Source organism: Streptomyces sp. NPDC101194, from assembly GCF_044767885.1.
In the GTDB taxonomy this organism is placed as follows: Bacteria; Actinomycetota; Actinomycetes; order Streptomycetales; family Streptomycetaceae; genus Streptomyces.
In genome coordinates this window covers 1-54238 of sequence record NZ_JBIWOS010000019.1, presented here as the reverse complement: position 1 = coordinate 54238, position 54238 = coordinate 1, and the positions used below count along the sequence as shown (strand labels likewise).

Below are 54238 nucleotides of genomic sequence, written 5' to 3'. Positions count from 1 at the left end.
CTTGCGGAGGAGTTCGAAGCCTGCTCGGCCGAGCATCTGGAGCTTCAGCATCTTGATCCGGTTGACGTGGCCCTCGACGACCCCGGAGTTCCACGGCTGCGAGAGCCCGGCGGTGACGGCGTCGAGGTCGCGCTTCAGATGCCGGGCGAATCGCTGATGGCCGGGCAGGTCGGCGGTGGTCGCGGCCTCGATCCATGCCGGTAGTTGATGACCTTGCAACTGAGCAAGCATGTGGACGAAGGAACGGACGTGCCCTGCGAGTGCGTCCAGTTCGGGGCAGTTCGCCAGTACGACTTCGAGCTGGAGCCGGTCTCCCTCGGTCAGGGCCTCGGGGTGGGTCAGGATCCAGCGGGTATCGGCGCGAGCGGATGGCGGTCGGGGCCGACCGGCTGGGGCTTCCCACGTAGATTCCGACTGACGTAGGCGCGAACGTTGCCATAGCCGTCCGGGTAACCCTGTTTCTTGAACTCCTCCCACAGCTTCCAGGCGTTGGTGCAGCCCTCCTGCCATTGCTGGTCGAGGTAGGGCTTGAAGGCATCGAGCTTGGTGGGGCGGCTTTGCCACTGTCCGGTGAACAGCTGCTCCGGCTCGGTGGCGCGGGAGTGGCGGAGGACAGTGTTGAGTCCCATGCCGAGCTGCCGGGCGATGGCCCGCTTGCTACGGCCGGCGGCCAGGAGCGCGTGGACGGTGGCGTGCTTGGCGCGAGTGCATTCAGCGAACCGGTGGCCGGTCGGCCAGGGCGACACCCCGGTCACTTCCGGCGCCGGCTGCGGCTCCTCCAGCGGTGTCAATGCGGGCCGCAGGCAAGCTCGGTGCCGGGAGGCGCACTTCTCCGCGGCTTCGCCGAGGGGACCGGGCGCGGCTGCTCGCGAGATCCGGGACCTGGACAACAGGGTCGACTCCCTGGAGAACGACCTGCGGTTCACCGTACGAGCGAGCGCCGACATGCTCCAGCAAGGGCGCGAACTTCACGCTCCTGCGACCTTTCGAGGTAGATGACACCCGTTCTTCAGCGCGACTTGGACTACGGCAGCGCATGCCCGAACGGCCTCCGCGCGCACTCGCCGTGCGCAGAATCAGGGCCTGAGCAACACCTTGATCGCGGTGTTCATCGACTGTCCGGTACCGACGCACGAACGGCGCGCCACAGGTCGGAGCCGCAGATGCAGGAGGCAATGACCTTAAGTCAGGCCGGCACCGGCGCGGGCTGGATCCGCTTCGCGTCCCAGGCCAGCCACACGCAGGCGGTCGCGAGCAGTACGCCGTGCGCGATCCGCAGCGCGGGCGGACCGAAGAACTGTGGCAGGAACAGCCCGAACCCGACCGCGAACAGGATCGCCGGCACCGTGCGCATCCGGGCTGCGACGAGGATCGCGCCCGCCGCCATGGCCAGCAGCCCGAGCCCGAACATCGTCATCGCGAACGGGTTGTAGCGCACGTCCTCGGCCAGGTCGAGGACGTTCGACTGGTTGGCCATCGCATGCAGGCCGAAGACCTCGGCGCCGTAGTACGGCAGCGTCAGGCCGGCGCCGATCCAGAACACGATCGCCGCCACGCGATTGATCGGCAGCAGTGCAATCGAGACCAGGATGAACCCGATCATCGCGCACAGGTGCGCGACGATCCACGCGGTGGAGCCCATCGCGGCGGCGGCACCCGAGGTGGTGGACTCGTCCTCCCATGGGCGGAGGGCGGGGTAGAGCAGGAACAGTATGCCTGCGACGGACAGCGGGATCCTCATGATTCGCTCCTCAGGCTGGCGAGATACATCTGGATGAGTTGGTCGTAGGTGTCGTCGAGGTCTTCCGACAGGCCGAAGCCGCCTGCGGATTCGATGGACGCGAAGCCGTGCACGAGCACCCGCAGGCGCCGGGTCGCGTGCACGGCCGCCGAGCCCTCGAGTCCGTAGCCGCGCAGCGTGGCGTACATGACGCCGACGAGCTTCGCGCCGGCCGCCTCCTGGATCGGGTCGTGCAGCGGGTCCATCGGCAGCGCGGCGTACCGCTTCGGGTGCGCGGCGACGTACGCACGGTAGGCGTGCATCAACCCAGTGACCGCCTCATTGCCACCGGTGCCCAAGACGGTCGTCGTGAACCGGTCGGTCATATCCTCCAGCACCCGCACTCCGACGAGCGTCTTCAGTTCGCCGAGGCTCGCCACGTGCTTGTAGAGCGACGGCGTGGCGACCCCGCAGCCGTGCGCCACGGCGGCGAGCGTGAGGCCGTCCGGCCCGTGCTCGTCCACGATGCCGAGCGCCACATCGACCACGGCGGCAGGCGTCAGCGACCTTTTAGTAACCATAGCCCAGAGGCTATTGCCATTAGCCAAGGACGTCAATCGGCACCGGAGCCGGCGAGTGGATGATTCAGACCGTGGCGTAGCGGCCGCGACGGTGGGCCAGGGCCGGTACGTCGTCCGCGCCGAACTCCACGTGCGCGATCTCGAGCTGTATCTGTAGGCCCCACCGACTTCGGGCGGGTCCGGATCGACCAGGGTGCAGCCGGCCCAGGTGGACACGCCGACCGGCGCCGGACCCAGGCGGTGTCCGTCCAAGGCGGTCGGAGTGACAGTTCGGGGCCGTGGAAGAGATCGTGCTCCGGTTGAAGGAGCTGTTGTGCCCGTCGATCGCGGACGTTGCGGTGCTGTCGGTGGACGCGAGCATCGCGATGGTGCGGGTCGACGCGCAATGCACTGCGAACGGCGCCGCTTGCCCGGCGTCCGGGGTCTGGTCGAACCGGATGCATGGTTCGTTCCTACCTGCGGTTTCCCGCTGATGTGCCCAGCGCTGGACGAAGTGGTGTTCTTCAGCTGAGGGTCCGCCGGTTCGCCTGCGGGAGTTCGGGGTGCGCCCGCCGCACCTTCGTCGAGCAGATACCCGGCCTGACCCGTCGGCACGGTCAGCGGACCGAGCGGTTGCGCGCGATGCCGGCTGCGGTCGGTCTCTCCTCGGCGGGCCGTGCCGGCGCCCGGTTGAGCTCCGTGCTCGGGGTCTCCGTCAGCCGGAGTACCGTCCTGCGCTCGGTCGACGCCCTTCCCGGGCCGGAAGTGCCCGCCCCGCGTGTGGTCGGCGTTGACGAGTACGCCAGCCGCAAGGGCCGCCACTACGACACCGTTCTCGTCGACGTCGAAAGCCGCCGCCCTGTCGACCTGCTGCCGGACCGGGAGGCATCGAGCCTGGCTGCCTGGTTCGCCGATCGGCCCGGCGTCGAGGTCGTGTGCCGGGACCGGGCACCGTTCTTCGCTGAGGGTGCTACCGCCGGTGCGCCGCACGCCGTCCAGGTCGCGGACCGGTCATCTCTGGCACAACCTGAGCGAGGTCGCCGAGCGGAGCGTCGCTGCCGTCGCGCTCCGGTCCCCACGGTCTCCGAGCCCGGAGCCGAGGCTGTTCCGGCCGCGGATGCATCCGGTTCTCCTTGGCCGCGCGGGCACCGATTCGCTGATCGAACCCGGGCCCGGCATGCCGCCGTCCACGCACTGCTGGCGGTAGGACACGGTCGGCGCTCGGTCCAGCGGCAGCTCGGGATGACCTACCGCACCGTCAAGCAGTTCGCCGACGCCGCAACGCCGGGGGAGCTGTTCACCGGCCAATGGCAGAACCGGCCCTCCGTCCTCGACGGCTACAAGCCCCACCGGGATGACCGCTGGAACGAGGGCTGCACCAACGCCTGGAAGCTCTGGGAAGAGATCGTGCCAATCGGCTGCAAGGGCAGCTACCAGCGCGTTCGCGCCTACCTGCACGAAGGGCGCACCTCACCGCAGCCAGTGACCGCCCGGCGGCCCTCGCCCCGGAGCGTCGCCGGATGGATCCTCCGCCGTCCGGAAACCCTCACCGAGACCGAGCAGCTCCATCTCAAGACTGTCCGGACGCACTGCTCCGAACTCGACGCACTCACCCGGCACGTTCGGTCCTTCGGGACCATGCTCACCGAGCGCCAGGGCGAGCGCTTGCCCGCCTCGGGGGTGGAGCGTGGGGCGGCGCTCAACGGAGCGATACAACTGCAATCGGCCGGTTGCAGTTATGGGTTCTGATGTGCAACTGTTGAGTTGCAGATCATTACGTGGGCATCACCCGGGGAAGGAAGCCATGAACGACACCACCTCCACCGACACCGAACTCGCCGAGCTCGACCGGATCGCCCGGCAGATCGACATCGACGCCCCGGTCGAGCGGGTCTGGGAGCTGATCTCGCGCCCCGGCTGGTATGTCAACGACGGTGCCGTCGAGGCCGACCCGGACCTGCACTGGGAGGGCGACGTGGCTGTGTTGCGCCATCCGAGGCTGGGCGAGTACCGGTTCCGGACGGTGACGCTGGACAAGCCCCGCTACGCCGCGTTCCGCTGGATCGGCACCCCGTTCCGGAATGAGTCGACGCCCTCGACCCTCGTGGAGTTCTGGATCGACGAACGGGACGGCGGCGGGGTGACGCTGCGCGTCGTCGAGAGCGGGTTCTCCGGCCTCGCCGACGACCCGGCCACGTGGCTGAAGGAGCGCGAGGGCAACGACAAGGGGTGGTTCGCCGAGCTGAAGGCCGCGAAGGTGTTCGTCGAGAAGTCCGCGCCGACCCCGACGACGCAGCCGTGACCGTCACCCTCCCCGTCGTGTGTGCCGCGCTCGGCGATCCGATGCGCTGGGAGATCCTCACCCGGCTCGGCAAGGGCCCGATGTCGGCGTCCGCGCTGGCCAGGGTGTTGCCGGTAAGCCGTCAGGCGATCGGCAAGCACCTGGAGGTGCTGCGCGAGGTCGGGCTGGTCGAGCCCGAGCAGCGTGGGCGCGAGGTCGTCTACCTCGCCGTCGGCGCCCGGCTCGGCGTGCTGGCCCGGGAACTGGACCGGATCGGCCGCTCCTGGGAGACGCGCCTGCTGCGCATCAAGGAACTGGCGGAGCACCCCGGCCCGGACACCCCAGAAGCCTCCGACTGACGGAAGACGACGGACGACTTACGACGATTGGACACGATCGTGACCGAGCACGACAGCAGGACGGTGGACCCCGACCGCGCGTCGGCGCTGCCGCCGGTGGCCGACCGGGCCGCCTTCCAGGCCGAATTGGACAAACTGCGGGCCCGCGAGAAAGCACACACCCGGGAAAGCGACGCGATCGCCGCGGCCCGGCGCCGGCTGCCCATGGTCGAGGTGGCCGCCGACCTCGAACTGACTGGGCCGGACGGACCAGTCGCCCTGCTCGACGCGTTCGAAGGGCGCCGACAGCTCATCGCCTACTACCTCATGTGGCACGACGGCCACGACGCGGCCGGGCAGTGCGAAGGCTGCACCTGGGTCACCACCCAGGTCCAGGAGCTGTCCTACCTGCACTCCCGCGACATCACCTACGCGGTCTTCTGCCAGGGCCCGTACGAGGAAAGCCGCCGCTACCAGGAATTCATGGGCTGGGAGGTGCCGTGGTACTCGGCCCTCCCGTCGCAAGACGAGCTCCTGGTCGGACGCCACGTCGGCATGATGCACCTGGTCTGCTATCTGCGCGACGGCGACCGCGTCTACGAGACGTACTGGACGACGCTGCGCGGCGTGGAGGCGATGGACTACAGCTACGCACTCATGGACCTCACTGTGTACGGACGCCAGGAGCGGTGGGAGGACTCGCCCCCCGGCTGGCCGCGTGGCCGGGGCACACCCGCCGACCACGTCGGCCTGCGGAGTAACGGGCGCCCCATCCCCCAGTGGTCCCGAATCGAGGCCGGGCGCTCCGACGACCTCACGCCTCGACCATGACGGCACAGTGCTCACAGTGCCGGGTGGTCGGCGATCAGCCGGTTGAACTACCGGCCTCGCGAATTTCTGAGTCGCATATTCGTCAGCTGCTGCTCGTGGTCATTGTGAGTGGTCACCAGGGGCATAGTGACGCCAGGTTCCTCCGGCCTCTTCGGCGAGCCGGGCTGTGATTTCGTCGTTGTAGCCGAGTATCCGGGCGACCACCGGGGCGGGGGCTGGAGGACGAGTTGGCGGATCGCCGCTGTGCGGACCGGCTGTCGTGTGCCGCCTATGCGCTGTACCTCGGGCTGGGACGCGAGCACCATCGGCCAGTTGTCGTGGGCGGCGAGCAGCTCGTCCAGCGGAACGTCGGCGCCCGCGGTGAAGACGGCGGTCCCCTCGAACAGGCGGACAGACAACTCCGGGCCGGCCGCCGTCTCCGCGCGCAGGACCACCACGGCCTCCGGGCCGACGCCAGACCGACCAAGTTCCCGAACCGGTGAGCCAGACAGTCACACTCCCGGGCGACCGAGTTGGAGTGCCCGGACATCGGCACGGAAGACTGCGACAACGGGGCCTCCTGTTGCTCGGATGGATTCGACACCCACGAGTTATGCAGGAGGCCTGCCTTCATGCCCGGCCACCGGGAAACCACCCGGTCGGAAACCTTGTTCTGATGCCAGGCGAACTACTCGATTGAACAAGGCTTCTGAGGACGACGGCTCGGTAATGGGGACTGGCCCGTCATGGCCGACCTCCGGGCGGAAAGCAGCGGGCGGCGCTGCTGCCGGCACCCGACCCCAAGCTGCTCACGCTTGCTTGGCATCCTTGTGCCGTGTCCACCCGCACCCGTCGCTCGGCCGTAACCCTCCTCGTCGTGCTCGCGGCATGCTGGGGGACCTGCCAGTGGCTTGCGTCCGAATTCCGACAAGCGAAAGACCGGCGGGACCTCCACGACCTCGCCCGCTCTCTGCCCTGGGCCAACGAAACTCTGCTGGTCCCGGACGCCGTCCGGCACGAGACAGATGCGATGGCCTGGGCAAACACAGGCAGCTTCAAGGTGACCTTCCGTAAGGGACCTGAGGTCGGGCACCAAGGCCCGATGATCGAGTACACCATGCATCGAAAGGAGGAAGACGGCTCGGAACCGCCGGACGTCGTGAGCTGCGGCGCCACGAATATTGTGACCTGCACGGGTCTCGGCCACGGTCTGCGCCAAGTGGTCACGCACGACACCGACAACAGCGACCCGGCACTCGCCCTGTACCAGGATGTGGGAAGCCGCCTGATCACCGTACGAGGCTACGACGGTCCTGTGGACGTGAGCCTTCTCCGCGACGTCCTCGCCCACACGCACCGCCCGACGGACGACGAACTTCTGAGTCTTTTGCGCCCTCCTGGCTACCAGACCGATTGGAGCTGACCCGGGTACGACGCTACGCCCAGTCCGCGCTGCGGCTTTGGCGCCGAATCCCTACTCGCGCTTCCGTTAGGTCAGGAGGCCCTGCCCTCATGCTCCTCCCCGGGAAGATCACGCAATAGGGAACCCCAGTTCGATGCCCAGGCGAACTTCGCGGAACGGCAACGGCTTCTTACGAGCTGGTGTACGAACGCCACCTCCGCAACTACCTGGCCTTCCTCGGCCTCGCCGCCGCCCTCTACTGCTACAAGCGACTCGTCCGCCTCACCGCATAGGACACCGTCCAAGGGGCGCCACGCCGCTCCGCGGCTTGGTTGGCACCCTTCACGGGCGCGCGTAGCCACACACTCGAAAACCATTTGTCGTACTGCGAGTTGGATACGGTGTAAGCCGTGAGCGAAGAGCGTGATGTGTTGACCTGGGTGCTGAAGAGCGAGCGTCCAGAGCCCGCCGGCTACCTGAAGGTGCACTGCCGCACCTACACGCAGCCCGACGGCAAGGACTCGGACTGGGACATCCTCAAGGGCCCGCGGACCGTGGCCCTGGTGGCCTTCACGGAAGACGGCCGGGGCATTCTCGTCCGCCAGTACCGGCCCGGGCCGGGCAAGGTACTGGCCGAGCTCCCCGGGGGCCTCGTCGGGCCCGAGGAGAACGTGGTGGCCGCTGCGATCCGTGAGCTGCTGGAGGAGACCGGCTTCCAGGCGGGGTCGGCCGAGGTCGTCATGCGGACCTACCTGGCGTCCTACGCCACCCACGTCCGGTACGCGGTGCTGGCCCGGGACTGCCGCAAGGTCGCCGAACCCACCCCGGACGCGGAGGAGTTCGTCGAGCCGGTGACCCTGCCTCAGGACGAGTACGTGGCTCATCTTCTCGGAGGTCAGTACACCGACGCGGACTTGGGACTGGCCGGGCTCGTTGCGGCAGGCCTGCTCAAGCAGACAGGTTGAACCCCGGGCCCCCAGGGCCTGGGTGAGGCGTTCGACGACGAGGACCGGCGCCTCGATGTAAAGGCGGGTTGCGGGTTCGGTTCCCGAGGCGCGCACGGCGATCCGGCCGTGCGCGCCGTCGTCGTAGATGACCGGATCGCCGGAGTGGTCGGCTCGCCAGTCCGGGAGCAGCTTCGGCAGTCGCTGCAGTACCGCGGTCAGTGATTGCGGCACGGTGTGTACGAGCTGCGTGTGCGGGTGCGCCCGCCGCACATCGGCGACCGCGTCGTCGAGAGCTTCCAGTGTCGGGAAAGTGCGGAGGACCGTGGTCAGAGCGGCGAGGCTGTCGCGCTCGAAGTAGCCGCGCGCGCCGTTGACGTGGACGAGGGCGCCGTTGGTTCCAGGCCGAGCGCGGGCTTCAGGTCGCTCTGCCAGGTGGTGACGATGTGCTTGAACCCGACCGCAGTCTCCGTGACCCTGAGTCCGGGCCGGGCCCGTTTGGCCGCCCGCACCGCCATCCGGGGCGCGACCGCCGTGGTGATCAGCCGGTCGACCGGCAAGCCCGCGTACATCAGGGTGGCGGCCTGTTCGGGGCTGCCGATGCCGGAGCGCCGGGTAACCAGGACGAGCCGGTCGCCGTCGCCGTCCGTCATCGCCAGCGGCGTCGGCCCGGGCTCCTGCTCCAGGAGTCTGCGGGCGGTCTGCTCGGCCTGGGGCCTGGGGACGGGGTCGGGTGTGTGCCCGGCGAAGAAGGGCAGCGGGCGGGCCCGGCAGATCCGCACGGTGCCGAGGTGCCCGGCCAGGGCTCCGACAGCACCGTGCGCGGAGTCCAGGACCACGTCGGCGTCGAAGTGCCCGGCGCCCTCGTCCAGTGACCTGAGCCGGAGATTCGTCATTGGATAGGTATGAGTCGTCCGGGCCCGAAGATTCCGCCGGTGACTGCTGCCCAACGGGCTGTTCTGGAGGGCTGGGTGCGGCGGCGGACGACGGCCCAGGCGCTCGCCCAGCGGTCGCGGATCGTGCTGGAGTGCGCTGAGGGCCACTCGATCATGGAGGTGTCTCGCCGGCTGCGGACTGCTCCGGACACGGTCCGCACCTGGCGATGCCGTTTCCTCGAACGGGGCCCGGACGGCTTGTGTGACGACCCGCGTCCAGGCGTGCCGCGGAAGATCACCGATGCCGATGTCGGGCGGTGACCGTCAAGACGCTCGAGGAGACGCCGAAGAACGCGACCCACTGGTCGACCAGGTCAATGGCGGCGGCGACGGGGGTGTCGCAGTCGGCCGGCTGCGCAGGAGGAATGGGGCAGCATCTTGGTCCGGCCGCACCGGCGTGAGGGCCGCGAGCCGCCGGGTTCCGCTGGCAACGCGAGGTCCGATACCCGCCAGCACCGACTTCCACCCTGCCGCAGTCTGATGGAGGTGATCAGATGCCGGGCCCGGCCGACCACCCAGAACCACTTCTTTTCGAAAGGCTTCTCCATGTCTTCCCGTCTGGACTCCAAGGTTTTCGTCGTCACCGGCGGCTCCTCCGGCATCGGTCTCGCGGTCGCCCAGCGGCTCGCCTCGGAAGGCGCCGCCGTCGTCATCGGCGCCCGCCGCAAGGACGTCGGTGAGGAGGCCGCCGAGAGCATCCGTGCTACGAGTGGTCGGGCGCTCTTCGTTCCCGCGGACGTCTCCGTCGAGGCCGACGCCGCCGCCCTGGTCGCGGCGGCGCTCTCCGAGTTCGGCCGCCTGGACGGGGCGTTCAACAATGCCGGCGGCGTCAACGCCTCCGGCCCGGTGTCCAGCATCGACGGTGCCGCGTGGAACGCCGAGATCGCGCAGAACGTCACCAGCGTCTTCAACTGCCTCAAGCACCAGATCCCGGAGGTCCTCAAGACCCGTGGTGCGATCGTCAACAACGCCTCCAACATGGGCGTTGTCGCGCTGCCCGGCGTTGCCCCGTACGTCGCCGCCAAGCATGCGGTCGTGGGCCTGACCCGGGCCACCGCGCTCGAAGTCGCCGAGCAGGGCGTGCGGATCAACGCCATCACCACCGGCGGTGTCGACACGCCGCTGTCCCGCGGTTCCATGATGACCAGCGACGAGGCCGTCGCGCAGATCTCAGCGATGCACCCGGTGAACCGCATTGCCCGGCCCGAGGAAATCGCCCCGCTCGTGGCGTTCCTGCTGAGCGATGAAGCCTCGTTCATAACCGGCGCGGCCCTGGCGATCGACGGCGGATTCACCACCCGCTGACCTGAAGGTCTCCCCGGCCTCGCGCGCAGCCCGGCTTGTTCCCCGACCGCAGGGCCAGGGGGTCACCGGGACGAACGCGAGGCCGTCCGCCGCGGTATCGCCAAGGTGACGGCCGCGGCCGTCAGCGCGGCACTGGTCCCGCAGAGCCGGGGGTCCGCGGCCGTCACCACCTGCTCGACACCCCACGTGGCGGGGTCATCGAAGACGAACTTGCCGCCGTGCTTGGGCGGCCGGCCGCCCTCGGGGTTGGCCAGGCTGAACTCCCTGCGAGAGGGGACCGGACGCCGCATCACCCGATCTGAACGGAGCCGACCAAGGATCTCGACTGGCAGGCCAGCCAGGAGGTGGGCGATGCGCGGGCGTCGTATCCGACATCCAGCACGACCAGGACCTTCGGGTCGCCTGGCTGCCACTGGCCGGCGGCGACCAACCGCTCGACGACCTCGCGGATCTGCGCGGTGGTCACCGCAGCGACGTCGGCGCCGGGCTCCAGGCGGAGCGCGTCCAGCGCCGCCGTCCAGGACGTGCGGCCGGTCTCCAGCGCGGCCACCACCGAGTACGGCCAGCCGGGCACCATTTGGTGTTTGCCCTCGCCCCGCCCTCCGCCTCGAGTGGGACCGAAGCGGAGGCCCAGGCGGTCGAGGGCCCGCAGCCGCAGGTCCCCGGCGGCCCTGACTGTGGTCGCGTCCGATGGAGCGCCAGGCGAGGCCACTGCCGACCGAGCATCACCTCGGCGCCGAATCGCGCGGCGCTGACGCCGAGACCAGGTGTCACCCGGTGTGGCCGTGGCCGAGTTGGCTGAGGGCCAGGTCGAGCATGTCGGCGAAGAAGTCCGCCGCGGTGGAGTCGATGCACAGTGGCGGCTTGATTTTGAGGATGTTGAGGTGGTCGCCGGTGGGCTGGACGATGACGCCGAGGTCGAGCATGCGGTCGCAGAGTTCGGCGGTCTCTTCGGCGGCGGGCTCCAGGGTGGTGTGGTCCCGGACGAGTTCGAGGCCGAGGTAGAGGCCCGAGCCGTGGACGGCACCGATGATGCCGTGGCGGTCGGCCAGTGCCGCGAGTCGGCGTTTCAGATGGCTGCCGACGCGCACCGCGTTGCCCTGGAGATCCTCGTCGCGCAGGGTGTCCAGGACAGTGAGGCCGACGATGCTGGAGACCGGGCTGCCACCAGTGGAGGAAAAGAAATAGCCCTGCTCGCGGTACCGGTCGGCGACCTCCTTGGAGGTGATGACGGCACCGAGAGGATGTCCGTTGCCCATGGCCTTGGCGACACAGACGATGTCGGGCACGACCCCCTGCTGCTCGAAGCCCCAGAACCAGTGCCCCAGGCGGCCGTAGCCGACTTGGACCTCGTCGGCGACGGCAAGCCCGCCATGGCGACGCACCGCCGCGTACACCTGGGCAAGGTAGCCGTCGGGAAGGGCGACGCCTCCGGCGTTGCCGTAGTAGGTCTCGCCGACGAACGCTCCCGCCGGGCGGCCGGAAGCGGCCAGTTCGTCGATCATCGCGACGGCCTCGGGCCCGTAGCGCACGGCGTCCGTCCCGCGGTGCCGGCCTCGGTAGGAATTAGGAGAGTCCACAGTGTGCACCCAGCTCGGGCGGGTGGCGAGGGCGTTCGGGTTGTCCTGCAGCGAGGTGGAGACAGCGTCGGAGGCGTAGGTCCAGCCGTGGTACGCCTCGCGCAGTGCGACGACGTCGTGCTGCCCTGAGGCCCCTATGGCCAGCCGTAGGCTCAGATCCACCGCCTCGGAACCGGAGTTGACGAGGAACACCGTGTCCAAAGGCTCGGGAAGCAGTCCAGCGAGGCGTTCGGTGAATTCCACCACCGAGGCGTAGTGGAATCGCGAGTTGGTGTTGAGCCGCCGCAGCTGCCGGGAAACCGCCTCCTCGACACGGGGGTGGGCGTGGCCCAACGGGGTGACGTTGTTGACGATATCCAGGTACGAGCGGCCCTCGGTGGACAGCAGATGATGGCGCCAACCACGCTCGATACGAGGAGGGTTGGCGTAGTAGTGCCCCTGCACGGTGGCGAACGCGGCGTCGCGCCGGTCCAGCAGGTCCCTCTCACGCGCACAATCGGAGCCGGCCGCAAGGCCGAGGAGGGGGGCGGGGTCGGCGGTGAGAGCGAGCCAGCCGGCTGCGTACTCGGGCCGGACCAGGCGCGGAACGGTGGGGCCGTCGGCGTCGCGCAGCGCCACGTGGACGATGGCGCCGGAGCTGAGGCGGGCGATGTCCTCGCCCGCCTGCACCGTCGCACCGGTGCCGGACACGGGCTGGACCGGGTGGGCGAAGGACAACGACAGCACTTGTGCGCCGTAGGTGAGCTCTATGTGGCCCGGTGTCGCGCCGAGGACCCTGCCCGCGGCGGGCGCCTGGAGCACGGCATCCCGGCCGAGCCAGAGGTCGATTCCAGTGGGCACCGTGGAGGTCGACACTGCCGACAGCACCTGCGTCCGAGTGAGACGCGCACGGGCGTAACGGGTGGCGGCTGCAGCCATTCCTTCCGCGAGCGCGGCGGCCGCCAGGTGGTCCTCACTGCCGGCCTCGCTCCAGGCTCCGTGGTCCATGCACTCGGCGTCGGTGGACAGGTCGAGGAGGGCGATGTCGTCGGCTGCGAGGTCTCGTAGGAGACGGCGCACCTGTGTGTCGGTCTGTGCGGTCCGGGCAGGCACGTCGGCCATGCCGATCGCATCCCTGACGAGACGGATCATCACCGGCATGGGGAGCGAGGTGGCCTGTTCGAACATGCGCCATTCACGGTCGAGTGCGGCCTTGGCGTAGGCATTGTCCTCGTCGACGGCGGCCTGCTGGCGCCCACTGGCCACCAGGACGGCGGCGCGCAGGATCACCAGCGGCCACAACGCCTCCGCCTCCTCTCGGGAGAGCGGCCGAACGGCATGGAAGGCGCGGACGGCCGGAAGCAGGTGGTGCGGCTCGATTCCGTCGTGGTGGAGCAGCGAGGACAGCGACACGGCGAGTTCGCCGACCGCCCAGCTCGTGGTCACGTCACCGAAGTCGATGACCCCGTCAGGCATGGGCGGCCGGTTGTCGGGACAGCGGATCAGATTGTCGTCGGTCAGATCCAGGTGCACGGCCTGCAACGGCAGTGCGGCGGCGAGCTTCTGGACGTGTGCCCAGGCCTCGGCGGTCGAGTTCTGGACGGCGGCACGCCGCTCGGGCTCGTCGATGTGCCTGGCAAGCTTGGCGACGACGCGATCGGCGTGCTGCGGGTCCCACTGGAGCACGCGGTCGAGGCCCGGGTGCCGGAAGCCGCGCAGGGCAGTGCTCACCTTTGCGACCATCGTGCCCATGGCCGCCACCGTGGTTGGTGACAGGTGTCGGGGCCCTGAGAGCGTGCCGCCGGGCAGGTAGCGCAGCAGGCGCGCGACGGCCGGACCGGTCTCGGTGTCTACCGTCGTGCGACGCGGGGAGCCGTCGGGGCGGCGCAGGACCGTGGCGATGCGCAGTTCCGGGCAGGCCGAGGCGATCAGGTCGGCTGCCACGTCCTGGGCGTCGATCTCCGCGGCGCCGAAGGCAGGGTTGGCGATCTTCAGAACCGCCGCGGGCGTCCCGTCGTCGCTGTGCAGCAGGAAGTTGGCGTCCTGCTGACTGCCCAGTGCTTCCGCGTGAGCAGTGATGCCGAGATGTTCGGCAGCGATCAGCTCCGCCTCGGCCCCCGCCACGCGGGGTGCCGGAAGGGCGTCCTCGGCGAAGAAGTCGACCGTACGGTACTTGTCGGGCAGCATGCGGTTCCTCGGCTGGTGCGGGCAAACAGGGCTGAGACGCTCGGACGCGTCAGTCGACATGCCACAAGAAGCGATGCGTGTGGATCCCGAAGTAGGGGAAGTTCTCCACGGATGCGACCCCCTCGACGGGCCGCACGACGTCGTTGATGAAGTCCAGAAGATCCCGAGGCCGACCGCACACCACCTCCGCGAACAGGTCGAAGCCGCCGGCGGTCAGGACCGTGTACACCACTTCGTCATGCCTGGACAGCTCATCGGCGACCGCCCGGGGATCGCCGTCGATACGCAAGCCCAAAAGCGCCATCGTCTGCTGGCCCATGGTCATCGGGTCGGTCACTCCCACGACCTGGACCGCCTTGGTGTCGATCAGCCGCTGCAACCGGAGTCTCGCGGCGGAGGGTGACAACCCCACCTTCGGCCCCAGATCGGCGTACGGGATCCGGCCGTCGACCTGCAGCTCCCGCAGGATGGCCCGGTCAGTCTCGTCCATGAACCTCTCGCCCCTACACGATCTGCAGGTATCACGCTTGCTTCAAGTACAGTGCCGGACTATGACGCTCGATTCAAGCGTAGAGACGATGGAATCGAGTGAGATGCCTGGGGGAGTGCTCGTGAATTCCTCGTAGTCCTGACGGTCCCGGCCACGACGACGTCCCAAGGTGGCACCGGCTGGACTTCCACTCCCAGTGCAGAGGGAAGCGTCCGCCACTCGTCCATGCGTAGGTCGACTACGCGCGGTAGCGCGGTCGCGGGTGCCGCCGACCACGACCCAGCCGGAGCGGAACCCGGCGATGCGGTATGCCTTGGAAAGGCCGCTGAAGGTCAGGCAGAGGCTGTCGTGGGCGAAGGCCGCGGCGTGGTGGTGGCGTGCGCCGTCGTAGAGGATCTTCTCGTAGATCTCGTCGCACAGCAGGACGAGGTCGTGCCGGGTGGCGAGGTCGGCGAAGCCGCGGACGGTCTGTTCGGAGTAGACCGCGCCGGTGGGATTGTTCGGGTTGATCAGCACCAGTGCCTTGGTGCGGCTGGTGATGCGGCCGGCCCGCAGGTGGCCCGGCAAGCAGAACCTACCGGGCCAGTGCGGGCCCGCGAGTGGCTACGGTGCGACCTCGTACTTCACGACCGTGTCCTTGCAGCCCGCGGCCAGCTTCTCCAGCGCGGCCCGCTCCTTGTCGTCCGCGGTCAGCTTCCACCGCAGCTTCGTGGCTACCCGGTCGGAGGCGTAGGTGCACTGTGCGGACGCGGCCGACGGGAGCCATTCAGCCGGGTCCCGGTCTGCCTTGGACCGGTTCGTCTTCGCGGTGACAGCGACCAGCGACCTGTCGGCGTCGAGGTCGATTGCGTACTGCTCACGCCGCTCTGCCGTCCACTTCGAGGCCCCGAGTGGCGGGGAGCGTCATTCCAACTGTGCTGTAGTCGAAGCTGTTGATGGTGTCTGCCTGGTGTCAGGGGCGAGCGCTAAGGTACTTGGCCGTGGACGCTACTGATCTTGATTACCGGGCCCGGACACGGTCCGGCTGCATCCCGCCGGAGCTGGTCTCGCGGCTGCTCGAACGAGGCCATGCCGACGTGGTGGAGTTGCAGGCCGGACGCGGGGAGTGGTTCTGCGCGCTGGCGTGGGCTCGGGTGCTGGGTCATCAGGGCCGAGAGGCCGACGCGTTGGAGGCGCTCGCCCCGTACGTGGCGACGGGCTGGTGGACGGCTGTTGTTGCCGCGGCGGAGTTGCTGGAGGTCTGGGACCGCATCGACGAGGCGATCGAAATCACCCGGACCCGCATGGAAGTCGGGCACCCGATGGCTTTGGAGGCCTACGCGAGGCTGCTCGCCCGGCACGGCCGCGCCGAGGAGGCGTTCGATCTGCTCGTGCCGCACGTCGACGACTGGGTGCTCGCCACCGCCCTCGTCGACGTCGCCTCTGTTGCCGGCCGCGACGAGGAGGCGGCCACGCTGCTCGCCGGCCGGATCCGGGCCGACCACTGCTGCGACGGCCCGTGGTGCTGCCGCGGCCTCGATTCCGACATGGCGCTCGGCCTGCTCGCGACGATCCGCGAGCGCCAGGGCTACATCGATGAGGCCGTCGCTCTGCTCCGCCGCCGACAGATCACCTCAATCAACAGCCGAGACCAACTTGCCGAACTGTTGGCCCGGCACGACCGAATCGAGGAACTGCGCGCCTACGCCGCGCTGGACGGACATGAGGAGGCCGTACAGCAGCTGGCGGAGCTGCTGGAGAAGGGTGACGATGTGGAGGGCGCGATCGCCGTATACGGGCACGCCGACGGCCCCGCGGCCCGGAACCCGAACTCGGCCTACGAACTCGCGCAGCTCTTGGCCCGACACGGACGGGGCGGAGAGGCGATCGCTGTGATGCGCGCCCAGGCCGACGTCCATCCTGGCGACAACTGGATTCTCCACGCCTTGTCCGAGCTGTGCCTCGACCAGGGCCGCCCCGCCGACGGCCTGGCCCACCTCGACGCCCTCGACGTCCAGCGCGGGGGTGAGGACGAGTGGGAGTTGTACTGGATGCGGTTGCCGTTGATCGCCGCCTGCAGTGGGGTCGACGAGGCGGTTGAACAGGCCCGTGCCCACCCCGAAGGCGCCACCTGGTACGCGGCGGAGCACATCGCCCGCCTCCTTGCCGATGCCGGGCGCACCGAGGAAGCCGTTTCCGTCCTCCAGCAGCACGACCACAGGAACAGCCACGACCTCGCTGGCTACCTCTTCGACCTCGGCCGCGTTGAGGAGGCCCTGGCCATCCTGCTGCACAGAAGCCCCCCGCCACCGCTCCTGCCGACGACACACCTGTGGTCCGACGAGCCACCACTCTGAAGCCCTGATCGAGTGTCGGTGATGACGGCCCATCACCCGATGGTTGGTGGGGCCTCGCGGTTGACGACAACCAGCACCGGTGCTCCACCGTCCCGGGTGGACATACGGGCTTCGAGGTAGGCGGTCCAGTCGGTGGCCGCGCGGTGCCGCCAGTACTCGGCGGTGACGGCGTGGGGACGGAGCAGGGGTGCTAGGACGGCCGGCGGCAGGTCCTCGGCGAGCTGGACCGGTGCGGTGGTGCGGGCTGGCCGGATGGGGATGTGGTGGGCGGCCAGGCGCTGGGCGAGGGCGGCGGAGGAGACGTGCTGGCCGGGGTGGGTGCCGGGGAAGAGCCAGTGGCGCGGTGAGTTCGTCGCCCAGCCGGAGGGCGGCGACTGGGCGGCGAGTTCGGCCAGGAGGAGCGCGACGGGTTCGGGCAGGCGGACGGGGGTTTCGGCGAGGACGAGCCGGCCACGGTGCCGCGGGGGGGGGGGGGGGCCGCCCGGCCCCCCCCCCCCGCGCCCCGCCTCTCACGCGTACAGTGCGGCCAGCTTCGGCAGCCGCAGCGCCACCCGCTCTGCGTCGTCGAAGTCGAAGTCCCACTCCGGGTCCAGCGCGGGGTATCTGATCGAGAACGAGCCTCCGGGCAGGTTCTCGCCGGTCGCCGCCCGGTGCGCCTCCCAGGCCACCGCGAGCATCCGCTCGCACTCCACCTCCTCCTCCCTCTCCGCCGCCGCGGCCCTGATCACCGGCAGCTCGGCCAGCGTGTCCGGATCGGCGACGACCCGCTCGAACACCTCACGCCCCTGCGCTGTCAGCCAGCCCCGGAAGTAGTCGAAGCCGTCGTCGGAACAGCCTCCGTTGATCGTGTACGCCGCCGCCCAGAGCGGTGCCCGGTAGGAAGCGGCCAACAGGTCCCGGAGCAGCTGCTGCGCGGCGACGATCTCCTCCACGGGCCGGGCGGCGAGCAGTTCACGGGCCCGCTCGACGACGGCCTCGGCGTCCGTCGGGTCGGTGACCTGTGCGCGGGCGTCGTCGATCAGATTCCAGAAGTCCGTGGTGTCCATGTGGTGCAGCACCTCCGGAGGGGTCTGACAGTCGGGCGGGCCTGAAGGCACTCCCTGATCGATGTGGCGCGCGTCACGTCTCGATGGTGAACCGGTCGGCCCACCCCGGACGACGAAGGGGTGTGAACAGAGAGCCCCTGGACGCGGATACCGAAGCGGACCTCGTGGCGGCGGTCGCCGACGGGGACCGCGTCGCCTTCGAGCTGCTCTACCGTCACTACGCCCCCTGGCTGACCGCCAGGCTGCGCCACCGCTGTGCCGACGAATCGCTGCTCGACGACATGGTTCAGGAGACGTTCCTGGGCCTCTGGCGCAGCTGTTCCTCGCCCGGCCGGCCGCCACCGCGGATCGACGACATGGCGGGCTGGCTGTGGCGCGTCGCCTCCCGGCGGCTCGTGGACCAGGCCCGTGCGGGCGGTGCCCGCGCACGGCTGTGGCAGGCGCTGCGACGGGCGCGCCCGCGCGTTGAGCGGTCCGCCGAGGAACGGGTGCTCGACAGCGCCGAACACGGTGATCTGGCCGACGCGCTGGCCAGGCTGCCCACCGAGTTGCGGCAGGTCATGCAGACCCTGGTCGTGGACGGCCTGACCGTACGGCAGACGGCGAGCCTGCTGGCACTGCCACCCGGCACCGTGAAAACCCGCGCGATGCGCGCCCGCACACTGCTGAAGCGGGAACTCGGGGGCCCGGAACCAGGGCCCGAACCGGAACCAGGACCGAGCCCGATGCCCGGGCGCGCGAGGAGACGACGATGACGACGTACCGGAGCGGCGACCCACACCCGCCCGACCCCTTGCTCCACAGCTACGCACGCGGCGAGACGGCGACCGTCGCCCTGCGCACCGTCGAACCTCACCTCGACGGCTGCCGACTCTGCCGTGCGAGGCTCGCCGACCACCTCGACCCGGCCGCCGCGGACCGTGGCTGGGGACGACTCGACGCGGCGATCGACGCGCCCGTGCCGGGCCCGGGAGAGCGGCTGCTGCTGCGTGGCGGGGTGCCGGACCACCTGGCCAGGCTGCTGGCCGCCACCCCGGCACTGCGCGCGTCCTGGGTAGGCGGGGCAGCCCTGACACTGCTGCTGGCCGCCTTGGTCGCACGGCTCGCGGAACCGTCCGGCACCCCTCTGGTCTTCCTCGGCCTCGCCCCGCTGCTGCCCGTGACCGGCGTGGCCGTCTCGTACGGCAGACGCTGGGATCCCGCGCACGACATGGGTCTGGTCACCCCGGTGCGGGCCTTCCGGCTCGTCCTGCTGCGCACCGCGGTCGTGCTCGCCACCTGCGTCGCGCTCACCGCTGCCGCGAGCACGGTGCTGCCCGGGCCCGCACGCGTCACCCTCGGCTGGCTGCTGCCGGGATGCGCGCTCACCGCGGTGAGCCTCGCCCTCGCCGTCCGGATGGAATCCACGACGGCGGCGGCAGCGGCCGGGGCGGGCTGGCTGGCGCTCCTGGCCGTCACCCGTGACTCGCATGCCGTCTTCACCGCCCAGGGGCAGCTCGCCTCGGCCGCGGTGCTTGCCGCGGCCTCGACGGTCGTCCTGCTCTCCCGTACCGCGTTCGACCGGCCCGCCCACCGATGGAGGACTGCCCGATGACGATCGAACACACCATTCGGACAAGAGAGTTGGGTGTGCGGTACCGCCGTTCCGTGGCGCTCGACTCGGTGACTCTGGTGCTGCGGGCCGGAGTCACCGGTCTGCTCGGGCCCAACGGCGCGGGCAAGACCACCCTGCTGCGCACCGTGGCCACCGCACTCGTCCCCGACAGCGGGGAGATCAGCGTGCTCGGCCGCGACCCCCGCGACCCCCGGGAGCGGACCGAGATCCGGCGGCGGCTCGGATTCCTGCCGCAGGACCCAGGCTTCCATCCGCACTTCACCGTCTTCGAGTTCGTGGACTACGTGGCGATCCTCAAGGAGATGACCCACCGGGCACGCAGGCACGACGAGGTCCGCCGAGTGCTCGACGCCGTCGGGATGAGCGAGCACCGGGGCCGGCGCATGAAAGCCCTCTCCGGCGGGATGCGGCAGCGGGTGGCGCTGGCCGCCGCGCTCACGGGTGCGCCCGAACTCCTCGTCCTGGACGAGCCGACCGTCGGACTCGACCCCGAACAGCGCCTGAGATTCCGTGAGTTGATCGCCGAAGCCGGTGAGGGGCGTACGGTTCTGCTCTCCACCCACCAGACGGAGGACGTCTCCGCGCTCTGTCACCGTGTGGTGGTCCTCGACCACGGGGCCGTGAAGTTCGACGGCGACCCGGCGGGGCTGAGCGCCGTTGCCGAGGGCCGGGTGTGGAGCAGCGCCGAACGCGACCCTCACGCACTCGCGGGCTGGCGCACCGGCGCGGGGACGTTCCGCAACATCGGCAGCCCGCCCCCGGATGCCGAGACAGTGGCTCCGGCGTTGGAGGACGGTTATCTGCTGCTCCTCGACGCCACGACCCGAACGGCAGGACGGGGGGTCACGGCATGACCGCCACGACGACCGAGGCCCCTGCACGGCCCGGCGGCGACGGTACGGACTCCGCGGCGCGATCCGCCACGCGGTCACTGGCCCGTACCGAAGCGGTGCGGCTGCTGCGGCACCCCGCCGTGCTCGTCGCGTTCGCGCTGTACGCGGCACAGTGGGCGTACAGCGCGTACGCGGGACACGACCGCTACCCGGTGCTGCAGGACGAGGACCGCTACACCCAACCACCGCTCCTACTGATCGCGGCGGGAACACTCCTCGCGGCCAACCTCGCCGCGCTGCGCCCCCACCGGCACGGCACCGACGCGATGTTCGACCTCCTGGTGCTCCCGCCTTGGCGGCGCACCTGCGCCCACCTGCTCTCCCTGCTGCCGCTCGCCGCACTGTCGGCGGCCGTTGCCGGGGCCCGTACCGGTTACGCGGTGATGCAGGACGGGGCGGTCGGCAGTCCCTCCGGGGCCGAACTCGCCACTGGACCGTTCGTCGTCCTGCTTTCCGGTGCGATCGGCGTCCTCGCCGCCCGTCTCGTACGGTCCGTGGCGGCCGGGCCGCTCATGGTGGCCGGGCTCGGCATCGTGACGGTGGCCGGTGCCCTCCAGCCGCGGTCGGACTGGCGCTGGTGGGGTCTCGTCGCCGTGGAGGACGAGAACCGGGCGCCGCTGCCCAGCTCCCTCATGCACCGTCCGGCGGGCTGGCACCTGCTCTATCTGGCCGCGCTGCTGGCCCTGGTGGCGGCCGTGGCCCTGCTGCGCTCCGGCCGCCGTGTCACCCCCGGCCTCGGGGCCGTGACCGGCCTCGCCCTGGCCCTCGCGCTCGTCGCGGGATGCGTGCAGCTGCGCGGTGTCCCGGACGAGGTCTCCAGGGCCCGCTCGGCGGCCGAACGGGCTCCGTCCTCGCAGCAGGTGTGCGGTATGCGCGGACCCGTCGACTACTGCGCGTTCCCCGAGTTCGCGGACCGCTCCCAGCAGTGGGCGCAGGTTGCCGAGGGGATACGGCGGTGGGTGCCAAAGGGTGCGCGGGAGAAGAGGTACGTCGTACGTCAGCACCTCGTTCCGGACCTGCCCGCCGGCGGTCTCGTACCCCCGCTGCCACTGGAGAGCTGGGCGGCCGACGACCGTGCGGCCCGGACGCCCGACGCCCTGCCGGTCGGCACGGACTGGGGCACGCACAGCGACGTGGCGGGCGACCGGATGCTCGCCTTCGCCGCAAGCCTCGCTCACCGGTCGGTGACCCGGGAGTCCTCACCCGCCCCCGAACACGGCGTGGTCTGCCGCTCCAGGGGAGTGCTCACGCTCTGGCTCGCCGTCCGGTCGACCACCGATACCCGGGCCGCCTACGACTCCCTGGCCGGGCGGTCCTTCGGTGGCATCATGCTCAACAGCTTCGACGCGGACACCGGACTCGGCTTCAACCGCCGCGAACAGGGCCTCGTGGACGAGCTGTTGGGACGAGACGCCGCCGACATCGGTGCCAGGGTGCAGCGGTCCTGGGCCGAACTCAGCGCACCGTCCACCACCACCGACCGGGCGGCAGCCCTCCTCGGTGTCCCCGCACCCCCGCCCGCGCCCAGGGAGGACGAAGGGGTGTGCGCCGTATGAGCCCCGCCACCCCTGCCGCCCCCGTCGCGGTGCTCTGCGCGCTCCTGCGCCCCGACCTGCGCGCGGCCCGCACCCGCCCCCTGCTGGCAGCCGGAACGGCGGGGCTGGCCGTCACGGCCGGCCCCGCCGCGTTCCACACCCACATCGAACCGGCCTCGGCTGCGCTGCTGCTGCGGTTCGCCACCGTGCTCGGCGCCCTCGGACTCGCCTTCCTGCTGGACGATCCCGCCGCCCGTACGACCGAGGTGCTGCCGGTGACGAAGGCACTGCGCAAGGGCCTGCGGATGGCCTTGGGGCTCATGGCCTTCGGGGTCTTCTGGGGTGCCTCGGCCGGTCTCGCCCGGCTCGGGGTGGCGGCCAGGGGGCGGGAGGCCTTCCCGCTCGGCGCCCTTGCTACGGAGGGTGCCGCACTCGCCGTGCTCACGCTGGCCCTGGCCCTGCTGGGGCTGCGGCTCTCGGCCTCCGGATCGGGCAGCCCACTCGCGGCCCCGGCACTGGTCCTGCTGCTCGCGACGGCGCTCCTGCTGCCGGACCGGTTCGCCCTGTTCCCCGCACCGGGTGCTCCGAACGCGGGCGTCGCCGCCCTCCGTTGGGGCGCCCTGCTCGTCCTCGCACTGTGCTTGAGCGGATGGGAGCTGTGCGAGCGGCGAACCGCACACCGAGGGAAGGGAGTCCGGCGGACATGGAGGTATGAGCGGCACAGCGATCCGAGGCCGGGGAGCTGACCGAGCTGGCGATGGCCTCGAAGGCCCACTGGGGCTACGACGAGGCGTTCCTCGCCTCCTGCCGTGACGAACTCACTCTGCACCCGGCCGACCTCGACCGCCGTCGCCGAGGAGGACCGCCGCTTCCTGGGCTTCACCACCCTGGACGGCGCCCCGCCCCCAGGGCGGCCTCGGCATGAGGTTCGTCGCCCCGGACGCGCTGGGCCGGGGCATCGGCCGGCTCTTGTTCGAGCACACCATGACGCAGGCCCGCCGCTTCGGCTTCGCACGACTCACCATCGGTGCCGACCGAACGCGGAACCCTTCTACCTCGTGATGGGCGCGCTACGGATCGGGGCGACCCCGTCCGGATCGATCCCCGGCCGGGCGTCATATCCCGCCGCGCTGAACTGAAGCGTGCGGTCAACGGCGGCCCACTCAAGCAACGCGCTGCAGGAGTTCTGGAACGCCTTGGGCCACCGGATGGTCTTTGAAGCGCGGGACGAGGTCGCGTACGAGTTGTACGCAGCGGGGAGCACCGATCCCCTGGACGAGTTCCAGCGATTCGAGCACGAACCCGAGACGGGTGCCGCTAAGCCGCCGGAGAGATCTTGAAGGACCAGTGACGGGACCATCCGCGAGAAATGCTGCGACACCTTGATGTGGCAGGCCCGAAAATCGCTCGATGACGACCAAGAAGCGTTGCCTCACCCTCCATGTTGTCGTTCCTGATCTTCCGCAGAGGGGCGCAGGCGTCGAGGTCCGACCGGTGGTCGACAGTGAGGACATCTTGGCTGAGGTGTTCACGGAAGGGCCGGGCGAAGATCCCAAGTACCTCTTGCTGCCGGATGGCCCTCTCATGGCTGGTCCTGAGCCTCACGAGGTACGGCTGGCCGAGGCAACGTGCACCGAAGGGTGCTGCGGCGCTCTCTACGTGACCATCCGGCGCGACGGCGACCACGTGATCTGGAGCGAGTGGCGGAACCCCGACGAGGACAACGTTGACCTGCCTGAGTTCTGGTTCGATGCTCGGGAGTACCAGACAGAGGTAGAGCGAGCCGTTGCGGACCACAGCTGGGAGTGGCCAGCACGCACCGTTGCGCGGCTGTTGGAGCTGGATCTCAGAGAGCGCGCCAGATGGCCAGCACAATGGGAATGTGAACTCGGCGGTGTGTCCGCCTGGCTTTGGGAGCCTGACCAGATCAACCTCTTCCTCTTCCATCCGGGCCGCTCGGCCATCGGGGAAGATCGCCCATGGCTGCAGTTCCGGATGGTGCTTGACGTCTCCAATGACGACCCTGAAAGTCAGGCCGAGAGACTTGCTGGGCAACTCGTGGCGGGTGACCCACGTCAGACAGCCGAGGTCTGCGGCGGATCTCCGGAGTACGCCAGACAGCTTGGTTATCCGTGGCCGCAGCGGCGGGGGGCCTGAACGCGAGGAACACGGCACGCGGGCAAGAACAGTGCAGGGTTGGAACACTGCCTCTTCACCAGTCGGGGACGTGTTCACGTCGGCCGCGCACGCGCTGGACGACGTGTGGCCCGGCGTCATTCCCGGCCTGCCGCCCGCCGTCTCCTACGCGATCGCCGCCGTTCACCCGCCCGTGCCGGGTGAACGGGCCGAGGCCGGCCGACCGCGCGCGGAGATGGCCCAGACCGTCATCGACGGCGGCTGGTCCCCCTCCCCGCCGGGGCTCGCAGGCTGCCGCCGCCTGCACTGCCGCTACGAACGCAAGGCCGAGCACTTCCTCGCCTTCACCAGCCTCGCCTGCACCCTCGTCGAGCGCCGGTGATGCCACCGAGTCAGGGTTCGCCCCGCAGACAGGTGTCGACCGCGTGACCGTTCGGAAATGGCTCGGAGACTTCCTCTGGGTGACCGCACTTCGGCCATCGTCAGGCGGGTTCTGCGGTCAGGATGCGAGGCGGCTGGTGTCCAGGTCCAGGTCGAACGGTTCGGGCAGGCGGATGGCCGTCCCGAACGGGTGGGGGCCATCAATGAGGGTGCAGCCGAGTCGGCCGGGCTCGGAGAACAGGGTGACGCTTCCCTCGATCCGGTCGAAGAGCAGGTACAGGGCAGCCCCGTACTCGGCCGACCGGCGGCGCTTCACGACCTGGTTCGTTTCGGCGTTCGACTCCGACGTCACCTCGACGATGAGGTGCGTCTGGTCGGGGAGGAGCGCGCCGCCGCCCTTCGCGAGGTCCTCGGGAACGACGGCAATGTCGGGGACGTACCGGTTCGATGTCCCGGGCAGATCGAGGTTCCCGGATCCTTCGACGCAGCCGAGCTCGTCGACCCGGTCCTCGATCTGCCGCCGGACCGCTTTCGCGGCGCGTTCGTGGTCCCAGGTCGGTGTCACCGGCTCGATGATCCCCTCGACGATCCGGACACGGTCTGTCTTCAGGGGGCGCGCCCTGGCTGTCATAGCCTCGGTGTCACCGCATCTGTGACAGTTGCGTCGCCGTTGGGTGAGGCGGGGCCGGCCCCGAGCGCGCGGCGCCCGGCCGTCGGACGCGGTTTCTGCTCTGCGGCCGGGGTTGCGGGGAGGCGCTCGGCGGCGAGCTGGGTGCGCGGCGCGGGCAGCAGCTCGGCGTCTCGTACACGGAACAGGTTGTTGAGCGACACTGAAAATGCCGACGGTGCGGCGCTGAGGATGCCGACGAACGAGACGAAATGCCCCGCTGGGAGTGGTCCCAACGGGGCGGTTGTCGGTGAGGTGTCGTTTTGGTCGGCAAGGTGTCGGGGTGGTTCATGTGGGCTTTGCGCGTCACCTGGCACCAGATGACTGGAGGTCACCTTCGTGTGAGGGCAGTGCTGGCGTTGATGGCCCAGTGGTTGGCTTGTAGAACTCGGTCCGCGAATGTCACATTGCGTTCGTCGATGAACTGGAAGCCGAGAGATCGGCAGATGCCGTTCGAAGGTCCGTTGCCCGTTGCTGGAAATGCGTGCACGAGCCCCCAGCGGTCCTCGTCCCGTGCCTGTTCGAGCAAGGTGCGGACCGCGAGTTTGGCCAGTCCGCGTCCCTGGAATTCCGGCAGGACCATCCATCCGATCTCCGACATGGGCCCGTCCTCGGTGTCGTGAGACCATATGGTCACCGTTCCTGCCACGACTTCAGGTGCGGCAGGGTCAGGGATGATCATCTTGGTCCAGTCGCGATCTGCCGCTGCCTTGTGGACGTCGCGTCGGACTTTGTCCTCCATGCCTTCGCGTGGCAGTGGTCCGCCGAGGTCGGTCATCATGGCGGGATCGCACCGCATTCTGACGTATGCATCGACGTCATCAAGCTGGACGTTGCGTAACTGCATTGGCTTCTCCTTGCTCCCTGGACTGCTCAAATGATCCGACATGACGACTATCGGCGGTCTCTGTCTCCTTTGCGCGGTCTGAAGCGGCCCTTCGGCGACTCGGCAGCCAATCCGCCTGGTGAACCTGCGTCCTTGGTTCAGTTGAGGATTTCGGTGACGGCGGACTGGGCGGCTTTGTCGTCGACGATGGACTTGCCGGTGGCGAACCATGCCTCGCCGGGCTGGTACGACTTGCCGCGGGGGCGTTCGCGGAGCTTGCCGATTCGGCCCAAGCGGACGCGCAGGGAACAGCCAGCCCGCCGGCATGGTTGCATCGACCGAGGAACCGGCGCCGCACGGGCAGGGAACACGGAGACCACAAGGTCGTCCGCCCCACCAGGATCCGGGCCCCAGGATCGCGGTACGCACGCCGCGCACTCGGACCAAGACGTATTTCTGCAGGAGGAACTGTTTCATGACTGAACGGCCCTTGACGCTCATGGCAGTACACGCCCACCCCGACGACGAGGCCACCGGAACCGGAGGGGTCCTTGCGCGGTACGCGGCGGAAGGCATCCGCACGGTTCTGGTGACGTGTACCGACGGCGGTTGCGGTGACGGTCCGGGAGGTGTCAAGCCGGGCGATCCCGGGCACGATCCGGCGGCGGTCGCCTTGATGCGCCGCCAGGAACTTGAGGCGAGCTGTGACGTCCTGAAGGTCAGCGATCTGGAGATGCTGGACTATGCCGACTCCGGGATGACGGGCTGGCCAAGCAACGACGCCCCCGGATCCTTCTGGCAGACCCCCGTGCAGGAAGGCGCGGCCCGACTCGCGGAACTCATGCGGCACTACCGGCCCGATGTCGTCGTCACCTACGACGAGAACGGCTTCTACGGCCACCCCGACCACATCCAGGCCCACCGCATCACGATGGCGGCGCTGGAGATGACCGCGCTGACACCGAAGGTGTACTGGACGACGATGCCCCGCTCGATGATGCAGCGGTTCGGCGAGGTCATGCGCGAGTTTCATGAGGACATGCCGGAGCCGGATCCTGCAGAGGCCGCTGCGATGGCCGAGATCGGCCTCCCCGACGATGAGATCACCACGTGGGTGGACACGACGGGGTTCAGCGGTCAGAAGTTCGACGCGTTGGCCGCGCACACCAGTCAGGGCGAGAACATCTTCTTCCTCAAGATGGGCAAGGAGAGGTTCGGCGAGTTGATGGGCATGGAGACCTTCGTACGTGTCCAGGACGCCACCGGCGCGGCCATACCCGAGAACGATCTCTTCGCCGGACTGCGCTGATCCGCCCGTCCAACCGGCGCGCACGGGAGAGGGCTGGTGAGGAAGGCGCCGTCCATGGGCATGGATGACGTCTCGCCGGTCGAGCGGGAAGAAGAGGTCTTCAAACACTACGAGAGGCCTTACGAACGCGGTACTGGGCGCTGCTTCGCACGCCGCTGACCAGCCTCCGTCGCATGAGTGCGCCAGCTTCCGAAGGACTGGGTCGTCAGCGTGCAAGCCGAGGAGCTTTTTGGCCTCCACTCCTTCGCCACCGGTCTGGAGAAGGACCCAGCGTTTGTCCAGGTGGGACTTGAAAGGATCAAGCTGGCCGGGTCGTGGTTGCCGTCCTGTCCCGGGCGGCGACCTGGGCCAGGTAGGCGTTGTAGGCGGCGAGTTCGGCGTCGTCGTCGCGGTCGGCCTTGCGGTCGCTGCGAAGGGCGGCGCGGCGGTCGCTGGCGGCCCACTGGACGAGCAGTGCGATCAGCACCAGCACGGTGGGGATCTCGCTGAACGCCCAGGCGATTCCGCCGCCCATGTTCTGGTCGTCGAGCGGGGCGACGTGCCAGGAAGGCGGTGGGTGGGCGTAGAAGCCGACGATCAGGCCGCTGGACATCATCACGGCGATGCCGAAGAAGGCGTGGAACGGCATGCCGATGAACAGCTCCAGCATCCGCAGTACATGGGACGGGCGCCGGGGGGGCGGGGTCGACGCCCATGATGGGCCAGAAGAACAGCAGGCCGGTGGCCAGGAAGTGCACCAGCATCCATTCGTGACCGAGCCAGCTGCGCATGGACAGATCGAACAACGGCGTGAAGTACAGGACGTAGAGGCTGGCGATGAACAGCGGCAAGGTGAACAGCGGGGAGGCGATCACCCGGGCCAGGCGGCTGTGCAGGAACCAGGTGATCACCTCCCTGGGCCCGGTGCGGCCCTTCCCGGCGGTGGGCAGGGCCCGCAGGGCCAGGGTGACGGGTGCGCCGAGCAGCAGCAGGATCGGCGAGAGCATGGACAGCACCATGTGCTGGACCATGTGCACGCTGAACAGCATCATGCCGTAGCCGTTGATGCCGGTGCAGGTCACCGCTGCGAGGCTGAGGACGCCTGCGGTCCACAGCAGGGTGCGGTGCAGCGGCCAGCGGTCGCCGCGGCGCCGCAGCCGCCATACGGCCAGGCCGTAGAGGGCCAGGGCCAGAAGGCAGGCGAGGGGTTCGACCGGCAACGGTTGGGGGTGCCAGGCCAGCATCCGTCCCAGGGTCGGTGGTGCCATCGGCATCCACATCGGCCCGGTCATGTGCCCATCCATATTCATGTCCGTGTGATTCATGCCGTCCATGTCGTCCCTCCAGCAGGTATTGGCCGACGTGCTTGCCCGGTGTGGTGCCGCCCGGAACAGTGAAGGCGGCACTGGGGCTTGTGGCGGGTGAGGTGGTCTCGGGCCGTGTATGCGGCGGCGCCGGCCGCCGTTCCGGCGACGAGGCCAGGGCCCCGGTGGTGTCCGCGGTGGTCAGCAGCGCGGGAGATGGCGGCTCGCCGGTGGTGGTCGTCGTGTGGATGTCCGGCGTCGTGGTGCCGTGTGCCGTGGTCTGACATGTCAGGGTTGGCAGCCTTGTGAAGTCCGTGGAGGTGGTGGCGAGGGCCCGGCATAGCGGCCTCAGGCTTGCGGCGGTTTCCACGCGGGCTCTCGCCTCGGCTCAGTTCGACGGCTGGTACTTCGTCGGCTTGACCGGGACCTGGACCGTGATGGAGTCGGATACGGCGAATCGCAGGTGCAAGGTGACCGTCTCGTCGGCTGTCGGCTTCTGCTTCAGGCCCATCAGCATCAGGTGGTTGCCGCCAGTGCGCAGGGCCAGGGTGCCGCCCGCGGGGATGGTGAACGACTCCACCGGCTCCATCTGGTTCTCGTTCTCGACCGTGGTGCGATGCATCGTCACCATCGAGGCGATGTCGCTGGTCACACTGGTCAGCTCGTCGGGCTGACCGCCGGTGTTGGTGATGGTGAAGTAGCCGGCGGCCATCTCGGCGGTCACCGGCTGGCGTATGCAGGCGCCGGTCACCTTCAGCATCGGCTCGATGTGGGCCACGGACTCCGTGGGTGAGGACGACGTGGACTGTGCCACCGGGGACGAGGAGGAACAGCCGGTCAGTGTTGTGCTGCCGAACAGCAGGGCGGCGATCGCGGCGCGTGGAGGTGGTGTGCATGGAAGGCTCCTGCGTACGAAACGGTGGGGCATTCCGTCCGCTCCGCTGAACGGCGCGGCACGTATGCCGGGAGAGGGGCAAGCCGGCCCGATCCGCTCGCGCCCCCGTCGGCCGAACGCCGTGCACGCACGGAAGCACCCCGGGCCGGAGCCCGTCGGTGGCGAGTGCGTGGCTACGGCCCGGCGGTGCGGGTGCCAGAAGCGGAATCGCCAAGGGCACCGAGCGCTCGACAGGCATGACACAGCACCCGTCACCGGACAGACCGTGTCCAGCGAGAGGGAGAAAGTCGGAGGACTCTCGCCCATGGCACCTGAGCAGCCGTGTACATCCCCGCGGGCTCGGGTACGCGGGAAGGGCCAGGCCGCCAAGACCACCGCGGGCGGCCCCCTGCGGGCGACACACGTGTGCAGCACAGCGGACCGGAGCCGCCGAGCGCCGGCATCCTCTGCCCGGCGGCGTGCGGTGAGCGCCGCCAGCAGTCGTCGAGGGCGGGCCGGCCTGGGACACCCGTACTGTCAGCCGGTCATTTCTCTTCCGCTCAGGCGAGCTTGGCGATCAGCTCGGCGATGTCCTTGCGGCGTCCCGTGTAGAACGGAACCTCCTCACGGACGTGCATCCGCGCCTCGGAGGCCCGCAGGTGGCGCATCAGGTCGACGATCCGGTACAGCTCGTCGGCCTCGAAGGCGAGGATCCACTCGTAGTCGCCGAGCGAGAAGGAGGCAACGGTGTTGGCCCGGACGTCGGGGTAGCCGCGGGCCATCTTGCCGTGGTCCGCGAGCATGCGGCGGCGGTCCTCGTCGGGCAGCAGGTACCAGTCGTAGGAGCGCACGAAGGGGTAGACGCTGATGTAGTTGCGCGGCGTCTCGTCGGCGAGGAACGCCGGGATGTGCGACTTGTTGAACTCGGCGGGGCGGTGCAGCGCCATGTTCGACCAGACCGGCTCGAGCGCCAGGCCCAGCCGGGTGCGGCGGAAGAGGTTGTACGCCTCCTGGAGCTGGTCGGCGGTCTCGGCGTGCCACCAGATCATGAGGTCGGCGTCCGCGCGCAGGCCCGACACGTCGTAGGTGCCGCGGATCGTGACATCCTCGTCGGCAAGCTGGTCGAACAGCTCCTGGACCTCCTCGGCGTACCCGGCGCGGTCCGCGGGCAGGACGTCGCGGAGCTTGAAGACTGACCAGAGGGTGTAGCGGATGACCTCGTTGAGGTCCTTGGCCAGCTTGCCCTTGTTCGGGATCCGGCCGGCCTCGGTGGCGGGGGTGTCGTCACTCATGTTCCTTATTCTCCTGATATTCAGTGCAGACTCTGTACCGGATGCTTGTTCGCCTATTACCGGGTTCGTAATTCACGGGATGAGAGGTTTACCGTCGGGTGTCATGACGTACCACTCGCCGCCGTTCAGGAAGACGTCCTGTCCGCGGTGTTGCCCCGGCGCCTTGTCAGCGGCGTATCGGTAGAGCGGCCAACCGTGATAAGTGACGACGCGACCGTCGGCGGAGTCGGGCAGAGTACCCAACATCCTGCTTGGAACCTCAGAGTTTCAGTTCCCGCGTGGTTTGTGGTCCGGGGGAAGACACAAGGAGCCGAGGTTCATGTCCAGGGTTCATGGACTGAGGGTGTGTTTTTGCGCAGTCAGGTCAGGCCCGCGCAGCTGCTGTTGGTTCTTCGTTGGCGGAGGCGAGTTGGCGTAGGGCGAGGGCGGCTCCAGCGCCTGGGATGAGGGCCAGGACGATGGTCGTGCCTCGTTTCATTGGGTCGCGTAGGACGCTGAGGATGGCGACGAGGTACGCGCAGCCGTGGATGGGGCCGGTCAGCGAGGCAACGGCGGGATAGTGCAGGGTGGCCAGGTTGATCAGGAGGACAGCCAGGGAGGCGAACTCGACCACGGCCGCGATTTTTAGATGAGTGCGGTTGCGGCCCATGGTCATGCTCCAGTGGTGGAGCCGGGGCGAACGATCATCAGGACGGTGACAATCGCCCACAACAGGTTGAAGAAACCGGTGAACATGGCTAGCCGAGCCGTGCGTGACTGTTCGATGGGGTTGTGGTTGGTGATGTCATCGAGGAGTTTGTCCTGGCGGGGCAGCACGAAAGCGACGAGGATGCCGGCCGCGGCTGCGGTCAGGAAGATGGACGTGATCAACCAACCGCTACCCAGGGCGTTCATGTAGGAGGCGGTGGCGAAGCCGAGGACGGGTACGGTCAGGCCGATGCCTGCATAGACGCGGCAGATGCGGTGCAAGAGCTGGACGGTTGCGGTCCCGGACGGATCTGGGCCGTTGGCTACCGCACGACGGGCGGCTGGCGGGAACATGCTGGCGGCGACACTGACAGGGCCGATCGCAATGATGGCGGCCAGGACATGGAGAGAGAGGAGGATCTTGGTCATGGCTGGTTGCACTTTGCGGAGTTCAGGGTGTCTTCGGTGAGCATGAAGGTTCCTTGGTGCAGGTATGTGGACGCGCCTCCGCCGGCCATGGAAGGGCACCACTCGGTGTCCTGCGCTTGCGTTCGAAGCCATCGGCGGAGTGCCCGTTGTGGTGACGAAGGGATGCCATCGCCTCCCTACTTGCAGGGCAACTGAAACCTAGCATGACTCTGCGACTCAAGAGCAGAGGGGGCTGAACTCCGTTGCTGCTCAACCTCTCTGTAGGCTGGCGCAATTGCGTGGGTGAACGAGGCTCTGGGGCGCCAGCCGTATCGTGCCCTTCGGTGTCCTCGATCCCGCGGACGTGGAACTCGCTGTCACTCGGGCAGTCCGACAGGCGCTGTCGGACCAGCACGCATGGATGGCTCGTGACCGAAGTCCGCGAGCGGTGCAACGTGATCGTGGCCGGAGCGAGCGCCGGGAGCACACTGATCACGGCTCAGCTTGGCGACATGTCGCCGGACACCCTGGATCTGGTCCTGATCGACTTGGCCCCCAAAGCCCGGCGAGGGGGACGTGTGCGGGTGCCTGTCCCTTCTTCAGGGAGCCGCTGCGGGAACAGCCTGAAGCGCCGTTGCGACAGTGGGCCGCCTCGTAATTCCCAAGAGGCTGCTGGTGGCAACGGCCATAATCGTGCGGTCAGTAGAGCCGCCACGTGGGAAGGGGGACACACGGCGCCGAATCTCAATCGCGTGGAACTCTCTGTCCTCGGTGCGCCGATGACTGTTGCCTGTGCGTACAACCATGACCGAACACCGCAATGCCTCACTCACGCCCGAGGGTCGACTGCGCCTGTGCCTCCGCGTGGCCGTCGGGCGGCCGATCGCCCACGTCGCCGCTGAAGCCGGGATCTCCCGCCGCTGCCTGGCGAAGTGGTACGCCCGATGGCGCGAGCACGGCGACGACGGCATCCTCGACCAACCCTCCCGACCGGCGGCCAGTCCCACCCGCACGAGAAGGGATATCGCGGACCTGGTCGAGGCACTCCGACGGCGGACGAAAGTACGGGCCCGCCCGGCTTGCTGCCGAACTGGAGCGGCTGCACGGCATCACCGTGGTGCCGGCCGCCGTGCACCGCATCCTCGTCCGACGTGGCCTGAGCCGGCTGCGTGATCCGGACCTGCCGATCGGCAAGGACCTGCGCGAAGTCGTCCGGTACGAGCATGAGCGCCCCGGCGGCATGGTCCACGTCGACGTGAAGAAGCTCGGCCGAAGGCGGACACTCCCAGCCCGGCCAGGTGCGCCGTCACACGGCCGGGGCCGCATCCCAGGTCCGCGACCGGCCCCAGACCTTCGACCACGAGGCCTACAAGCAGCGGAACACGGTCGAGCGGCGCATCAGTAAGCTCAGGCAATGGCGGGGCCTGGCCATTCGGTACGACAAGACCGCCACCATCCACCTCGCGGAGCTCCACCTCGCCGGCACCTTCATCTGGTCCGCGAGGTGATCCGAAGGAAACGGCCTAGCCGGGACGGGGCTCGCTCTCGACGGACGGACCCTATTACGTCGAGAACCACTTCACGGGGCGCCGTCGCGGCACGGTAAGCGCCGGACTCAGGTCCCGCAGTTCGTCGTCTGAGTAGTCGGCGAGCGTAACAACGAGGCCGAGCGGGATGCTGGAGGAGAGCCGGTATGTGGACAACGGTATACAGTCCACCTGCAGGTTCTGGCACGGTGGGGCCAGGGAGGCCGACAAGGAGACGTGCGTGGCAGAAGCGAGACATAGCGGCTCGACGGGGTATCCGATGAGTCCAACGATGATCATGATCCTACAGGCGCGATCCTTGGAAGCCCGAGTTGAGGACGGGCTGAAGGCGATGGGCCTGTCCCTACGTCGACTGGGTCTCCTTGGGCATCTGCGGGCGGATCCAGGAATTTCGTTCAGCGCGCTGGCACGGCGTGCAGGGATCAAAGTGCAGAGCCTGCACCCGATTGTCGAAGCGCTGATCGCCGAAGGCTATGTCAATACGGTCGGTGGCGTGGGCCAAGGCCGTGCGGCGGTGATTGAGCTGACGGACCAAGGCGTCGAAGCGCTAGAGCGCGCAAACCAGCTCCTCGCCGAGTATGACCGCGACGTGTTTGCCGAGGATGAGTGGAAGGATCTCGGTGCTGCCCTCACTCGGCTTGGAGAGGCGCTGTGGCGTCAGCGCATTGCCTCGTCTCGATCAGGAAACAAGTAGGCACCACCTCACCAGCCGACGTCGTTCGGGGATCGCGATCCTGTGAATCGGGGCACGATTGCATCGCTTTCGTCCCTTCTACGTGATCGAAGGGTGGGGTGCCGGCAACGCTGGTTAGGTGGCCGGTTCGGGAAAATGATGTCTGCCCACCGGTTGAAACGGACCACATCACCACCGGCCGGCGAACGCAACCTTGCGGGACTGATGCGCAGCGTTGCACGCTGATTGTCGGGCGTCCACACGCTGTAGCGACCGAGACCGCACTGGCTCGGCGCGCTGTCTGTTAGCCGAGTGCTGCATGCTCGGCAGTACAGGATGGCCCCGGATCGAGGAGCGCGTTCAGACGACCTTGGTAGCTCCCGCTCTTCGCTCGCCTGCGGGACGCAAGGGCCATCACCGCCCCGGACGCGGCCTGGTGTCGGCGTGTCTGTCCGGCTCTTCTCCATGAGGTCCACGACCTGCCCGCAGACTCTCCGGCCCTCACCTCATCGACCACCGACGAGACCGAGATGAAGGTCGACCTTCTCATCCGAACAACACTCGGCGCGCTGGGCGGCTCTTCTGCGACCTGGGTAGACCAAGCCCTCGACCCCTTGGCCGAGGCATCCGACAACGGTCCGTTCCCGCAGGCTCCCGAAGATTCCGGGTACGGCTGACCGGGAGACCGCACGGCGCTGGAGGCTTACGCTCGCGCCCATTGGGGCCTTCAGTTGAGTGACAAGCAGCTTGGCGGAGAGCTGCCGGCCCCGAGCGGCTCGCTCAGTCCTGGGAGCGGCGCACGTCCCAAAGCAGCAGGAGTCTGCCGAGGGCTGGGGATCGCTCAAACAAGGGCCAGTCGGCTCGCGCCAATGAAGTCCTTGACTCAGAGCGTCAGATGGAACAAAGGGTCTATGGCAACCGCCATGAAGACGAGGGTGAGATAGGTGATCGAACTGTGGAAGACGCGCATGGACCGGTCACTCGCTGTGTCGGATGTCCGGGTTTGCCAATAGAAGCGGCAGGCGTCGTAGAGGAACCAGCTACCCGATGCGACGATGACCGCCGAATACAGCAGCCCCATCCCGGCGGCCGGGATGAGCACCATCGAGCACAGCACTGTCGCGAACGCATAGGCGACCACTCGGGCGGCGACAAGGCGTGTGCCCCGCATAGCTCCGAGCATCGGTACGTTCGCGGCGCGATAGTCGTCGCGGTAGTTCACTGAGAGCGGCCAGTAGTGAGCGGGCGTCCAGAGAAACACCAGCACGAAGAGCACGACCGCCGGCCAGGCGAGCGTGTCGGTCACCGCGCTCCACCCGATGAGCGTGGGAAAGCAGCCCGCGATTCCTCCCCAGACGATGTTCTGCTCAGTCCGGCGCTTGAGCAGCACCGTGTACACCACCACATAGAAGAAGATCGCGAACGCAGACAACGCAGCCGACAGCAGGTTGACCGTGATGAGGAACCATGCAGTCGATGCGACGGCGAGAGCCCATGCGAATGTAAGCCCAGCGCGAGGCGACACCTCACCGGTCACGAGAGGACGCTTCGCCGTCCGCTTCATCCGCGCGTCCAGGTCCCGGTCGAGATACATGTTGAACGCCGCAGCCGACCCTCCACTGAGTATCCCGCCAGTCACGGTCGCAGCAATCAACCACAGATCGGGAATCGCTCGCTGCGCAAGCACCATCACGGGAGCTGTCGTCAGGAGCAGCAGCTCCAAGACGCGCGGCTTCATGAGCTCCACGTAGGCCCAGATCCGGCGGAGAAGAGGGCGACGGCATACAAATACCGGCCGTCCTGCGAGTTCGTGCATCTGATTCGACCCTTCGTGCGTGCCTCTTCGTAGAAGCCGCTTACAGTCTAGCTGCAAGTGGAGTCACCGTCCGCACGGGGCCACGTCCTCTGCCCGCCCGATGGCGGCGGGACGGTGCGCGGCACTGCGGAACACGTGGACGACCCTGGGCCGCCCAAGCGCATAGTTCAGCGCCCTCCTGCGGTTCTGCAGTCCCGACCGAAGCAGCGAGCGTCTTCAGGCCGGCCGACGTCATGCCGCGAAGAAGCAGACACAGGTCCGGCTGGAAGAGGACGTCCTGGGGGCCGGCAAGGCGGCCGCGCGTGCCCGCTGACTGGACTTCAACAAGTACGTGGAGCGACTCATCATCGAGGACACCACCGGCGCCCGCGCCGCCGGCATGGCAGCGGCCCAGCGGTTCATCGACGTGCACGGCCCGTTCCTCGACGATCTGTAGCAGCAGCGCGACGCCCGGTACACCGACCCGCAGCCGGGCGTCGCCACGTGATCCTGCGCGTCGACGAATCCTGGGTCCTCGAAGTAGCACAACGGGCCGGCCGCCGCGATCCGGCTGCCGACGACTACGGCGTGCCCATCGCCGCCGTCGCCCGCCATCACGGCGAGCTGCTCGATACCCCCGTCTGCGAAGGTGCCTACGCCCGCGCCGCCGCCCTGGTCCACACCCTGGGCCGCTGTCGTTGGCTGGCCCGCTCCCATCTCACCGCCGCCTGCACCGCCGCCCGCATCGTTCCCTTCCTGCGCACCTGCAAGCTCTGACCCCGGGCTGAGCGGGCCGGACGACCCGTTGTCCGAGCAGCGCCCGGCTTTGGCTTCACGGAGGGCAGCTGGGGTGCGGCGAGCAGAAGCACCCCGACGCCTGTGCCAGGACCGCCCCGTTGAAGGCGGGCCCGTCCCGGTTGGGGGGCTAGCCTCGCTGTTTCGGTTGGCGTCGGCTGATCCGGGTGATCCATGTGCCGGGGTCGCGGGGCTGTCTACGGACGTTGGGCATGGCGAGGTCCCGGCGCTGGGGCCGGGTGCTCCTGGGTGCTCGGGTCGTGGGTGGTCCGCGGCGACGTAGTCGGTCAGGTGGCGGGTCGGGGCAGTGCGATGAGGCGGCTGAACGCCGCGGCCAGTTCGTGGTGCCAGGGCCAGGTGGCGGCGATCCGCAGGCGTAGGCGGCGGGCTCCGCGGTCGGGGTGCAGGCGGTGTGTGCGGCGCGTCGGGCAGCGCAGTAGTTCGAGGGTGGGGGGAAGCGACACGGGCACAAGGCACTCCTGGCAAGGGTGAAGGGAAGAGACCGTGCGGCGCGCTCAGAACTCACTGCCCCGCAAAGGAACGGGCAGCGCCCAAGGCGTGGTTCACGCAGCAGGCACACCAAGGAGGGCGACGCCGGACGGCGTCGCCCTCAACGTCTTCCGATCACAGGAAGCAGCAGTGCGGGATGCACATGAATGCCACGTCATGAGCCTGCGAGTTGGCGAAGTCCCTCACGCCCGCCGGAGTTGGGAGACACGGCCTGGTGTATTGACCCGCATCGTTGTTAACGCGGGTGATGGGCGGGTGCCCGTCGAGTGCGGTGTGGCAGCGGTGGTGGTTGTAGGTGTGGAGGAAGTCTGCCAGGGCTTCGGTCCGCTGGGTGTTTGAGGTGTAGGGCCGCAGGTAGGCCCATTCGTCGAGCAGGGTGCGGTTGAAGCGTTCGACCTTGCCGTTCGCCTGCGGACGGTAGGGCCGGATCTTTTTGTGGGCGATGCCCGCCGTCGTCAGGGTCTGGGTGAAGAGCTTGGACTTGTAGCAGGCGCCGTTGTCGGTCAGGACGCGTTCGACGGTGATGCCGTGGGCGGCGAAGAACGCGTTGTCCCGCTGCCAGAAGGCGATGGCGGTGTGCTGGCGTTCGTCGGGCAGGACTTCGCTGTAGGCCGGGCGGGAGTGGTCGTCGACGGCAGAGTGGATGTAGCTGTAGCCGATCACCGGTGTGGAGCTCTTGCGCTCGGTGGTGGTGGCCTGGCGATTGCGGTCGCCGGCTGTGCGGCCGACGGTTCGCCATCCGCCGCCGTCGGGGATGTTGCCCAGCTTCTTGATGTCGACGTGGACCAGCTCGCCCGGCCTGGCCCGTTCATAGCGGCGGACCGGCTCGCCGGTGGGTCGGTCCAGCCAGGCCAGACGGTTCATGCCGTGGCGGAGAAGGATGCGGTGCACGGTCAAGGCCGGCATGCCCAGGATCGGGCCGATCCGTGCCGGGCCGAGTTTGCGGCTGGTCCGCAGGTGGCAGACGCGTGCTTCGACAGCGGCAGACGTGCGGTGCGGGGTGGTGCGGGGCCGGCTGGAACGGTCGTGCAGGCCCGCATCTCCTTCGGTTCGCCAGCGGCGGACCCATTTGTGGGCGGTGGGCCGGGATATGCCCATCTCCGCGGCCACATGCGCGACCGGACGGCCCGCCAGGACACGTTCGACCAGGATCCGTCTGCCGTGGACGGTCAGCCGGGCATTACGGTGGGACACGAAGACCTCCGTGCGGTGAAGCCTAGACACCTCCACCACACCGGAGGCCTTCGCCATGATCAAGACCAGTCAGCGTTAACAACGCTCGTGATCAATACACCTAGGTCGTGTCAGATGGCTCGCGTGACGCTCCCGCTGGGTACTCGTTCTGTGGGGCATGGGGCGGGGAGATCTTTCGGATGAAGAGTGGGCTCGGCTGGAGCCGCACTTGCCAACGAATCATGGGCGGGGCGGACGCTGGCAATGCCACCGTCGTGTGATCAACGGGATTCTGTTCCGGCAGCGGATCGGCCTCCCCTGGCGGGACCTGCCTCCCTGCTTCGGTAGCTGGAAGACGGTTCACGACCGTCATCGCAGGTGGTCGGCGGACGGCACGTGGGAGAAAATCCTGCGGGCCGTCCAGACCAACGCCGATGCCGAGGGCCGGATCGACTGGAGCATGGTCAGCGTCGATTCCACGACCTGCCGCGCTCATCAGCACGCGGCTGGAGCCTCCACCCGCGCCCCGAAGACCCAGGGACGGCGCAAGAGCCCGGCGCGCCACCGCTCCGATGAGGCCCTGGGGCGCTCGCGAGGTGGGCTCACAAGCAAGATCCACCTTGCGGGAGAGGGCGGGCTCCGCCCGCTCGGGTTTGTCATCACGCCCGGCCAGTGGGGGGACGCACCACAGATGATTCCCGTTCTGGAAGAGATCCGCGTGCCCCCGGCAGGCTGGTGGACGACCGCGCACTCGGCCCGGCCACGTCGGGGGAGACAAGGCGTACTCATCACGTAGTAACCGGCGCCACCTGCGCAGACGCCAGATCAAACACACCATCCCCGAACCGAGGGACCAGCGGGCCAACCGCCGGCGGCGCGGCAGCCAAGGCGGCCGACCCGCAGCGTTCGACAAGACGATCTACCGCCGACGCAACGAAGTCGAGCGGACCATCAACCGGCTCAAGAATTTCCGAGCCGTCGCCACACGCTTCGACAAGCGGGCGTACGTCTTTCACGGGACCGTTACCGTGGCTGCTATCCGCCTATGGCTCCGTCCCTACTGAAACGCCCCGTTCAGAGCTCATCGGCACCCGGGTAGTGGTGGCGCAGTTCGCTGAGCACGCGCTCGTCGACAGCCCTGACGTCCCAAGAGCAGCTGTCGAACTCGGTCTACCAGGGTGGGCGGGTGTCGCGGCGTGCTTCCGGGGTCTGCTCGGGCAGGGTCGTGTCTTGGTCGGTGCGCAGCAGCATGCCCGGGTCGGGCTCGAAGTCCTCATTGGGCGGTGCAGGCTGGTGGAATCGCTCGGTGCGCGGAATGGTGACTTCCACCAGCCGGCCCTCCTGGAACATCCATAGCCCGAAGCAGTCGTCGTCCTGGTCGCGAAGCAAAACTTGCACCGTATGCGGATGCGGCCACGGCAGCGACTCCAGCTGCTTGAGCAGGCCCTTGCGGGCACGCATTTTCTCGAACTCCAGGGCCCACCCGAACTCGTAGCCCCATTGCCCCGCTATCGGGACGAAGCGGCCTCGCCACATGCGTTCCGGATCTTCCTGGGTCAGCGGTTCCATGACCTCGTCCGACCAGCGGGCGAGCACGATGACCTCGGCATCTCTACTCATGCCGGAGTATCACCGCATCCGCCTAATCCACCGCAACCAATTTCCTCAACCGGCCAACGCAGGAAACGGTGGGCGGACTGGCGACGAGCGCTCAGTGCCAGCGAGCCCGACGACGGCGCCTTCAGAGAAGCCCATCTGCGCCTAAGCCACGGCCCTGATCAGCTCACACGACTCATCGGACAGCCCCTAGTTGCCGCCGTGGTGTCGATCAGCCGGCGTGTCAGCTGTGGTTTCGGCGCTCGATGCGGAAGTGAACCACATGTTACGGTACTGAGTACCACTTGGAACTCGATACCGAGGAGTCTGCCATGGGCAGCCGGACCATCGTGTTGACTGGAGTGACCCGCGGTTTCGGCCGCGAGTCCGTCGAGTTGCTGATCCGGGAACGGCCGCAGGACCACTACGTCGTGCTGGCTCGCCGCGGCGGCGAACGCCTCGCTGCGGAACTCGCCGAGGCCACCGGTGCTTCCGGGGTCACAGGCGTGGACTGTGACCTCGCTTCGCTCGCCGAGATCAGGCGGGCGGTGGAGGAGATTCTGCGTGGGCTCGAGACCAGGCACCTGCCGCCGCTCGGTGGCTATCTCGGCAACGCCGGCCTGACGGTCACGACGACCGAGAAAGGCACCACGGACGGGTACGAGATGACCTTCGGGGTCAATGTGCTATCCCACTACCTGCTCGTCAGGGAGCTGCTGCCCCGGTTTACCGGCCCGGGCTGGATCGTGCTCACCTCGAGCGACTGCCACTTCGGGCAGTTCCGCTATACGCTCGGCGCCACGCCGCCGCCGCGCTGGGAGACGCCGGAACGACTGGCCACGCCTCGTGCCGGTGGCGCGCGGGAGGCCGGGCGGGCGTACGCGACCAGCAAACTCGGCGTCATCTACCTGACCCACGCGCTGGCCCGCCGCCTGCCTGAGAGCGTCGGCGTCTACTCCTACAACCCGGCGCTCGTCGCGGGCACCGATTTCTTCCGCCACGCCCCTGGGCCCGTGCGGGGCGTACTCAACGGATTCTTCCAGCTTCAGCGATTCGTCGGCCGGGGCATGACGCCGCAGCAGGCGGGCGCCCGGCTCGCTGAGACGATCCTGACCGGGCTGACCGCCCGGACCGGCTCCTACCTCGATCGCGGCCGCAACGTCCCGTCGTCGCCGGAGTCGCACGACGAGGCCCGCGAGGAGGAGCTGTGGCGCGAGGCCGCCCGCCTCGTCGACGCTGACCGCCGGGCGGGACGGGCGGATATCCTGGCCGAATGAGCACGAACAAGGTTCCGGTGGAGTCGTTGCGGGACCGCAAACGCCGCCAGACCCGGGAACGGATCATCGAGACGGCCTTCGCGCTCTTCATTGAGCGGGGGTTCGATGTCGTCACCGTGGACGAGATCGCCCAGCGGGCCGAGATCGGCCGCACCACCTTCTTCCGCTACTTCGGCGACAAGCAGGAAGTCGTCTTCTCCACCGAGGACGACTTCCTGAGCGCGCTCACCGCGGCCATGCACGATGCGCCCGCCGAGCCGCTCCAGGATCTCGCGCAGGCACTGGCCACATCTCGGCTGCTGCTGCTCGCGATCTGCACCGAGGCCGCCCGCAACCCCGGCCACTACGCGGTCTACCACCGTCTGGTCAAGCAGCACCCCGAGCTCGAAGACCGCCACACCCGCAAGACCCGGCACTACGCCGACCTCCTCGAGAAACACCTGATGGACCACGGCACCCCGTCGGCCACCGCCGTCCTCGCCGCCCAGTTGACCTTGGCCTGCTACCAGGCAGCTTGGCGCCTCGGCAGCCACGACGCGACGGCGGTGCTCCGCGAGGCGAATGACGCCTTCGACCTCCTGCTGGGTGCCACCGCCGCATGACCGGCGGGCTGGCCTTCGCTCGGCCGGGACATGCGCCACCTCGCAGCGGGCTCGATCACCAGTCCAGTCCTGTTCCCGCTGGGGAGTTGAGCCTTCGTCGCGGTCGGCCGACCGGGCCGCGAAGGCCCGGACCCCCAACGGGGTTGCTGATGTCCCAGTCCAAGGCCGCGCTGGCCGACTGGGTTCAGCACCGCGCCCGACCGTGGATCTTCAAGCCCGTCAAGCAGGTGTTCATCCCCAATCCGGGGACCACGTAACCGGCATCGCACGTCAAGGGCGGGGACGGGTCATACGGACACGGACCCGTGACTGCACCTACGGCCCCACATCAGCCGCCTCTCCAATCGGTCAGTCCACTCGAATTCGTGCAACCTCGTGTCGCACAGTCTTCCTCCCAGTGCCCGGGGACGGCACGGTCTTCAGCCTCGGCCAGACGCTTGCTGATCAGGACCTCCGGCGAGACGTGAGCCCATACTCGCGCAGCCGTTGATGCGTGACGAGCTTCGCCTCCTTCGGGCGAAGCACCAGCAGGTCCGCTTTCCACTGCGCAACCGAGGCCCGGTAGTCCAGCTTGCCTCCACGGGTCGCCGCGTTGCGACGAAGCTCGCGGGAGATCGTCGACGGAGCACGGCCCAACCGGCGCCCGATCTCATGGACTCCGGCTCCTTGTACCCGCAGCAGGGCTATCTCTTCACGCTCATGAAACGACAGATACCGCCCCGCGAGCGGAGCAAGATCGAACGACGGCATGCCCCCACGCTGCCGGAACCACCGGGTGCCGGCAGCCGAGGACACACTGACCACACATGCCGGAGTCTTCAATCGCCGACTTCAGCGCATGCGGATGCACGAACTCGAACCTCTTGGGCTGGAACGAGCAGTGCAGCTCATCCGCGAACATGGCCAGCCCGTGCGCACAGGGCTGATCAATGCTGCCGATCGGACATGGGCCACCCTGCTCTTCCTCACCGAGGACGGCGGCGCACTAGGGCCTGTTGCGAGCGGGTCTCGACCGTGGAATGGTCACACAAGGCGGGTCGGCGTAATCTGGCGAACGATCAGTAGGTCTGAACCGGAACTGCGGGTGTGGCCTGTAAGAGACCGGGGCGGACCCTCAATCTGACCGGGCAGCAGCTCCGCTGAGACCGCGACCGGTTCTGGAGGTGTGATGGGCGGGCCGGCCGTAGGACTCTGGTTACCGGAGGAGCGCAGCGCGCTCGACGCTGTGCCGTGGCTGGGCAGTTTTTGTCAGGTGCAGACGTCAGACGGGTGTCTTGAGTTCCGTGTCCGCGAGCCGTCGGCACTCGGTCTCTACGGTCTCGGAAACTTGTCATCAGGTCCCTTCCACCTGGGGCTGGATTCCCTGGACGATTTCCAAGAGCTGGGGTTTCCAGGGATCGATCGGCCACCCGTCGCTGAATTGGCCCTGGTCGCGTACTGCTCCAGCCAAGATGACCATTTGTTGCTCGGGCATCTCGCCTTGTTCCTTGCCGAGCGCTTCAACGCTCTGATCAACTTTTACGGCCTGCTCGGATACGGCTCCTTCCATGACCTCTCCGAAGAGGAAGGGCCAGCCCGCCTGATCGAGGCCCGCGCACTGGTGACGTCACTCCCGGGCCGCGTCTGGGAGACGCAGTACGCCACGTACGGAGGAGGCCACAGCTATAGCCACATCGGCGACCGCGAGTTTCTTGTTGCCTGGCTGCGGCACCCCGAATTCCGGATGATTCGGGAGATTAAGCCGTAGGGCCACGCGGGGCTCTCCTGACTGGATTCTGTTGAAAACATGCTGATCAGAGCCACTTGTTGACGGCTGCGACCAGAACGGTCGCTTCGTAGCGGACGGCCAGCTTGTCATATCGCGTCGCCACTGCCCGATGACGCTTGCGGCGGTTGATTCCGCACTCCACCGCGTGGCGATCCTTGTAGTCGTTTCTGTCGAACTTGGGCGGGCGCCCGCCACGGGAACCGAGCCTCTTGCGGTTGCGCACCTGGTCAGCCTTCTCCGGGACCGTGCAACTGATCCCGCGTCTACGCAGGTACGCCCGGTTCGCGCGGGAGCCGTACGCCCTGTCCGCCCGAACCTTGTCTGGCCTGGTGCGCGTCCGACCCCAGCCGATGCGGGGAACCTGGATGCCCTCCAGGACCGGCTGAAACTGCGGACCGTCATGGCACTGGCCAGCGGTGACAAGCAGAGACAGCGGCTTCTGCCCCCGCTCCACGGCCAGATGCAGCTTGGTGGTCAGCCCGCCACGCGACCGCCCAAGGCCATGGTCGTCCGGTTCGGCGAAGACACACCGGGAGGCTCCTTCTGCAAAGCCCCGCTTTACGCGCCCCGGCGGCGTGCCGGTGGGCCCGGGCGACTGTTGAGTCCACGCTGACATCCCACGTGATCAGGCCCTTCGCGTCGGCCTCGGCCTGTAGCCGCACGAAGATGCGCTGCCAGGTGCCGTCGCGCTGCCACCGCCGGAACAGGTCGTAGGCCCGGTCCCAAGGCCCGTATCGTTCCAGCACATCGCGCCACGGCGCCCCGGTCCGTGTCCGCCATCGTATGCCGTCGATCAACTGCCTCCGTGACCACGTCGGCGGACGCCCAGGCTTCTTACCCCGCGGCAACAACGGCTCCAACCGTGCCCACTGGCTGCTGGTCAGGTCACCACGATCCACGGCCAGTGATCATCCATGACCTTGATCCACTTTCGCAACAGGCCCTAGTGCTCCAGCCGGACTTTGATGTTTTGCCTGGTCAACGGCTTGGGATTGGGGAGCGTATCGGGGTGGTGCTGGAAGCGGGGCGGGTTTGCTGTGCCCGTCTCGCGAACGAGTGCCCTCGCCGTGTGTAGTGACATCGGCGGGCTCCGGCCTGGTGCCGACGGCGCTATCGTGACCAGTTCATCGAGTGGTCGCCCTGTGTCGCAGGATGTCGGTGGGCAGCTGCCAGCAGACGGCGAATCTCGGCTGGTGTGAGGTCCACGATGTCGGGCGTGTCCCGTTCGGTTCCCCTCTTTCTGACGCGCGGGCGGCGGTGACGGCCAGGAACGCGTGGGCGAGCATGGCGAGAGTGATGTGCCGGTGCCAGCCGGTGTAGCCGCGGACTTCGTACTGGTCCAGGCCGCACTCGTTCTTCGCGCTCTGGAAGCACTCCTCGATCTTCCAGCGGCAGCCGGCGATCCGCACCAGGTCGGCGAGGGTTGCCTGCGGGGGTGCCGAGGCCAGGAAGTAGGCCAGCTCGTCCGGCTTGGTGATGCTGTGGCGGGCGAGCATCCATCGCTGGTGGGTGGGCTCGTCACCGTCGAATTCCCAGACAGCCGGCAGCCGGGCAGCGGGGAGGCAAGTGCTCGCAGGACCATCGTGCGGGCCAGGTCGTTCTTCGTCGCGAAGCCACGCTCGCTGGGGATGTTGGCAGCGCGGCAGCGTTCTGCTTCGTCGGTCCAGGACTTGGGCAGGTAGACCTCGTGGTCGACCAAGGCGTGGCCCAGAGTGGTGGCGTAGGCGGCGAATGCGGAGTGCGGTTTTTTTCTGGCCAGTCTGGCAGCGCGCACGGACAGCCTGAGCGAGAACGCGTGGGGTTCAGTCCAGCCGGTTGTACGTGTCCGGCTTCCAGTCGGCGAACAGCGTCAGCGCTTCTTCCGTCTCGGTGCGCTCCGGCGTGGTGCCGGTGGCCGGCCACCAGTTCTCGACCTGGCGAGCGTCTACAAGTAGGAGAACCTGCCGATGATTGCTGCCGAGGCAGTCGCGGCCGGGCTGGACACCCCGACGTTGTGCGAGCTCGCCGGGTTGCCTTGCAAAGCGGATGCTCGCGATATCCGCGACGCGTTAGAGCAAGCTCTCTCCGAGGCCGAATCGAGTTGCCTGATCCGGGCCTGGCACGGCGCCACGCGCTGCGTCGGCTGGCGGCGAGGCTGATCAATGGGGAAATCGGTCCCGCCGACCTGGCGACGGATGACTGGTGGGAGACGGAGGTCGAAACCGTTGAGGAGCGATCGTTCGAATCGCTGATCCCGCAATGCGAGTGCTGCTTTGAGTACACGTTGGGGCTTGACCAGCGAACGTGGGCGGCGGAGCTGCGGATCGCCGCGCTCGCCCTGACAGCGTCTCCGCCGATCAACCCGGGCTGCTGACTCTGCCCTGATGGCATGCTTTCCCCCATCAAAGGCGTGTACCGGTTGAGCAAACTTCACCGAGGTGGCTGTTCAGCGGCCTGGTTCAGAAAGGCCCGCGCGGAGTCCACGTAGCGGATGGCGGTCTCCTCGTCGATGCCGAAAACGGGGGCGAGGTGGAGGGGGTCGGCGCCGTGGGTGAGGGCCTCTTCGAGCTGGCGGTCGACGCGGAGCCGTTCGAGGGTGGCGGTGAGGTTGCGGGTGGCCCGGGTGGTCCAGAGTTTGCCGGCCGGGCCGAGTTCGACAGCGGTCTTCTGGGTGATCAGCAGGTGGGGGTTGGCCGTGTTCGGCCAGCGGTTGCGGCGGTGGTCGAGCCAGTCCAGGACAGCCTGGAGGGCGAGGTCGTCGAGTGGGCGGACGTTGGCTGCTGACGGTGATGCGCCGGTTGCCCAGGTCGACGTCCTCCAGCCGCATCGTCCGAATCATCTTCGGCCGTGCCGCGTGGACGGCAGGCCAAGGCGACGATGAGCCGCATGTCTGGGCTAGCGGCCGCGGCGATGGTTTCGTCGATGTCCGCCTGGTCGAATGGCTTGGAGGACGCCTTCGGTCTGCCGGGGGACACGGATGCGGATCATGGGGTTGCGGAAGATCTGGCCGTTCTTCTTCACGTGCCGGAGACCGGCGGCCGCGGAATCTCAGTCGTGTACCGCTACTCGCGAGATCTGGACGCCGCGCTCGTCCTGTGGTTGATCGCCGGACCGTAGACGACCAGCCCGACCACACGCACGAGCCCGCCACCAGTGGCGGGCTCGTGCGTGTTCGACGTCTCGTGGTCCGTTCGACCAACTGAGGGAACGACGGGAATCGACCCGGGACGCCCTCCGGTCGACAGTGGCTGGAGACGTGATGATCACGGCACAGCCCACCACCCGGAGGGAACACCCGATGAGCGACACCACAGTCCCCCTGAAGCAGCGAGTCGGCCGGTACGGCACCTGGAGCGTCGAACTGCGCTCGGAGGACCCGGCCCGGCGCTGCGAACTGGACGAGGCTGCAGCCGAGTTGGAGGAACTCGGGTACGGCGCCATCTGGCTCGGCAACAACAGCACCGCCGACCACGCCGCCCCGCTGATCGGGGCGACGCGCCGCATCGTCGTCGGCACCAGCGTCCTGAACATCTGGCAGCAGGAGGCCGCCACGACCGCGGCCGGCTTCGCCGAGGTGGAATCGGCGCACCCCGGCCGCTACCTGGTGGGTCTCGGCGTGAGCCACGGCCCGCTGGTGAAGGACTACAGCCGCCCGTACGAGGCGATGACCGGCTACCTCGATGAGCTGGACGAGGCCGGCGTCGCCGCCGACAGCAGGGTGCTGGCCGCGCTGGGCCCGAAGATGCTGAAGCTGTCCGGCAGGCGGGCGGCCGGCGCCATCCCCTATCTAGTCACGCCCGAACACACCGCCCAGGCCCGCGAGATCCTCGGCGAGGGCCCACTGCTCGCCCCGGAGCTGAAGGTGGTCCTGGAGACCGACCCGGCCAGGGCCCGCGCCCTGGCCCGCGACGCCCTCGCCATGTACCTCACCCTGCCGAACTACACCAACAACTTCCTACGGCACGGCTTCACCGAGGCCGACCTGGCCGAGGGCGGCAGCGACCGCCTGATCGACGCGGTCTTCGCTTGGGGCGACGAGGACCGCATCCGCGACCGCATCGACACCTTTCACCAAGCAGGCGGGGACCACGTGGCCCTCCAGGTGCTCACCGGCACCCACGCGGGCAAGCTCCCGAGGGAGGAATGGCGCAGGCTCGCTTCTCTATTGGGATAACCGCCTCGGGGCGTCGTCCGTCAACGCGAAGCGCAGCACTGAGAGCTGAACGAGTGGGAGGCTATGGTCGCCGACCAGCCTGACTGTCGTGTCTCGGGCCCGCACGCCGTCGCGATGCTCAAAGAGGCGGGTCTGGTCCAGATCGAGCGGTAGCCAAGCGCAGTGAAGGCCGCATCGTCCGCGAAGCCCCCAAGAAGTAGCCCTCAAGAGGGGAGAACCTCATGGGGTGTGGCGGCTGTGGACCTCGCGAGCAGTCCGGCGCGCGGTCCACCGCCGCCCACCAACGTCATGTAACTGGGGGCACCCAAGCGGAGGGGAGGACGATCGTCGCAGAACCAGGAGTACCGACGGCGGCGAGAAGCCCATGGGGAGCCGGACCCGTCGCGTCAAGGACGTGCACCGTGTCGTCGAAGGACGTCGCGCCCCGGAAGTCCACCGTGCCGCCGGAGAACTCTGCGCCGCTGAAGTCGATGGTGACGCCGGTGAGGTCGAGATCGTAGCCCTGCCAGGAGCGGTGGGTTCCCTGGGGGCGTCGGTAGTGGTCGCCGATGAGACGCAGGATTGTGTGCCGCACCGCACGCAGGGCCAGGTACCGGTGGTGCTCCTCCTGGTGAGCGGGGTCCTCGCCCGGGTCGGGGGCGAAAGGAAGCCGGAGGTAGGCACACAGGACGTCTACGCAGGTCTGGCGCAGGTCATGTGTGGGGGCGTCGTCGGCAAGGCCGGCCAGGGCGAGGACCCCGCCGAGCCGAACCGCGGGTGAATCGGATCCGAGTTTGTCGACGGCCTGGGAGAACCGCTCTGTGTGCAGCTTGGTGGCTTCGCGGTGGGCGCCGGCCTCGTCGACGCGCTGGCGGCGGTAGGCGACGACCAGGGCGACGAGCGCGGCGGCCCCGGCGACGACCCCGAAGGAGAGTTTGACCAGGTCGAAGAGTGTCCTGGCGTCGAGTTCGGCGGCGGTGTCGATCTCCTTGAAGTCGAGTAGCACCACCAGCCCGTAGAAGATGCCGCCCGCGACCAGGACCGCAGCAGCGAAGGTGAGGGTCAGCGCCCGGCCGACCTTCCACAACCGCAACTCCCGTTCATTTGGGGGCGGTGCCCCTTGGTCGGATGCCATGACGATGAAGACTAGGCACTGAGGTCGGCGGTTGCAGCCAGCCCGACGGGGCACGGGATCCGGCTTGCAGGGGCGTTCTCTTCGTAGATCGGCTGGGCGCGGCCCGGGCATGGCTCCGAGCCGAGCTCGCGTAACAGCCTGGGTGGGCAGGGCGGTCTTGACGTCTGCGTCTACTGCCCGTGCAGCTAAGATTCTTTCCGACTGCTGGTTTAGGGCCGATTCTCCTTGATCCCACAGGAGGCACCGGTCATGCCCGAGCCGTTCGAGCTCCCAGCAGACCTCAGCGCACTGGACGACGAGCAGCTTGCTGCCGCCCTGGCGGGCGCTGTCGAAGTGTTCGACGCCAAGGCGAAGTCGAACCTCGTCACCGCCGACGACATCACGGCGCTGCGCGACCTCACCTCCGGGATCGAGGCGATGCGGCAGGAGCAGCACGACCGGATCAACGCCGCGAAGGCCACTGCTGCGAAGACCGAGCAGCTTGCCGCGAAGGTTCGGGGCGAGGACCCGGCGGCGGCCGCTGCCGTGGAGCCGTCCGCCGTGGAGCCGCAGGATGCGCCCGCCCCGGAGCCGCAGGACACGCTTGCCTCGGATGTGGCGGCGTCCGCGTCCGTCGCGAAGCGGCACGCCCTCAACCTGGCCTCGGTTCGGGCCGTGCAGCCGCGTGTACTGCCCGAGCCGCCCGCCCCGACGACCGTCATCACCACGGCCGGCGACGTTCCCGGGTACACGCCGGGCGCAGCGACGCGAGCGGAGAACTCGGCCTTTCTCCACCCCGCGCAGCTGCTTCCAGCCGACCTCGGGGTGGGCGGGGATGACCGCGTCGACGGACGCCGTGGTGTAGAGCGCGACGTTGGCTGCCCCGGCCCGGCTTGTGCCGAAGCGCACCTCGATCGACTGCGGGGAGCGGACCCATTCGAGCCGGATCATGTGGTCGAAGTCGGCACGTATCACTGAAAGTGAGCACGTGGGCCAAGGACGTTGAAAAGCTTCACCTTGGGCCGAGGCCACCAGGGCACGTGGCCAGGGGAGTCGATGGCGAGGGCGGTGATTGTTGCGTCTGAGTGCTCCCAGACGCGACGGTAGCGGTCAGTGATCTCCTCGCGCGTCTCGTGCTCGGTTGCCCACATGTCGGCGCCGCGCTCCCCGGCGTCGTCCCACCGGGGCAGCAGCTCGAGGAACGGTCGGTCGAAGACCTCCCCGAAGTACCTGGACTCCCAGATCGACAGGTGCTTGACCAGGCTGAGGAGGTTGGAACATCCCGCCGTCGGTTGTCGGTGCCGGCTATACGCAGTGGGAGATGATCCCCACCGGGTATCGGTGTCCCTTGTATGACGGCGACGCGCTGTCCACGGACGCCCCTCCCAGCATGACCAACCCGAAGATCATCCCACCCGGTCAGCCAACGTGGCAGTGTCGGTCAGGCCCTCGAAGTCGAAGGTGCACTGGCCGCTATCGAGATCGATAGTCCGTCGGTCAGCCATTTATGAGCCACGGTCATATTCATCACGCGCCCGCCGGTGGCGATGCCGACCAGGGCCCAATAGCGTTCCAGGCGGGGGTCGAAGCCGGATGACCTCGACACCAGCTCATGCAGGTATTCGCGGAAGGCGGGGGTGTCCGACTCCCGCCGGGCTCGTGCATGGGCGGATACGAAAGCGTTCACCGCATCCCCGGCGCTGGGCGGCAGACCCTGGGCCAAAGCGGCGGCTGTCAGAACGGCAGCATCGTCGATCTCCCCGTAAAAGGCCGGGGCGTCCCTCATCTCTTCGTCGTGGTCCTGGGTCCAGCGGGTGAAACTGGGTGTGGAGATGAGCAGATGAAGCTCGGCGTAGGCCAGGGCCATAGCGGGATCGGGGTCCTGTGGAGGGTCGGGGGACAGCATGGCGATCATGATGTCGAGCCGTCGCTTGGGCATGGCCGCGGACAGCTCGCGATACCAGTGATCGGTGAGAGTGCGATGCGCCTGCGGGAGTCGCTGCACGCGCGAGAGGATCTCCAGACGCCGGAGCCGTTCCTCGCTCGGGCAGTCGTCCAGGGACTTGAGTGTGGCCTGGCGCCACCGCAGTTCGATCAGTCGTTCCTGCACCACTTCGAGCTCGGTTGCCACCAGCTCGTCGAAGGAGCACTCACCGGTGACCACCTGCGTGATGGTCGCGATCGGAGTGTCCAGCGCCCGTAGGCGTCTGATGAGACGGATCCGCTCCCACGCCTCAGGACCGTAGCGCCGATGACCACCGGTGCTACGGCTGGCCACGGGCAGCAGACCGCTGTCGGAGTAGTAGCGGAGGGTCTTCACCGGGACTCCCGTTCCGGCCGCGAGTTCACCGATGCTCCACGTGTCTTGCGTCACAGTCTCTTGAACCTCCAGCGCGCGGGAGGTCCTAGCGTATTGAGCACTGACCGCGTCGGCCCGCACCGTTCCCCACCGCTCAGGCCTCGTTCCGGCCTGACCGGCCTCGTCCGATCCCGTCCGACCAAGAACAGTGGGTACGTATGTCCCCGACCATGACAGCACCGCGTCCATGCCGAAGAGACAGGCTCCGTACGGTGCTCTTCCCTTTGCTCTGCGCGATGGCACTACTCACAGTCACCGCCGTACCGGCGGCCGGCGCACAACCCGGTTCCCCGCACTCCGCGAGGCAGAGCGGTACCGTCGTACGGACCGACCACGGCCTGGTACGCGGCGTGTCACACGGCTCGTACACCACCTTCAGCGGCGTTCCCTACGCTGTGCCGCCGACCGGACCGCTGCGCTGGCGCGCCCCGGTGCCCGCCGCCACGTGGCATGGTGTCCGGGATGCGACGACGGCGGCTCAACGCTGTGTGCAGATGCCGACATCAGGTGCGGGCGCGGTCCTCGGGTCGGAGGACTGCCTCTACCTCAACGTCACGATGCCGACGCCAAAGCCGGCCGGGCAGAAGCGGCCCGTGCTGGTGTGGATGCACGGCGGTGCGTTCTTGGGCGGTTCCGGCAGTGACTACAGCACCGAACAACTGGCGGTCCGGGGTGACACGGTCGTCGTCACGGTCAACTACCGGTTGGGGATCTTCGGTTACTTCGGCCACCCCGGGTTGGGCTCTGCCCCACCGTTCGGCCTGGCGGACCAGCAGGCCGCCCTGCGCTGGGTGCGGACGAACGCGGAGCGCTTCGGCGGTGATCCGGGCAGTGTCACGCTGTTCGGTGAGTCCGCAGGCGCCCTCAGCATCTGTGCGCACCTCACCTCGCCGACGGCCGTCGGACTCTTCCAGCGGGCCGTACTGCAGAGCGGCTCCTGCTTCATGTCCTTCCCACGCGGCGCCCTCGGACCCGGAATACCGGCGTACGAGCCGTTCGCCTCACAGCGCGATGTCCAAGCGGCCGGTGCGGAAGCCGCCCGGCAACTGGGCTGCACAGCGGGCGGCGGAAATGAGGTGCTGGCGTGCCTGCGAGGGCAGAGCACGGATCGCCTCGCCACCGCGCAGCTGATGCAGTCCTTCAACCGGCCCGCCTTCGGCAATTCGCTGCTGCCCGTGGCGCCGGACCAGGCGTTGGCGTCGGGACGCTTCCACCGCGTGCCGGTCATCCAGGGCACCAACCACGATGAGATGCGGATGTTCGTCGGCCTGTCGCTCGCCGCGTTCCCGATCCGCACCGAGAACGACTATCGCGCCCGTCTGGTGGACGCCTTCGGGCTTGCAGCCCCAGCCGTCGAGGCGCAGTATCCGGCAGCACACCACCCCACGCCCGCACTGGCCTGGGCCGCGGTACTGACCGATCGATCCCTCACGTGCACCACACTGGCAGCCAGCCGGGCTATCGCCGCTCATGCCCGCGGCCTCCCCCTCTACGGCTACGAGTTCAGCGATCCGGACGCTCCTGTCCTCACCGGTCTGCCAGCGAACCCGGGCTTCCCCTACGGTGCGGCGCACGGCTTCGAGATGCCGTTCTTGTTCTCCTCCTTCCCCACCGAGCGACCGCTGACCGACGCCCAGCGCGCCCTGTCGGACCGGATGGTCGACTACTGGACGAACTTCGCGCACACCGGCAACCCGAACACCCCGGACGCCCCGCTCTGGCCTGTCCTCCGCCCTTCGTCACCTCTCGCGCGGTCGGTGCAGTCGTTGGCTCCCGGACCAGGCGGAATCCACCCCGTCGATGCGGATTCCGCACACCACTGCTCGTTCTGGGACCGCCTGCCTGATGATTTGCGCACCGGCCGGGACCATGTAGACCAAGAGGTGTTGCGCTGGGCCTTCAGTCGGCTTGGTGCAGGTTCCTGATCAGTAGGTGGTTGGCCGGGGTTGATCAGTTTGGTGCCTGGTGGTGTTAGGCGCTGTTTCTCGGATCATGTTCGGAGCCAGATCATGAGGGCTGCGAGGGTGACGGTGCCGAGGTAGATGTAGGCGCGTTTCTCGTAGCGGGTGGCGACTGCGCGGAAGCCCTTCAACCGGTTGATGGCGCGTTCGACGGTGTTGCGTTTCTTGTAGTGCTCGCTGTCGAACCTGGTGGGCCGGCCGCCTCGAGAACCTCGGTTCCGCCGGTGTCTCTGCTGGTCGAGACGTTCGGGGATGGTGTGTGGGATTCCGCGTCGTCGCAGGTAACGGCGGTTTCCCCGGGATGTGTAGGCCTTGTCCGCCAGGACGCGGTCGGGCTTGGTGCGGGGTCGGCCGACTCCGGTGCGGGGCACGGAGACCTGCTCCAACACGCGCTCGAGTTGAGGGCCGTCACCGTAGTGTCCGGGTGTCAGGACGAACGCGAGGGGGCGGCATCGTCCTTCGGCGGCGAGGTGGATCTTGGTGGTGAAGCCTCCGCGGGAACGTCCCAGACATTCGCCGATCTGACCACCTCCTCCAGCCGGATGGCCAGTTTCCGAAGCACCGGATCGACCTGGTTCGTCCCCCGGGCGGCCCCCTTTTGAGGAACGGCGGCCGGGGGCGCTTTCCTCGCGCCGGCGGCGTGCTGGTGGGCCCGCACCGCTGTCGAGTCCACCGACACGTCCCAGTCGATCCCGCCCGCGGCATCCTCGGCTGCCTGGATGCGAGACAGCAGCATCTTCCAGGTTCCATCAGCTGACCAGCGACGATGCCGTTTATAGACCGTTTCCCACGGCCCGAACCGCTCCGGCAGATCCCGCCACTGCACACCCGTCCGCACCCTGTAGAGAACCCCGTTGATCACCCGCCGGTGATCGCTCCACCGTCCCCCACGCGCACCACCAGGAGGCAAGAACGACTCCAGCCGATCCCACTCCGCATTCGTCAGATCTCCACGGCCCATGAAGCCAGCCTGCCCCCAACACCCCACCCACGTCCGGAGATCCGAGAAACAGCGCCGCGCTTTAGAAGTCATCTCAATTGGTGAGTCTTCGGTAGCAGATGAGGGTGCAGGCGATACTCGTGAAGGCGAGGAAATGGTCGGCTTTGCGCTCGTAGC

Annotated in this window: 54 protein-coding genes and 14 pseudogenes (1 of these 68 cut by a window edge); 33 read left to right on the top strand and 35 right to left on the bottom strand. The window is 68.3% G+C overall.

The window, feature by feature from the left end; genetic code table 11:
• From ACIRP2_RS38400 to ACIRP2_RS38385, 4 genes are all read right to left on the bottom strand, one after another.
• Positions 1-324: the 5' portion of a transposase gene (locus ACIRP2_RS38400; protein WP_404258421.1), read on the bottom strand. 21 nt of this gene lie to the left of the window's left edge; only the first 324 of its 345 coding nucleotides appear in the window; it begins with the start codon at positions 322-324; its stop codon lies beyond the left edge, outside the window.
• 14 nt (positions 325-338) lie between these two features.
• On the bottom strand, positions 339-947 hold the full coding sequence (locus tag ACIRP2_RS38395; protein ID WP_404258423.1) for a hypothetical protein: 609 nt from the start codon (positions 945-947) through the stop codon (positions 339-341).
• A 239-nt stretch (positions 948-1186) separates the two neighbouring features.
• Positions 1187-1741, bottom strand: coding sequence for a hypothetical protein (locus ACIRP2_RS38390; RefSeq protein WP_404258404.1), 555 nt, complete (start codon positions 1739-1741; stop codon positions 1187-1189).
• On the bottom strand, positions 1738-2301 hold the full coding sequence (locus ACIRP2_RS38385) for a TetR/AcrR family transcriptional regulator (protein ID WP_404258403.1): 564 nt from the start codon (positions 2299-2301) through the stop codon (positions 1738-1740). The genes ACIRP2_RS38390 and ACIRP2_RS38385 overlap by 4 nt, the downstream gene beginning before the upstream one ends.
• 278 nt (positions 2302-2579) lie before the next feature.
• Between ACIRP2_RS38385 and ACIRP2_RS38380 the strand changes: the two genes are divergently transcribed.
• From ACIRP2_RS38380 to ACIRP2_RS38345, 8 genes and pseudogenes are all read left to right on the top strand, one after another.
• Positions 2580-2774, top strand: coding sequence for a hypothetical protein (locus tag ACIRP2_RS38380; RefSeq protein WP_404258402.1), 195 nt, complete (start codon positions 2580-2582; stop codon positions 2772-2774).
• The gene (locus ACIRP2_RS38375; protein WP_404258401.1) at positions 2743-4029 is read left to right on the top strand and encodes an ISL3 family transposase; all 1287 of its coding nucleotides are present in this window, start codon (positions 2743-2745) and stop codon (positions 4027-4029) included. The genes ACIRP2_RS38380 and ACIRP2_RS38375 overlap by 32 nt, the downstream gene beginning before the upstream one ends.
• A 55-nt stretch (positions 4030-4084) precedes the next feature.
• Entirely contained in the window at positions 4085-4582 is a 498-nt protein-coding gene (locus ACIRP2_RS38370) for an ATPase (protein ID WP_404258400.1), read from the top strand.
• Positions 4579-4920, top strand: coding sequence for an ArsR/SmtB family transcription factor (locus tag ACIRP2_RS38365; RefSeq protein ID WP_404258399.1), 342 nt, complete (start codon positions 4579-4581; stop codon positions 4918-4920). The genes ACIRP2_RS38370 and ACIRP2_RS38365 overlap by 4 nt, the downstream gene beginning before the upstream one ends.
• 39 nt (positions 4921-4959) lie before the next feature.
• Positions 4960-5730, top strand: a complete 771-nt coding sequence (locus ACIRP2_RS38360) for a DUF899 family protein (RefSeq protein WP_404258398.1) — start codon at positions 4960-4962, stop codon at positions 5728-5730.
• An 814-nt stretch (positions 5731-6544) separates the two neighbouring features.
• Entirely contained in the window at positions 6545-7132 is a 588-nt protein-coding gene (locus tag ACIRP2_RS38355; RefSeq protein ID WP_404258397.1) for a hypothetical protein, read from the top strand.
• Positions 7133-7314: 182 nt separating this feature from the next.
• A pseudogene (locus tag ACIRP2_RS38350) lies at positions 7315-7404 on the top strand (IS5/IS1182 family transposase); the annotation flags it as partial.
• A 117-nt stretch (positions 7405-7521) separates the two neighbouring features.
• A complete protein-coding gene (locus ACIRP2_RS38345) occupies positions 7522-8076 on the top strand; it encodes an NUDIX hydrolase (RefSeq protein ID WP_404258396.1) in 555 nt (184 codons plus the stop codon).
• A gap of 54 nt (positions 8077-8130) precedes the next feature.
• Here ACIRP2_RS38345 and ACIRP2_RS38340 read toward each other — a convergent pair.
• Positions 8131-8289, bottom strand: a pseudogene (locus tag ACIRP2_RS38340) (hypothetical protein); the annotation flags it as partial.
• A gap of 95 nt (positions 8290-8384) precedes the next feature.
• Positions 8385-8951 (bottom strand): hypothetical protein, encoded by a 567-nt coding sequence (locus ACIRP2_RS38335; protein WP_404258395.1) that lies wholly within the window; start codon positions 8949-8951, stop codon positions 8385-8387.
• Between the two features lie 9 nt (positions 8952-8960).
• Here ACIRP2_RS38335 and ACIRP2_RS38330 point away from each other — a divergent pair, with 9 nt between their 5' ends.
• A complete protein-coding gene (locus tag ACIRP2_RS38330) occupies positions 8961-9251 on the top strand; it encodes a helix-turn-helix domain-containing protein (protein WP_404258394.1) in 291 nt (96 codons plus the stop codon).
• Between the two features lie 285 nt (positions 9252-9536).
• The gene (locus tag ACIRP2_RS38325) at positions 9537-10295 is read left to right on the top strand and encodes an SDR family NAD(P)-dependent oxidoreductase (RefSeq protein ID WP_404258393.1); all 759 of its coding nucleotides are present in this window, start codon (positions 9537-9539) and stop codon (positions 10293-10295) included.
• Positions 10296-10420: 125 nt separating this feature from the next.
• Here the strand turns inward: ACIRP2_RS38325 and ACIRP2_RS38320 are convergent.
• The 5 genes and pseudogenes from ACIRP2_RS38320 to ACIRP2_RS38300 form a co-directional block, all read right to left on the bottom strand.
• Positions 10421-10896: pseudogene (locus tag ACIRP2_RS38320) on the bottom strand (transposase); the annotation flags it as partial.
• Positions 10897-11065: 169 nt separating this feature from the next.
• Positions 11066-14041, bottom strand: a complete 2976-nt coding sequence (locus ACIRP2_RS38315; RefSeq protein WP_404258392.1) for an aminotransferase — start codon at positions 14039-14041, stop codon at positions 11066-11068.
• A 49-nt stretch (positions 14042-14090) separates the two neighbouring features.
• On the bottom strand, positions 14091-14531 hold the full coding sequence (locus ACIRP2_RS38310) for an Lrp/AsnC family transcriptional regulator (protein WP_404258391.1): 441 nt from the start codon (positions 14529-14531) through the stop codon (positions 14091-14093).
• Between the two features lie 249 nt (positions 14532-14780).
• Positions 14781-15080 (bottom strand): annotated as a pseudogene (locus tag ACIRP2_RS38305) (aminotransferase class I/II-fold pyridoxal phosphate-dependent enzyme); the annotation flags it as partial.
• Between the two features lie 54 nt (positions 15081-15134).
• Positions 15135-15419: pseudogene (locus tag ACIRP2_RS38300) on the bottom strand (HNH endonuclease); the annotation flags it as partial.
• 92 nt (positions 15420-15511) lie between these two features.
• On the opposite strand from ACIRP2_RS38300, the gene ACIRP2_RS38295 reads away from it, so the two are divergent.
• Complete coding sequence (locus tag ACIRP2_RS38295; RefSeq protein ID WP_404258390.1) at positions 15512-16867, top strand: hypothetical protein; 1356 nt, start codon at positions 15512-15514, stop codon at positions 16865-16867.
• Between the two features lie 509 nt (positions 16868-17376).
• Here ACIRP2_RS38295 and ACIRP2_RS38290 read toward each other — a convergent pair.
• Positions 17377-17913 carry a DUF4240 domain-containing protein gene (locus ACIRP2_RS38290; protein ID WP_404258389.1) on the bottom strand — a complete coding sequence of 179 codons (537 nt, stop codon included), beginning with the start codon at positions 17911-17913 and terminating at the stop codon, positions 17377-17379.
• Positions 17914-18035: 122 nt separating this feature from the next.
• Here ACIRP2_RS38290 and ACIRP2_RS38285 point away from each other — a divergent pair, with 122 nt between their 5' ends.
• The 8 genes and pseudogenes from ACIRP2_RS38285 to ACIRP2_RS38250 form a co-directional block, all read left to right on the top strand.
• Positions 18036-18668 carry an RNA polymerase sigma factor gene (locus ACIRP2_RS38285; protein ID WP_404258388.1) on the top strand — a complete coding sequence of 211 codons (633 nt, stop codon included), beginning with the start codon at positions 18036-18038 and terminating at the stop codon, positions 18666-18668.
• Positions 18665-19507 carry a zf-HC2 domain-containing protein gene (locus ACIRP2_RS38280; RefSeq protein ID WP_404258387.1) on the top strand — a complete coding sequence of 281 codons (843 nt, stop codon included), beginning with the start codon at positions 18665-18667 and terminating at the stop codon, positions 19505-19507. The genes ACIRP2_RS38285 and ACIRP2_RS38280 overlap by 4 nt, the downstream gene beginning before the upstream one ends.
• Positions 19504-20382, top strand: coding sequence for an ABC transporter ATP-binding protein (locus ACIRP2_RS38275; RefSeq protein WP_404258386.1), 879 nt, complete (start codon positions 19504-19506; stop codon positions 20380-20382). The genes ACIRP2_RS38280 and ACIRP2_RS38275 overlap by 4 nt, the downstream gene beginning before the upstream one ends.
• Positions 20379-21977, top strand: coding sequence for an ABC transporter permease (locus ACIRP2_RS38270; RefSeq protein ID WP_404258385.1), 1599 nt, complete (start codon positions 20379-20381; stop codon positions 21975-21977). Before ACIRP2_RS38275 ends, ACIRP2_RS38270 begins: the two co-directional genes overlap by 4 nt.
• Positions 21974-22702 carry an ABC transporter gene (locus ACIRP2_RS38265; protein ID WP_404258384.1) on the top strand — a complete coding sequence of 243 codons (729 nt, stop codon included), beginning with the start codon at positions 21974-21976 and terminating at the stop codon, positions 22700-22702. The genes ACIRP2_RS38270 and ACIRP2_RS38265 overlap by 4 nt, the downstream gene beginning before the upstream one ends.
• A gap of 11 nt (positions 22703-22713) precedes the next feature.
• Positions 22714-23095, top strand: a pseudogene (locus ACIRP2_RS38260) (GNAT family N-acetyltransferase).
• Positions 23096-23366: 271 nt separating this feature from the next.
• Entirely contained in the window at positions 23367-24113 is a 747-nt protein-coding gene (locus ACIRP2_RS38255) for a hypothetical protein (RefSeq protein WP_404258383.1), read from the top strand.
• A 262-nt stretch (positions 24114-24375) separates the two neighbouring features.
• Positions 24376-24474 (top strand): annotated as a pseudogene (locus ACIRP2_RS38250) (IS5/IS1182 family transposase); the annotation flags it as partial.
• A gap of 117 nt (positions 24475-24591) precedes the next feature.
• On the opposite strand, the gene ACIRP2_RS38245 reads toward ACIRP2_RS38250, so the two are convergent.
• The 3 genes from ACIRP2_RS38245 to ACIRP2_RS38235 all read right to left on the bottom strand — a co-directional run bounded on the left by ACIRP2_RS38245 (position 24592) and on the right by ACIRP2_RS38235 (position 26259).
• Entirely contained in the window at positions 24592-25104 is a 513-nt protein-coding gene (locus tag ACIRP2_RS38245; protein ID WP_404258382.1) for a Uma2 family endonuclease, read from the bottom strand.
• Positions 25105-25471: 367 nt separating this feature from the next.
• Entirely contained in the window at positions 25472-25987 is a 516-nt protein-coding gene (locus ACIRP2_RS38240; RefSeq protein WP_404258381.1) for a GNAT family N-acetyltransferase, read from the bottom strand.
• A gap of 137 nt (positions 25988-26124) precedes the next feature.
• Entirely contained in the window at positions 26125-26259 is a 135-nt protein-coding gene (locus ACIRP2_RS38235; RefSeq protein WP_404258380.1) for a hypothetical protein, read from the bottom strand.
• 182 nt (positions 26260-26441) lie between these two features.
• Here ACIRP2_RS38235 and ACIRP2_RS38230 point away from each other — a divergent pair, with 182 nt between their 5' ends.
• Complete coding sequence (locus ACIRP2_RS38230; RefSeq protein WP_404258379.1) at positions 26442-27275, top strand: PIG-L family deacetylase; 834 nt, start codon at positions 26442-26444, stop codon at positions 27273-27275.
• 298 nt (positions 27276-27573) lie between these two features.
• Here ACIRP2_RS38230 and ACIRP2_RS38225 read toward each other — a convergent pair.
• The 6 genes and pseudogenes from ACIRP2_RS38225 to ACIRP2_RS38200 all read right to left on the bottom strand — a co-directional run bounded on the left by ACIRP2_RS38225 (position 27574) and on the right by ACIRP2_RS38200 (position 31840).
• Positions 27574-28564 (bottom strand): annotated as a pseudogene (locus ACIRP2_RS38225) (cytochrome c oxidase assembly protein).
• A gap of 382 nt (positions 28565-28946) precedes the next feature.
• Complete coding sequence (locus tag ACIRP2_RS38220; protein WP_404258378.1) at positions 28947-29486, bottom strand: copper chaperone PCu(A)C; 540 nt, start codon at positions 29484-29486, stop codon at positions 28947-28949.
• Between the two features lie 506 nt (positions 29487-29992).
• On the bottom strand, positions 29993-30724 hold the full coding sequence (hemQ, locus tag ACIRP2_RS38215; protein ID WP_404258377.1) for a hydrogen peroxide-dependent heme synthase: 732 nt from the start codon (positions 30722-30724) through the stop codon (positions 29993-29995).
• Positions 30725-30796: 72 nt separating this feature from the next.
• Positions 30797-30970 (bottom strand): hypothetical protein, encoded by a 174-nt coding sequence (locus tag ACIRP2_RS38210; protein ID WP_404258376.1) that lies wholly within the window; start codon positions 30968-30970, stop codon positions 30797-30799.
• 118 nt (positions 30971-31088) lie between these two features.
• Entirely contained in the window at positions 31089-31379 is a 291-nt protein-coding gene (locus ACIRP2_RS38205) for a DUF3817 domain-containing protein (RefSeq protein ID WP_404258375.1), read from the bottom strand.
• Positions 31376-31840 carry a DUF2269 family protein gene (locus ACIRP2_RS38200; RefSeq protein WP_404258374.1) on the bottom strand — a complete coding sequence of 155 codons (465 nt, stop codon included), beginning with the start codon at positions 31838-31840 and terminating at the stop codon, positions 31376-31378. Before ACIRP2_RS38200 ends, ACIRP2_RS38205 begins: the two co-directional genes overlap by 4 nt.
• A gap of 783 nt (positions 31841-32623) precedes the next feature.
• Here ACIRP2_RS38200 and ACIRP2_RS38195 point away from each other — a divergent pair.
• Entirely contained in the window at positions 32624-32992 is a 369-nt protein-coding gene (locus ACIRP2_RS38195; protein WP_404258373.1) for a helix-turn-helix domain-containing protein, read from the top strand.
• A gap of 95 nt (positions 32993-33087) precedes the next feature.
• On the opposite strand, the pseudogene ACIRP2_RS38190 reads toward ACIRP2_RS38195, so the two are convergent.
• Positions 33088-33279 (bottom strand): annotated as a pseudogene (locus tag ACIRP2_RS38190) (hypothetical protein); the annotation flags it as partial.
• A gap of 307 nt (positions 33280-33586) precedes the next feature.
• Between ACIRP2_RS38190 and ACIRP2_RS38185 the strand changes: the two are divergent.
• Positions 33587-34060, top strand: a complete 474-nt coding sequence (locus ACIRP2_RS38185) for a MarR family winged helix-turn-helix transcriptional regulator (protein WP_404258372.1) — start codon at positions 33587-33589, stop codon at positions 34058-34060.
• 862 nt (positions 34061-34922) lie between these two features.
• Here ACIRP2_RS38185 and ACIRP2_RS38180 read toward each other — a convergent pair.
• Complete coding sequence (locus ACIRP2_RS38180; RefSeq protein WP_404258420.1) at positions 34923-35777, bottom strand: heme o synthase; 855 nt, start codon at positions 35775-35777, stop codon at positions 34923-34925.
• Positions 35778-36338: 561 nt separating this feature from the next.
• Between ACIRP2_RS38180 and ACIRP2_RS38175 the strand changes: the two are divergent.
• Positions 36339-36563: pseudogene (locus ACIRP2_RS38175) on the top strand (fic family toxin-antitoxin system, toxin component); the annotation flags it as partial.
• A gap of 353 nt (positions 36564-36916) precedes the next feature.
• Here the strand turns inward: ACIRP2_RS38175 and ACIRP2_RS38170 are convergent.
• Both ACIRP2_RS38170 and ACIRP2_RS38165 read right to left on the bottom strand, forming a co-directional pair.
• Entirely contained in the window at positions 36917-37093 is a 177-nt protein-coding gene (locus ACIRP2_RS38170; RefSeq protein ID WP_404258371.1) for a hypothetical protein, read from the bottom strand.
• Between the two features lie 259 nt (positions 37094-37352).
• Positions 37353-38333, bottom strand: a pseudogene (locus ACIRP2_RS38165) (IS481 family transposase); the annotation flags it as partial.
• Between the two features lie 157 nt (positions 38334-38490).
• Here ACIRP2_RS38165 and ACIRP2_RS38160 point away from each other — a divergent pair.
• A protein-coding gene (locus ACIRP2_RS38160; protein ID WP_404258370.1) for an IS5 family transposase occupies positions 38491-39376 on the top strand; the annotation gives its coding sequence in 2 pieces (ribosomal slippage) (positions 38491-39033 and positions 39035-39376; 885 coding nt in all).
• Positions 39377-39482: 106 nt separating this feature from the next.
• Here ACIRP2_RS38160 and ACIRP2_RS38155 read toward each other — a convergent pair.
• The gene (locus ACIRP2_RS38155; protein ID WP_404258369.1) at positions 39483-39932 is read right to left on the bottom strand and encodes a hypothetical protein; all 450 of its coding nucleotides are present in this window, start codon (positions 39930-39932) and stop codon (positions 39483-39485) included.
• A 281-nt stretch (positions 39933-40213) separates the two neighbouring features.
• On the opposite strand from ACIRP2_RS38155, the gene ACIRP2_RS38150 reads away from it, so the two are divergent.
• Entirely contained in the window at positions 40214-41185 is a 972-nt protein-coding gene (locus ACIRP2_RS38150) for an SDR family NAD(P)-dependent oxidoreductase (protein WP_404258368.1), read from the top strand.
• Positions 41182-41787, top strand: coding sequence for a TetR/AcrR family transcriptional regulator (locus tag ACIRP2_RS38145; protein WP_404258367.1), 606 nt, complete (start codon positions 41182-41184; stop codon positions 41785-41787). Before ACIRP2_RS38150 ends, ACIRP2_RS38145 begins: the two co-directional genes overlap by 4 nt.
• Positions 41788-42258: 471 nt before the next feature.
• Here the strand turns inward: ACIRP2_RS38145 and ACIRP2_RS38140 are convergent.
• Positions 42259-42597: pseudogene (locus ACIRP2_RS38140) on the bottom strand (helix-turn-helix domain-containing protein); the annotation flags it as partial.
• Between the two features lie 358 nt (positions 42598-42955).
• On the opposite strand from ACIRP2_RS38140, the gene ACIRP2_RS38135 reads away from it, so the two are divergent.
• Positions 42956-43534 (top strand): DUF6368 family protein, encoded by a 579-nt coding sequence (locus tag ACIRP2_RS38135; protein ID WP_404258366.1) that lies wholly within the window; start codon positions 42956-42958, stop codon positions 43532-43534.
• Positions 43535-43580: 46 nt separating this feature from the next.
• On the opposite strand, the gene ACIRP2_RS38130 is transcribed toward ACIRP2_RS38135, so the two are convergent.
• From ACIRP2_RS38130 to ACIRP2_RS38115, 4 genes and pseudogenes are all read right to left on the bottom strand, one after another.
• Positions 43581-44454 (bottom strand): IS5 family transposase gene (locus tag ACIRP2_RS38130; protein ID WP_404258365.1). Its coding sequence is split into 2 segments (ribosomal slippage): positions 43581-44103 and positions 44102-44454, totalling 876 coding nucleotides; the frame shifts between segments, so codons are not numbered across the junction.
• A 225-nt stretch (positions 44455-44679) separates the two neighbouring features.
• Positions 44680-45051 (bottom strand): hypothetical protein, encoded by a 372-nt coding sequence (locus ACIRP2_RS38125; protein ID WP_404258422.1) that lies wholly within the window; start codon positions 45049-45051, stop codon positions 44680-44682.
• A 119-nt stretch (positions 45052-45170) separates the two neighbouring features.
• A pseudogene (locus ACIRP2_RS38120) lies at positions 45171-45329 on the bottom strand (hypothetical protein); the annotation flags it as partial.
• Between the two features lie 28 nt (positions 45330-45357).
• The gene (locus tag ACIRP2_RS38115; protein WP_404258419.1) at positions 45358-45582 is read right to left on the bottom strand and encodes a DUF6225 family protein; all 225 of its coding nucleotides are present in this window, start codon (positions 45580-45582) and stop codon (positions 45358-45360) included.
• A 53-nt stretch (positions 45583-45635) separates the two neighbouring features.
• On the opposite strand from ACIRP2_RS38115, the gene ACIRP2_RS38110 reads away from it, so the two are divergent.
• The 4 genes from ACIRP2_RS38110 (at position 45636) to ACIRP2_RS38095 (ending at position 47708) form a co-directional block, all read left to right on the top strand.
• Positions 45636-45908 carry a hypothetical protein gene (locus ACIRP2_RS38110; RefSeq protein ID WP_404258364.1) on the top strand — a complete coding sequence of 91 codons (273 nt, stop codon included), beginning with the start codon at positions 45636-45638 and terminating at the stop codon, positions 45906-45908.
• Positions 45909-46081: 173 nt separating this feature from the next.
• Entirely contained in the window at positions 46082-46318 is a 237-nt protein-coding gene (locus ACIRP2_RS38105) for a hypothetical protein (protein WP_404258363.1), read from the top strand.
• A 102-nt stretch (positions 46319-46420) separates the two neighbouring features.
• On the top strand, positions 46421-46651 hold the full coding sequence (locus tag ACIRP2_RS38100; RefSeq protein WP_404258362.1) for a hypothetical protein: 231 nt from the start codon (positions 46421-46423) through the stop codon (positions 46649-46651).
• A 181-nt stretch (positions 46652-46832) separates the two neighbouring features.
• The gene (locus ACIRP2_RS38095) at positions 46833-47708 is read left to right on the top strand and encodes an LLM class F420-dependent oxidoreductase (RefSeq protein WP_404258361.1); all 876 of its coding nucleotides are present in this window, start codon (positions 46833-46835) and stop codon (positions 47706-47708) included.
• Positions 47709-47994: 286 nt separating this feature from the next.
• On the opposite strand, the gene ACIRP2_RS38090 is transcribed toward ACIRP2_RS38095, so the two are convergent.
• Complete coding sequence (locus tag ACIRP2_RS38090) at positions 47995-48822, bottom strand: hypothetical protein (RefSeq protein WP_404258360.1); 828 nt, start codon at positions 48820-48822, stop codon at positions 47995-47997.
• Positions 48823-49071: 249 nt separating this feature from the next.
• Here ACIRP2_RS38090 and ACIRP2_RS38085 point away from each other — a divergent pair, with 249 nt between their 5' ends.
• Positions 49072-49779: a hypothetical protein gene (locus ACIRP2_RS38085; RefSeq protein WP_404258359.1), complete on the top strand. Its 708-nt coding sequence runs from the start codon at positions 49072-49074 to the stop codon at positions 49777-49779.
• Here the strand turns inward: ACIRP2_RS38085 and ACIRP2_RS38080 are convergent.
• Both ACIRP2_RS38080 and ACIRP2_RS38075 read right to left on the bottom strand, forming a co-directional pair.
• Positions 49773-50093, bottom strand: a pseudogene (locus ACIRP2_RS38080) (DUF664 domain-containing protein); the annotation flags it as partial. The gene ACIRP2_RS38085 and the pseudogene ACIRP2_RS38080 overlap by 7 nt on opposite strands.
• A gap of 149 nt (positions 50094-50242) precedes the next feature.
• Positions 50243-51121, bottom strand: a complete 879-nt coding sequence (locus tag ACIRP2_RS38075) for a MerR family transcriptional regulator (protein WP_404258358.1) — start codon at positions 51119-51121, stop codon at positions 50243-50245.
• Positions 51122-51396: 275 nt separating this feature from the next.
• Between ACIRP2_RS38075 and ACIRP2_RS38070 the strand changes: the two genes are divergently transcribed.
• A complete protein-coding gene (locus ACIRP2_RS38070; RefSeq protein ID WP_404258357.1) occupies positions 51397-53085 on the top strand; it encodes a carboxylesterase/lipase family protein in 1689 nt (562 codons plus the stop codon).
• Between the two features lie 65 nt (positions 53086-53150).
• Here the strand turns inward: ACIRP2_RS38070 and ACIRP2_RS38065 are convergent.
• A protein-coding gene (locus ACIRP2_RS38065; RefSeq protein WP_404258356.1) for an IS5 family transposase occupies positions 53151-54082 on the bottom strand; the annotation gives its coding sequence in 2 pieces (ribosomal slippage) (positions 53151-53714 and positions 53717-54082; 930 coding nt in all).
• Between the last annotated feature and the right edge of the window lie 156 nt (positions 54083-54238).

What these genes read in the sequence shown, in the direction of transcription:
- ACIRP2_RS38395 (WP_404258423.1), bottom strand. Translation starts at nt 947, where the DNA reads ATGTCGGCGCTCGCTCGTACGGTGAACCGCAGGTCGTTCTCCAGGGAG.
- ACIRP2_RS38390 (WP_404258404.1), bottom strand. Translation starts at nt 1,741, where the DNA reads ATGAGGATCCCGCTGTCCGTCGCAGGCATACTGTTCCTGCTCTACCCC.
- ACIRP2_RS38385 (WP_404258403.1), bottom strand. Translation starts at nt 2,301, where the DNA reads ATGGTTACTAAAAGGTCGCTGACGCCTGCCGCCGTGGTCGATGTGGCG.
- ACIRP2_RS38375 (WP_404258401.1), top strand. Translation starts at nt 2,743, where the DNA reads ATGGTTCGTTCCTACCTGCGGTTTCCCGCTGATGTGCCCAGCGCTGGA.
- ACIRP2_RS38370 (WP_404258400.1), top strand. Translation starts at nt 4,085, where the DNA reads ATGAACGACACCACCTCCACCGACACCGAACTCGCCGAGCTCGACCGG.
- ACIRP2_RS38335 (WP_404258395.1), bottom strand. Translation starts at nt 8,951, where the DNA reads ATGACGAATCTCCGGCTCAGGTCACTGGACGAGGGCGCCGGGCACTTC.
- ACIRP2_RS38330 (WP_404258394.1), top strand. Translation starts at nt 8,961, where the DNA reads ATGAGTCGTCCGGGCCCGAAGATTCCGCCGGTGACTGCTGCCCAACGG.
- ACIRP2_RS38325 (WP_404258393.1), top strand. Translation starts at nt 9,537, where the DNA reads ATGTCTTCCCGTCTGGACTCCAAGGTTTTCGTCGTCACCGGCGGCTCC.
- ACIRP2_RS38315 (WP_404258392.1), bottom strand. Translation starts at nt 14,041, where the DNA reads ATGCTGCCCGACAAGTACCGTACGGTCGACTTCTTCGCCGAGGACGCC.
- ACIRP2_RS38310 (WP_404258391.1), bottom strand. Translation starts at nt 14,531, where the DNA reads ATGGACGAGACTGACCGGGCCATCCTGCGGGAGCTGCAGGTCGACGGC.
- ACIRP2_RS38290 (WP_404258389.1), bottom strand. Translation starts at nt 17,913, where the DNA reads ATGGACACCACGGACTTCTGGAATCTGATCGACGACGCCCGCGCACAG.
- ACIRP2_RS38280 (WP_404258387.1), top strand. Translation starts at nt 18,665, where the DNA reads ATGACGACGTACCGGAGCGGCGACCCACACCCGCCCGACCCCTTGCTC.
- ACIRP2_RS38275 (WP_404258386.1), top strand. Translation starts at nt 19,504, where the DNA reads ATGACGATCGAACACACCATTCGGACAAGAGAGTTGGGTGTGCGGTAC.
- ACIRP2_RS38270 (WP_404258385.1), top strand. Translation starts at nt 20,379, where the DNA reads ATGACCGCCACGACGACCGAGGCCCCTGCACGGCCCGGCGGCGACGGT.
- ACIRP2_RS38265 (WP_404258384.1), top strand. Translation starts at nt 21,974, where the DNA reads ATGAGCCCCGCCACCCCTGCCGCCCCCGTCGCGGTGCTCTGCGCGCTC.
- ACIRP2_RS38255 (WP_404258383.1), top strand. Translation starts at nt 23,367, where the DNA reads ATGACGACCAAGAAGCGTTGCCTCACCCTCCATGTTGTCGTTCCTGAT.
- ACIRP2_RS38245 (WP_404258382.1), bottom strand. Translation starts at nt 25,104, where the DNA reads ATGACAGCCAGGGCGCGCCCCCTGAAGACAGACCGTGTCCGGATCGTC.
- ACIRP2_RS38240 (WP_404258381.1), bottom strand. Translation starts at nt 25,987, where the DNA reads ATGCAGTTACGCAACGTCCAGCTTGATGACGTCGATGCATACGTCAGA.
- ACIRP2_RS38230 (WP_404258379.1), top strand. Translation starts at nt 26,442, where the DNA reads ATGACTGAACGGCCCTTGACGCTCATGGCAGTACACGCCCACCCCGAC.
- ACIRP2_RS38220 (WP_404258378.1), bottom strand. Translation starts at nt 29,486, where the DNA reads ATGCCCCACCGTTTCGTACGCAGGAGCCTTCCATGCACACCACCTCCA.
- hemQ (WP_404258377.1), bottom strand. Translation starts at nt 30,724, where the DNA reads ATGAGTGACGACACCCCCGCCACCGAGGCCGGCCGGATCCCGAACAAG.
- ACIRP2_RS38210 (WP_404258376.1), bottom strand. Translation starts at nt 30,970, where the DNA reads ATGTTGGGTACTCTGCCCGACTCCGCCGACGGTCGCGTCGTCACTTAT.
- ACIRP2_RS38205 (WP_404258375.1), bottom strand. Translation starts at nt 31,379, where the DNA reads ATGACCATGGGCCGCAACCGCACTCATCTAAAAATCGCGGCCGTGGTC.
- ACIRP2_RS38200 (WP_404258374.1), bottom strand. Translation starts at nt 31,840, where the DNA reads ATGACCAAGATCCTCCTCTCTCTCCATGTCCTGGCCGCCATCATTGCG.
- ACIRP2_RS38195 (WP_404258373.1), top strand. Translation starts at nt 32,624, where the DNA reads ATGACCGAACACCGCAATGCCTCACTCACGCCCGAGGGTCGACTGCGC.
- ACIRP2_RS38180 (WP_404258420.1), bottom strand. Translation starts at nt 35,777, where the DNA reads ATGAAGCCGCGCGTCTTGGAGCTGCTGCTCCTGACGACAGCTCCCGTG.
- ACIRP2_RS38155 (WP_404258369.1), bottom strand. Translation starts at nt 39,932, where the DNA reads ATGAGTAGAGATGCCGAGGTCATCGTGCTCGCCCGCTGGTCGGACGAG.
- ACIRP2_RS38145 (WP_404258367.1), top strand. Translation starts at nt 41,182, where the DNA reads ATGAGCACGAACAAGGTTCCGGTGGAGTCGTTGCGGGACCGCAAACGC.
- ACIRP2_RS38135 (WP_404258366.1), top strand. Translation starts at nt 42,956, where the DNA reads ATGGGCGGGCCGGCCGTAGGACTCTGGTTACCGGAGGAGCGCAGCGCG.
- ACIRP2_RS38125 (WP_404258422.1), bottom strand. Translation starts at nt 45,051, where the DNA reads ATGCTCGCCCGCCACAGCATCACCAAGCCGGACGAGCTGGCCTACTTC.
- ACIRP2_RS38100 (WP_404258362.1), top strand. Translation starts at nt 46,421, where the DNA reads ATGTCTGGGCTAGCGGCCGCGGCGATGGTTTCGTCGATGTCCGCCTGG.
- ACIRP2_RS38095 (WP_404258361.1), top strand. Translation starts at nt 46,833, where the DNA reads ATGAGCGACACCACAGTCCCCCTGAAGCAGCGAGTCGGCCGGTACGGC.
- ACIRP2_RS38090 (WP_404258360.1), bottom strand. Translation starts at nt 48,822, where the DNA reads ATGGCATCCGACCAAGGGGCACCGCCCCCAAATGAACGGGAGTTGCGG.
- ACIRP2_RS38085 (WP_404258359.1), top strand. Translation starts at nt 49,072, where the DNA reads ATGCCCGAGCCGTTCGAGCTCCCAGCAGACCTCAGCGCACTGGACGAC.
- ACIRP2_RS38070 (WP_404258357.1), top strand. Translation starts at nt 51,397, where the DNA reads ATGGCACTACTCACAGTCACCGCCGTACCGGCGGCCGGCGCACAACCC.